Source organism: Streptomyces sp. NPDC088910 (genome assembly GCF_044749865.1).
In the GTDB taxonomy this organism is placed as follows: domain Bacteria; phylum Actinomycetota; class Actinomycetes; order Streptomycetales; family Streptomycetaceae; genus Actinacidiphila.
In genome coordinates, this window is record NZ_JBIVIV010000001.1 from 251603 (window position 1) to 309273 (window position 57671).

Annotated in this window: 46 protein-coding genes (1 of these 46 cut by a window edge); 29 read left to right on the forward strand and 17 right to left on the reverse strand. The window is 72.6% G+C overall.

The window, feature by feature from the left end; translation table 11 throughout:
* Positions 1-465: 465 nt before the first annotated feature.
* The 6 genes from ACIP4Z_RS01090 to ACIP4Z_RS01115 all read left to right on the forward strand — a co-directional run bounded on the left by ACIP4Z_RS01090 (position 466) and on the right by ACIP4Z_RS01115 (position 9438).
* Positions 466-1878 (forward strand): extracellular solute-binding protein, encoded by a 1413-nt coding sequence (locus ACIP4Z_RS01090; protein ID WP_355334468.1) that lies wholly within the window; start codon positions 466-468, stop codon positions 1876-1878.
* Positions 1879-1961: 83 nt separating this feature from the next.
* Positions 1962-2918 carry a sugar ABC transporter permease gene (locus ACIP4Z_RS01095; RefSeq protein ID WP_355334470.1) on the forward strand — a complete coding sequence of 319 codons (957 nt, stop codon included), beginning with the start codon at positions 1962-1964 and terminating at the stop codon, positions 2916-2918.
* A gap of 14 nt (positions 2919-2932) precedes the next feature.
* Positions 2933-3823 carry a carbohydrate ABC transporter permease gene (locus ACIP4Z_RS01100; protein ID WP_355334473.1) on the forward strand — a complete coding sequence of 297 codons (891 nt, stop codon included), beginning with the start codon at positions 2933-2935 and terminating at the stop codon, positions 3821-3823.
* Positions 3824-3945: 122 nt separating this feature from the next.
* Positions 3946-5583 carry an alpha-amylase family glycosyl hydrolase gene (locus ACIP4Z_RS01105; protein WP_355334474.1) on the forward strand — a complete coding sequence of 546 codons (1638 nt, stop codon included), beginning with the start codon at positions 3946-3948 and terminating at the stop codon, positions 5581-5583.
* A gap of 347 nt (positions 5584-5930) precedes the next feature.
* Positions 5931-7691 carry an NAD+ synthase gene (locus ACIP4Z_RS01110; protein WP_391043735.1) on the forward strand — a complete coding sequence of 587 codons (1761 nt, stop codon included), beginning with the start codon at positions 5931-5933 and terminating at the stop codon, positions 7689-7691.
* 127 nt (positions 7692-7818) lie between these two features.
* The gene (locus ACIP4Z_RS01115; protein ID WP_401304035.1) at positions 7819-9438 is read left to right on the forward strand and encodes a N,N-dimethylformamidase beta subunit family domain-containing protein; all 1620 of its coding nucleotides are present in this window, start codon (positions 7819-7821) and stop codon (positions 9436-9438) included.
* Here the strand turns inward: ACIP4Z_RS01115 and ACIP4Z_RS01120 are convergent.
* The 4 genes from ACIP4Z_RS01120 to ACIP4Z_RS01135 all read right to left on the reverse strand — a co-directional run bounded on the left by ACIP4Z_RS01120 (position 9344) and on the right by ACIP4Z_RS01135 (position 14308).
* Positions 9344-10708: a glycosyltransferase 87 family protein gene (locus ACIP4Z_RS01120; RefSeq protein ID WP_391160591.1), complete on the reverse strand. Its 1365-nt coding sequence runs from the start codon at positions 10706-10708 to the stop codon at positions 9344-9346. The two genes, ACIP4Z_RS01115 and ACIP4Z_RS01120, sit on opposite strands and share 95 nt — an antisense overlap.
* Before the next feature lie 152 nt (positions 10709-10860).
* On the reverse strand, positions 10861-11844 hold the full coding sequence (locus ACIP4Z_RS01125; RefSeq protein ID WP_391044251.1) for an endonuclease/exonuclease/phosphatase family protein: 984 nt from the start codon (positions 11842-11844) through the stop codon (positions 10861-10863).
* A gap of 248 nt (positions 11845-12092) precedes the next feature.
* Positions 12093-12710 carry a TetR/AcrR family transcriptional regulator C-terminal ligand-binding domain-containing protein gene (locus tag ACIP4Z_RS01130; protein WP_391043730.1) on the reverse strand — a complete coding sequence of 206 codons (618 nt, stop codon included), beginning with the start codon at positions 12708-12710 and terminating at the stop codon, positions 12093-12095.
* On the reverse strand, positions 12707-14308 hold the full coding sequence (locus ACIP4Z_RS01135; RefSeq protein ID WP_391043728.1) for a DHA2 family efflux MFS transporter permease subunit: 1602 nt from the start codon (positions 14306-14308) through the stop codon (positions 12707-12709). The genes ACIP4Z_RS01130 and ACIP4Z_RS01135 overlap by 4 nt, the downstream gene beginning before the upstream one ends.
* A gap of 160 nt (positions 14309-14468) precedes the next feature.
* Between ACIP4Z_RS01135 and panB the strand changes: the two genes are divergently transcribed.
* From panB to ACIP4Z_RS01160, 5 genes are all read left to right on the forward strand, one after another.
* A complete protein-coding gene (panB, locus tag ACIP4Z_RS01140; protein WP_391160029.1) occupies positions 14469-15392 on the forward strand; it encodes a 3-methyl-2-oxobutanoate hydroxymethyltransferase in 924 nt (307 codons plus the stop codon).
* A gap of 219 nt (positions 15393-15611) precedes the next feature.
* Positions 15612-16238 (forward strand): sigma-70 family RNA polymerase sigma factor, encoded by a 627-nt coding sequence (locus ACIP4Z_RS01145; protein WP_401304040.1) that lies wholly within the window; start codon positions 15612-15614, stop codon positions 16236-16238.
* A complete protein-coding gene (locus ACIP4Z_RS01150) occupies positions 16235-16912 on the forward strand; it encodes a zf-HC2 domain-containing protein (protein WP_355334496.1) in 678 nt (225 codons plus the stop codon). Before ACIP4Z_RS01145 ends, ACIP4Z_RS01150 begins: the two co-directional genes overlap by 4 nt.
* A 143-nt stretch (positions 16913-17055) precedes the next feature.
* On the forward strand, positions 17056-18108 hold the full coding sequence (locus tag ACIP4Z_RS01155; protein ID WP_355334499.1) for an ATP-binding cassette domain-containing protein: 1053 nt from the start codon (positions 17056-17058) through the stop codon (positions 18106-18108).
* Positions 18105-18938 carry an ABC transporter permease gene (locus ACIP4Z_RS01160; RefSeq protein ID WP_188280623.1) on the forward strand — a complete coding sequence of 278 codons (834 nt, stop codon included), beginning with the start codon at positions 18105-18107 and terminating at the stop codon, positions 18936-18938. The genes ACIP4Z_RS01155 and ACIP4Z_RS01160 overlap by 4 nt, the downstream gene beginning before the upstream one ends.
* A 33-nt stretch (positions 18939-18971) precedes the next feature.
* Here the strand turns inward: ACIP4Z_RS01160 and ACIP4Z_RS01165 are convergent, their stop codons facing one another.
* Positions 18972-22694 (reverse strand): AfsR/SARP family transcriptional regulator, encoded by a 3723-nt coding sequence (locus ACIP4Z_RS01165; RefSeq protein WP_401304045.1) that lies wholly within the window; start codon positions 22692-22694, stop codon positions 18972-18974.
* A gap of 344 nt (positions 22695-23038) precedes the next feature.
* Between ACIP4Z_RS01165 and ACIP4Z_RS01170 the strand changes: the two genes are divergently transcribed.
* A complete protein-coding gene (locus tag ACIP4Z_RS01170) occupies positions 23039-23830 on the forward strand; it encodes a site-2 protease family protein (RefSeq protein WP_401304047.1) in 792 nt (263 codons plus the stop codon).
* A 2-nt stretch (positions 23831-23832) separates the two neighbouring features.
* Here ACIP4Z_RS01170 and ACIP4Z_RS01175 read toward each other — a convergent pair whose 3' ends face one another.
* Together ACIP4Z_RS01175 and npdG are read right to left on the reverse strand one after the other, a co-directional pair.
* Entirely contained in the window at positions 23833-24036 is a 204-nt protein-coding gene (locus tag ACIP4Z_RS01175) for a hypothetical protein (protein WP_355334509.1), read from the reverse strand.
* A 157-nt stretch (positions 24037-24193) separates the two neighbouring features.
* On the reverse strand, positions 24194-24907 hold the full coding sequence (npdG, locus tag ACIP4Z_RS01180) for an NADPH-dependent F420 reductase (protein WP_355334512.1): 714 nt from the start codon (positions 24905-24907) through the stop codon (positions 24194-24196).
* Between the two features lie 82 nt (positions 24908-24989).
* On the opposite strand from npdG, the gene ACIP4Z_RS01185 reads away from it, so the two are divergent.
* Together ACIP4Z_RS01185 and ACIP4Z_RS01190 are read left to right on the forward strand one after the other, a co-directional pair.
* Positions 24990-25592, forward strand: coding sequence for a hypothetical protein (locus tag ACIP4Z_RS01185; RefSeq protein WP_401304051.1), 603 nt, complete (start codon positions 24990-24992; stop codon positions 25590-25592).
* A gap of 302 nt (positions 25593-25894) precedes the next feature.
* Entirely contained in the window at positions 25895-27184 is a 1290-nt protein-coding gene (locus ACIP4Z_RS01190; protein ID WP_401304053.1) for an MFS transporter, read from the forward strand.
* Between the two features lie 25 nt (positions 27185-27209).
* Here ACIP4Z_RS01190 and ACIP4Z_RS01195 read toward each other — a convergent pair whose 3' ends face one another.
* Complete coding sequence (locus ACIP4Z_RS01195; RefSeq protein WP_355334518.1) at positions 27210-27467, reverse strand: hypothetical protein; 258 nt, start codon at positions 27465-27467, stop codon at positions 27210-27212.
* A gap of 81 nt (positions 27468-27548) precedes the next feature.
* Here ACIP4Z_RS01195 and map point away from each other — a divergent pair, with 81 nt between their 5' ends.
* On the forward strand, positions 27549-28406 hold the full coding sequence (gene map / locus ACIP4Z_RS01200) for a type I methionyl aminopeptidase (RefSeq protein WP_355334521.1): 858 nt from the start codon (positions 27549-27551) through the stop codon (positions 28404-28406).
* Entirely contained in the window at positions 28403-29377 is a 975-nt protein-coding gene (locus ACIP4Z_RS01205) for a hypothetical protein (RefSeq protein WP_391043704.1), read from the forward strand. The genes map and ACIP4Z_RS01205 overlap by 4 nt, the downstream gene beginning before the upstream one ends.
* A gap of 49 nt (positions 29378-29426) precedes the next feature.
* Here ACIP4Z_RS01205 and ACIP4Z_RS01210 read toward each other — a convergent pair whose 3' ends face one another.
* Positions 29427-30167: a bifunctional DNA primase/polymerase gene (locus ACIP4Z_RS01210; RefSeq protein ID WP_355334526.1), complete on the reverse strand. Its 741-nt coding sequence runs from the start codon at positions 30165-30167 to the stop codon at positions 29427-29429.
* A 221-nt stretch (positions 30168-30388) separates the two neighbouring features.
* On the opposite strand from ACIP4Z_RS01210, the gene ACIP4Z_RS01215 reads away from it, so the two are divergent.
* The gene (locus ACIP4Z_RS01215) at positions 30389-31087 is read left to right on the forward strand and encodes a heme oxygenase (biliverdin-producing) (RefSeq protein WP_401305010.1); all 699 of its coding nucleotides are present in this window, start codon (positions 30389-30391) and stop codon (positions 31085-31087) included.
* A 124-nt stretch (positions 31088-31211) separates the two neighbouring features.
* On the opposite strand, the gene ACIP4Z_RS01220 is transcribed toward ACIP4Z_RS01215, so the two are convergent.
* Positions 31212-32777 (reverse strand): HtaA domain-containing protein, encoded by a 1566-nt coding sequence (locus tag ACIP4Z_RS01220; RefSeq protein WP_401304058.1) that lies wholly within the window; start codon positions 32775-32777, stop codon positions 31212-31214.
* A gap of 208 nt (positions 32778-32985) precedes the next feature.
* Positions 32986-34476, reverse strand: coding sequence for an HtaA domain-containing protein (locus ACIP4Z_RS01225; protein WP_401304061.1), 1491 nt, complete (start codon positions 34474-34476; stop codon positions 32986-32988).
* A 706-nt stretch (positions 34477-35182) separates the two neighbouring features.
* Between ACIP4Z_RS01225 and ACIP4Z_RS01230 the strand changes: the two genes are divergently transcribed.
* The 6 genes from ACIP4Z_RS01230 (at position 35183) to corA (ending at position 42572) form a co-directional block, all read left to right on the forward strand.
* Entirely contained in the window at positions 35183-36217 is a 1035-nt protein-coding gene (locus ACIP4Z_RS01230; protein ID WP_401304064.1) for a hemin ABC transporter substrate-binding protein, read from the forward strand.
* Between the two features lie 8 nt (positions 36218-36225).
* Positions 36226-37482, forward strand: coding sequence for a FecCD family ABC transporter permease (locus tag ACIP4Z_RS01235; protein WP_401304066.1), 1257 nt, complete (start codon positions 36226-36228; stop codon positions 37480-37482).
* The gene (locus ACIP4Z_RS01240) at positions 37479-38309 is read left to right on the forward strand and encodes a heme ABC transporter ATP-binding protein (protein WP_355334538.1); all 831 of its coding nucleotides are present in this window, start codon (positions 37479-37481) and stop codon (positions 38307-38309) included. Before ACIP4Z_RS01235 ends, ACIP4Z_RS01240 begins: the two co-directional genes overlap by 4 nt.
* Before the next feature lie 556 nt (positions 38310-38865).
* A complete protein-coding gene (ddaH, locus tag ACIP4Z_RS01245) occupies positions 38866-39687 on the forward strand; it encodes a dimethylargininase (protein WP_391043693.1) in 822 nt (273 codons plus the stop codon).
* A gap of 147 nt (positions 39688-39834) precedes the next feature.
* On the forward strand, positions 39835-41412 hold the full coding sequence (locus tag ACIP4Z_RS01250) for an NAD(P)/FAD-dependent oxidoreductase (RefSeq protein WP_355334541.1): 1578 nt from the start codon (positions 39835-39837) through the stop codon (positions 41410-41412).
* On the forward strand, positions 41409-42572 hold the full coding sequence (gene corA / locus ACIP4Z_RS01255; RefSeq protein WP_401304071.1) for a magnesium/cobalt transporter CorA: 1164 nt from the start codon (positions 41409-41411) through the stop codon (positions 42570-42572). Before ACIP4Z_RS01250 ends, corA begins: the two co-directional genes overlap by 4 nt.
* Positions 42573-42576: 4 nt before the next feature.
* Here corA and ACIP4Z_RS01260 read toward each other — a convergent pair whose 3' ends face one another.
* Entirely contained in the window at positions 42577-43572 is a 996-nt protein-coding gene (locus tag ACIP4Z_RS01260; RefSeq protein WP_401304074.1) for a small ribosomal subunit Rsm22 family protein, read from the reverse strand.
* A gap of 286 nt (positions 43573-43858) precedes the next feature.
* Between ACIP4Z_RS01260 and ACIP4Z_RS01265 the strand changes: the two genes are divergently transcribed.
* Entirely contained in the window at positions 43859-45355 is a 1497-nt protein-coding gene (locus ACIP4Z_RS01265) for an exopolysaccharide biosynthesis polyprenyl glycosylphosphotransferase (protein ID WP_391043682.1), read from the forward strand.
* Here ACIP4Z_RS01265 and ACIP4Z_RS01270 read toward each other — a convergent pair.
* Positions 45352-46314 carry a GDP-L-fucose synthase gene (locus ACIP4Z_RS01270; protein WP_355334550.1) on the reverse strand — a complete coding sequence of 321 codons (963 nt, stop codon included), beginning with the start codon at positions 46312-46314 and terminating at the stop codon, positions 45352-45354. The two genes, ACIP4Z_RS01265 and ACIP4Z_RS01270, sit on opposite strands and share 4 nt — an antisense overlap.
* Positions 46315-46409: 95 nt before the next feature.
* Between ACIP4Z_RS01270 and gmd the strand changes: the two genes are divergently transcribed.
* The 4 genes from gmd (at position 46410) to ACIP4Z_RS01290 (ending at position 51389) form a co-directional block, all read left to right on the forward strand.
* Positions 46410-47423 (forward strand): GDP-mannose 4,6-dehydratase, encoded by a 1014-nt coding sequence (gmd, locus tag ACIP4Z_RS01275; RefSeq protein WP_188285703.1) that lies wholly within the window; start codon positions 46410-46412, stop codon positions 47421-47423.
* A 119-nt stretch (positions 47424-47542) separates the two neighbouring features.
* Complete coding sequence (locus ACIP4Z_RS01280; protein WP_391043679.1) at positions 47543-49765, forward strand: LamG-like jellyroll fold domain-containing protein; 2223 nt, start codon at positions 47543-47545, stop codon at positions 49763-49765.
* Positions 49762-50514, forward strand: coding sequence for a hypothetical protein (locus tag ACIP4Z_RS01285; protein ID WP_401304078.1), 753 nt, complete (start codon positions 49762-49764; stop codon positions 50512-50514). Before ACIP4Z_RS01280 ends, ACIP4Z_RS01285 begins: the two co-directional genes overlap by 4 nt.
* Positions 50515-50564: 50 nt before the next feature.
* Positions 50565-51389 carry a glycosyltransferase family 2 protein gene (locus ACIP4Z_RS01290; protein WP_355334560.1) on the forward strand — a complete coding sequence of 275 codons (825 nt, stop codon included), beginning with the start codon at positions 50565-50567 and terminating at the stop codon, positions 51387-51389.
* Positions 51390-51527: 138 nt separating this feature from the next.
* On the opposite strand, the gene ACIP4Z_RS01295 is transcribed toward ACIP4Z_RS01290, so the two are convergent.
* On the reverse strand, positions 51528-52673 hold the full coding sequence (locus ACIP4Z_RS01295) for a glycosyltransferase (RefSeq protein WP_391043673.1): 1146 nt from the start codon (positions 52671-52673) through the stop codon (positions 51528-51530).
* Positions 52674-52825: 152 nt separating this feature from the next.
* Between ACIP4Z_RS01295 and ACIP4Z_RS01300 the strand changes: the two genes are divergently transcribed.
* Complete coding sequence (locus tag ACIP4Z_RS01300; RefSeq protein ID WP_401304082.1) at positions 52826-54340, forward strand: O-antigen polymerase; 1515 nt, start codon at positions 52826-52828, stop codon at positions 54338-54340.
* On the opposite strand, the gene ACIP4Z_RS01305 is transcribed toward ACIP4Z_RS01300, so the two are convergent.
* The 3 genes from ACIP4Z_RS01305 to ACIP4Z_RS01315 all read right to left on the reverse strand — a co-directional run.
* On the reverse strand, positions 54309-55559 hold the full coding sequence (locus ACIP4Z_RS01305) for a hypothetical protein (RefSeq protein WP_401305012.1): 1251 nt from the start codon (positions 55557-55559) through the stop codon (positions 54309-54311). The genes ACIP4Z_RS01300 and ACIP4Z_RS01305 overlap by 32 nt on opposite strands.
* 209 nt (positions 55560-55768) lie before the next feature.
* Positions 55769-57484 (reverse strand): lipopolysaccharide biosynthesis protein, encoded by a 1716-nt coding sequence (locus ACIP4Z_RS01310; protein WP_401304085.1) that lies wholly within the window; start codon positions 57482-57484, stop codon positions 55769-55771.
* Positions 57481-57671, reverse strand: the 3' portion of a protein-coding gene (locus ACIP4Z_RS01315) for a glycosyltransferase (protein ID WP_391043668.1). The gene runs 1126 nt beyond the window's last position; the window shows 191 of its 1317 coding nt (coding positions 1127-1317); its start codon lies beyond the right edge, outside the window — the gene reads right to left on this strand; its stop codon occupies positions 57481-57483. Before ACIP4Z_RS01315 ends, ACIP4Z_RS01310 begins: the two co-directional genes overlap by 4 nt.

Genomic DNA, 57671 nt, shown 5'->3' on the forward strand with positions numbered 1-57671 from the left:
GCCCCAGCCCCCGCCCCCCCCCCAGCGCCCGCCCCCGCGCCCGCCCCCCCCCCACCCCCCCGGGGCGGGGGGGGGTTCGCCGGCCCCCCCCCCCGGGCGCCGCCGTCCGCTCCCCCGGCGACCCGCCGGCCGCGGCCCCCTGGGGCCCGCCGGGCGACCCTCCCGGGCCCGTGGGCACCCCCTCCGGCCCGGCCCGCGCCGGGCCCGCGGAGGGGCCGTCACGGGCCGTCCGCGAGCACACGGCCGGTGACCCCGCTTCCACTTGCGAGCCGTCCGACGTCGTAACCAAGTCGTGTCTTTGCGAAATTCGCGCGACATCTTGCGGACATCTATCGGGTTAAGTACGTTGAGCCAACCCGAAACGGCGGCGTGCAACTGCGCCGAGCATCACGTGCACCATGTGCCGCGGGGGTCCCAGATCGCAGTCCAACGACGCGCAGTGGTTCAGGGGAAAGGGTTTTGAACATGAGCAGAATCGGCTACCGCAGACTGGTGGCGGTCGCGCTGGTCGCGGGCATCGGATTGTCCGCTGCCGCGTGTTCCAGCAGCGACGACAAGAAGGATGACCCGGGAACGAAGGCCAGCAGCAGCTCCAGCAGCGCCGGCACCCCCTTGGACCCGAAGACCAAGGTGTCGATCACGGTCGACTGTGAGCCGCCGACCACGAAGAAGGCCGAGCGCCAGCAGTGGATCGACGACGTCGCCGAGTTCAACAAGACGTACCCGAACGTCACGGTCAACAGCAAGGACGCGTTCCCTTGCGAGGACCCGGCCAAGTTCACCGCCCAGCTCCAGGGCGGTAGCCAGACCGACGCGTTCTACACGTACATGACCGACCTCCAGCAGGTGCTGGACGCCGGCCAGGCGGCCGACATCACGGAATACGTCAACGACAAGACGGTCCCGAACCTCAAGGACATCGACCCCGGTGTCCTCGACGTCCTCAAGGACGGCGGCAAGCTGTACGGTCTGCCCACCTCGAACTACCAGATGGGCCTGATCTACAACCGGAAGATCTTCAAGGACGCCGGTCTGGACCCGAACAACCCGCCCACCACGTGGGAAGGCGTCCGCGCCGCCTCCAAGCAGATCGAGGACAAGCTCGGCAGCAAGGGCATCCACGGCTTCATCGAGAACGCCGGCGGCAACCAGGGCGGCTGGCACTTCACGTCCGAGCTGTACGGCCTCGGCGGCACCATGGTGTCCGAGGACGGCAAGAAGGCGACGTTCAACGACGACAGCGCCAAGACCCTGCTGACCACGCTGCACGACATGCGCTGGACGGACAACAGCATGCCCGCCACCCCGGGCAAGGAGTGGGGCGACGTCCAGAAGGCGATGGGCACCGGCGTCGTCGGCATGTACGTCGGCGCTCCCGACGACATCCCGCTGGTCGTCCAGCAGTACAAGGCCAAGTTCGAGGACCTCGGCATGGCCCCGATCCCCGGCGGCAAGACCTCGCTGTTCGGCGGCGCCGACTACATGTTCAAGAAGTCGGCCTCCCCGGACCAGATCAAGGCCGGCATCGCCTGGATCAACTTCAAGTACCTGACCCTCGAGAAGGGCCAGTTCAACTACCCGCGGAACAAGACGGACGGCCTGCCCGTCGGTCTCCCGCAGCCCTTCTTCTTCACCGGCGCGTCGAAGGAGAAGGACAACTCCACCAAGGCCGCGAACGCGACCGTCCCGGTCGAGAACTTCAAGACGTACGTCGACGCCCAGGTGCCCGTGAAGCCCGAGCCGCCGAACGCCCAGAAGATCTACACCGTGCTCGACACGGTGATGTCCGGTGTTCTGACCAACAAGAACGCTGACATCTCCAAGCTGCTCTCCACTGCCGAGTCCCAGGTCAACAGCCTCCTGGCCGCCTCTCAGTAACGACAGCCCGCGGGGGCCGGTCCGGCGACCGGCCCCCGCTCAGCGGTACCGGCCCGACGCATCACTTCAGTCGAGGAGCACCCATGGCGGCGACAACCGTCCCCGAGAAATCGAGTAGGCGCCACGCCGGGCGTCCCGTTGGTCAGCCCGATGGAACGCAGCGCCGTTCCGGCCTGAGCCGTAAAGTCCGGCAGAACGTCCAGGCGTACGGCTTCCTGATCGGCGCGGTCCTCTGCTTCGGGTTCTTCTCGTGGTACCCGATGGTCCGCGAGTTCATCATGAGCTTCCAGAAGACCAAGCGCGGTGTCACCACCTGGGTGGGCTTCGACAATCTCAAGCAGGTCTACCACGACCCGTATTTCTGGACGGCCTGGCGCAACACCCTGCAATTCACGGTGTACGCGCTGGTGATCGGCTTCATCGTGCCGTTCTTCGTGGCGATCCTGCTCAATGAACTGCGGCACGCACAGGCGTACCTGCGCATTCTGGTGTACCTGCCGGTGATGCTTCCGCCGGTCGCCGGTGTGCTGCTGTTCAAGTACTTCTACAACCCGGAGTACGGGCTCTTCAACCACATTCTGAAGACCCTGCACCTGCCGACCTCCGCATGGCTGGACTCGTCGCACACGGCGATGATCTCGGTGGTGATCGCGGCCACCTGGATGAGCATGGGAAGCGCCACGCTGATCTATCTGGCCGCGCTCCAGAACATCCCCGGCGAGCTGTACGAGGCCGCCGACCTGGACGGAGCCGGGCTGTTCAGCAAGATCTGGCACGTCACGATCCCGCAGACCCGCATGGTGCTCTCACTCATGCTGCTGCTCCAGATCGTGGCGACCATGCAGGAGTTCACCAACGTCTATCTGCTGACCGGCGGCAACGGCCCGGAGAACTCCACCACGACGGTCGTGTACATGGTCTACCAGTACGCGTTCCGCTACAACAATTTCGGAAGCGCCGCGGCGCTGGGCCTTTTCCTGCTGCTGGTGCTGGCCGGATTCTCCGGTGTGTACGCGCGGCTGAGCCGGAACAGCGACTAGGACGGAAGACGGACATGGCAGCGTTCACCCAGCAAAACCGGACCCTGATCTCGTCGGCCGCTTTGAGCCGACCGCGGGCGAAATTCGTCTACTGGACCGTGCTGAGCCTGGTCATCCTGGTCTTCACCCTGGTGTTCCTCGGCCCGCTCTACTGGATGGTGACCGGCGGCTTCAAGTCGGCCCAGGAAGTCCTGGCGAATCCGCCGACGCTCTTCCCGAAACACCCGAAGGCGAGCAACTACTCGGACGCCTGGAGCGAGCTGAAGATCGCCCGGCTGCTCTTCAACACCTTCTATTACGCGTTCGGCGCGCTGCTGCTGCAACTCGTCTTCGACGTGGCGGCGGCGTACGCGATCTCCAAGCTCCGGCCGGTGCTCGGCAATCTGATCCTCGGCATGATGCTCGCCACGCTGATGATCCCGGCGGCGGTGCTGATCGTGCCGCAGTACATGACGGTCCTCGACCTGCCGCTGCTGCACGTGAACCTGATCGGCACCCCGTGGGCGATCTGGCTGCCCACGGTGGCCAACGGTTTCAACATCTTCCTGCTGAAGCGATTCTTCGACTCGATTCCCGAGGATCTGATGTCCGCGGCGAAGATCGACGGCGCCGGGCCGCTGCGCACGCTGTGGTCGATCGTGCTGCCGATGTCGCGTCCGATCCTCGGCGTCGTGTCGATCTTCGCGGTGGTCAACGTCTGGAAGGACTTCCTCTGGCCGATGCTGGTGGAGCCCGACCCGAAGAACCAGCCGATCAACATCGGCATCAACTCGCTCTCGCAGGGCGTACCGCAGAACGTGCTGATCGCCGCGCTGGCCATCTCCGCGGTGCCGACCCTGCTGATCTTCCTGCTCTTCCAGCGCAACATCATGTCCGGCCTGACCGCGGGCAGCCTCAAGGGCTGACGGGTCACCGGACCGCAAGCCTTCCGTAACGCACCCCCAAGCACTCCGCCGCCGGCCTCTATGCCCACATCCCCGCCTCCGGGGCCGGCGGCGGGGTCCCACCTGCCCGAAAGGACGTTGACGTGGCAGACACCCCTCAGCCCGAGGCCGACGAGAACTGGTGGCGCGGCGCGGTCATCTACCAGGTCTATCCGCGGAGCTTCGCCGACAGCAACGGCGACGGCACCGGAGACCTCGCCGGGGTGCGTTCCCGGCTGCCCTACCTGGCCGAGCTGGGCGTCAACGCCCTCTGGTTCAACCCCTGGTACCCGTCGCCGATGGCCGACGGCGGATACGACGTGGCCGACTACCGGGACATCGACCCGGTCTTCGGCACGCTCGCCGAGGCCGAGAAGCTGATCTCCGAGGGCCTGGCGCTGGGCATCAGGACGATCATCGACATCGTGCCGAACCACATATCGGCGGCCCACCCGTGGTTCCGCGAGGCGCTGGCGGCCGGTCCCGGATCGCCCGCGCGCGACCGCTTCTGGTTCCGCCCCGGCCGCGGTGACGACGGCGAGCTGCCGCCGAACAACTGGCCTTCGCAGTTCGGCGGCCCGGCCTGGACGAGGACGACCGACCCGGACGGCACGCCCGGCGACTGGTTCCTGAACCTCTTCGACTCCGAGCAGCCCGACCTCAACTGGAACCACCCGGACGTCCGGGCCGAGCACGAGGACATCCTGCGGTTCTGGTTCGACCGCGGCGCGGGCGGCGTACGGATCGACTCCGCCGCGATGGTCGCCAAGGACCCGGAGCTGCCCGATCTGAGCAGCGACCCGGCCGCCCCGCACCCGTACATCGACCGGGACGACCTGCACGAGATCTACCGCGGCTGGCGGCGGATCGCCGACGGATACGACAACACGCGGATTCTGGTCGGCGAGGTGTGGCTGCCGGACGCGGTGCGTTTCGCGCACTATCTGCGGCCGGACGAGATGCACACCGCGTTCAACTTCGACTTCCTCGCCTGCCCCTGGGCGCCGGAGCAGCTCCGCAAGTCCATCGAGACGACGCTGGCCGCGCACGAGCCGGTGGGCGCGCCCGCCACGTGGGTGCTGTGCAACCACGACGTGACGCGTACGGTCACCCGCTACGGGCGGGTCGACACCGGCTTCGACTTCGCGACCAAGGCGTTCGGTATCCCGACCGACCTGGAGCTGGGCACCCGCAGGGCGCGGGCCGCCGCGCTGCTGACCCTGGCGCTGCCCGGATCCGTCTACCTCTACCAGGGCGAGGAGCTGGGGCTGCCCGAGGTCGAGGACATTCCGGCGGCCAAGCTCCAGGACCCGATGTACCTGCGGTCCGGCGGCACCGACCCCGGCCGGGACGGCTGCCGTGTGCCGCTGCCCTGGTCCGGTGACTCCTCGCCGTTCGGCTTCAGCCCCGAGGGTTCGGCGGAGCCGTGGCTTCCGCAGCCGGCCGACTGGGCGGGGCGCACCGCCGAGATCCAGTCCGCCGACCCGGCGTCGATGCTCTCGCTGTACCGGGCGGCGCTGCGGATTCGCAGCGCGGAGGCCGGTCTGGGCGACGGTCCCATGCACTGGCTCGACTCCGACCCGGGCGTCCTCGCCTTCAGCCGCACCGACGCGTTCGTCTGCGTCGTCAACCTGGCCGACACCCCCGCGGAGCTGCCCGCGCACAGTGAGCTCCTGCTCACCAGCGGACCTCTCCTCGACGGCCGTATCCCCGCCGACACCGCCGTCTGGCTGCGCCGCTGAAACGATTTTCTTGCGAGGGACGGTAAGCCGATCTTCTCCGGGGCGCGGCCCCGGCCGGTTCCCTGACCGGGGCGGTACGCCGAATATTTGAGGGGCGCGGGGAACCGCGCGGCCAGCCACCAACGGGCCGGTGGCCCGGAGACAACCGATCCGCCCCGCGGGGGCCGGTGGTGACCTGCGGGAGCACGGTGGCTGAGCGCGCGGTTCCCCGCGCCCCTTGGGGCCTGCCCTGCACCGCGAGGTGGCCGGGCGGTGGCCGCGCGGTTCCCCGCGCCCCTTCGGGGCCGACCCCCTGGGCATGGGCACCCCGGGCGACATCTCGTCGCATTGACGATTAAGATGAGGCCATGCCTCAACTACGCCTCGCCCTGAATCAGATCGACTCCCGCGTCGGCGACATCGCCGGGAACACCGAGACCGTCGTGCGCTGGGCCCATCACGCGTCCGCGCGCGGAGCGCACCTGGCGGCGTTTCCCGAGATGATGCTCACCGGGTACCCGGTGGAGGATCTGGCGCTGCGCGCCTCGTTCGTGGACGCGAGCCGCGCGGCCCTGGTGGCGCTGGCGAAGCGGCTGGCGGACGAGGGCCTGGGCGAGCTGCCGGTGGTCGTGGGGTATCTGGGCCGCAGCGAGAACGCGCGGCCGAGGTTCGGGCAGCCCGCGGGGGCGCCGCAGAACTGCGCGGCGGTGCTGCACGGCGGCGAGGTGGCGCTGCGCTTCGCCAAGCACCACCTGCCCAACTACGGGGTCTTCGACGAATTCCGGTACTTCGTGCCGGGCGACACCATGCCGGTGATCCGGGTGCGGGGCGTGGACGTGGCGCTGGCGATCTGCGAGGACCTGTGGCAGGACGGCGGCCGGGTCCCGGCGGCCCGCGCGGCCGGCGCCGGTCTGCTGCTGTCGGTCAACGCGTCGCCGTACGAGCGGGACAAGGACGACACGCGTCTGGACCTGGTGCGCAGGCGCGCGCGGGAGGCGGGCTGCACGCTGGCGTATCTGGCGATGGTCGGCGGCCAGGACGAGCTGGTCTTCGACGGTGACACGATCGTCGTCGGCGAGGACGGCGAGGTGATCGCGCGGGCCCCGCAGTTCGCCGAGGAGTGCGTGCTGCTCGACCTCGACCTGCCCGCCGCGCCCGGGCGGGCGCCGTCCGGGCGGGTGGCCGACGGCCTGGAGATCCGCCATGTGACGCTCTCCGAGGCGCCGGTCGAACCGTATCCGGCGGAGTTCACCGGCGGCGAGGCCGAGCGGCTGACCGACGACGCCGAGATCTACGGCGCGCTGGTCACCGGCCTGCGCGCGTACGTCGAGAAGAACGGCTTCCGCTCGGTGCTGATCGGTCTGTCCGGCGGCATCGACTCGGCCCTGGTGGCCGCCATCGCGGTCGACGCGATCGGCGCGGCGAACGTGTACGGCGTGTCGATGCCGTCGGCGTACTCCTCGGACCACTCCAAGGGCGACGCGGCGGAGCTGGCCCGCAGGACCGGCCTCAATCTCCGTACGGTGTCGATCGCCCCGATGTTCGACGCCTACATGGCGTCGCTGTCGCTGACCGGCCTCGCCGAGGAGAACCTCCAGTCGCGGCTGCGCGGCGTCACGCTGATGGGGATCTCCAACCAGGAGGGCCAGATCGTGCTCGCGCCGGGCAACAAGAGCGAGCTGGCGGTGGGGTACTCGACGCTGTACGGCGACTCGGTCGGCGCGTACGGCCCGATCAAGGACGTCTACAAGACGACCGTCTTCCGGCTGGCGCGCTGGCGCAACGCCGACGCCGAGGCGCGCGGCGAGACCCCGCCGATCCCGGAGAACTCGATCGCGAAGCCGCCGAGCGCGGAGCTGCGCCCCGGCCAGGTCGACACCGACTCGCTGCCGGACTACGACGTCCTCGACCGGGTCCTGGAGATGTACGTCGACCGGGACCAGGGCCGCGAGGCGATCATCGCGGCGGGCTTCGACGCCGAGCTGGTGACGCGTATCCTCAAGCTGACCGACACCGCCGAGTACAAGCGGCGGCAGTACCCGCCGGGCACGAAGATCTCCGCGAAGGGCTTCGGCAAGGACCGCAGGCTGCCGATCACCAACCGCTGGCGCGAGGGCGAGCAGAGCTGACCAACACCGCCCGGTGACCGCCGCGTTCGGCGCGCCGGAGCCGCGGGCGGCCGGATCACGCGCAGGATCGTCCTGACGGAGCCGAGCCGCGCCCCAGCGCCCGGCGCACCGGGAAGGGGACGCGGAAGTGGACGACGAACGCGAGCACCCGGCCGCGAAGGGCCCGGCGCCCCAGCCGGGCGCCCAGGGCCCGCCGCCCGGCCCGTACGCCCGTCCCGCCGACGACGGCGCGCCGCCCGGTCCGGCCCGGCGGCGTGTGCTCCACGCGGCCGTCGCCGGGGTGGTCGGCGCGGCGGCGGCCGGGTGCGACAGCGGCTCCGCCGCGGTGCGCCGCACCCCCACCAGCGGCCCCACCCCCGTCCGGCGGGCGGGCACCGACGACTGGCGGATCCGCTCGCTGGGACCGCCGGACGCGATCGAGGGGTACGCCGACAGGGTCAGCGTCCGGCCCGGTGAGCGCGTGGGGCTGTACGTGTCGACGACCGCGCCCGGCTTCCGCGTCGCCGCCTACCGGGTCGGCTGGTACGGCGGGTCGCAGGCCACGCGGGTGTGGACGTCGCCGCGGACGGCGGGGCACCGGCAGCCGGGGCCCAGGACGTCCGGGTCCACCAGGACCGTGACGGCGGGCTGGGAGCGCGGCCTCGACGTCCCCACCGACGGCTGGCCCGAGGGCGCCTACCTGCTGCTGCTCACCTCCGACGACGGCCATCAGCGGTACGTCCCGCTCGTGGTCCGCTCGGCCGTGGCCACCGGCCGGACCCTGATCATGCACGCGCCCGCGACCTGGCAGGCGTACAACGACTGGGGCGGCTACAGCCTCTACAACGGCCGGGACGGCGGCTACGGAGACCGGTCGCTGGCCGTGTCGTTCGACCGGCCGTACGCGAAGAACGGCGCCGAGAAGTTCCTGGTGTACGAGCGCGCCCTGGTGGTCCTCGCCGAGCGGCTCGGGCTGCCGCTGGCGTACACGACGGGGATCGACGTCCACCGCGACCCCGGCGTGCTGCGCGGCGCGACCACGGCCGTGGCCCTCGGCCACGACGAGTACTGGACGCCGGAGCAGCGCGCGCACGTCACGGCGGCGCGGGACGCGGGCACCAATCTGGTCTTCCTCGGCGCGAACACCTGCTTCCGGCGGATCCGCCTCGAAGCCGTCCGGGGCGGCGAACCGCGCACCGTGGTCTGCTACAAGACCGACTATCAGAGCGACCCCGGCCTCGCGCGCGACCCGGCGAAGCCGACCAACGACTTCCGCGCCCGGCCCGCCCCCGACCCCGAGTCCTCGCTGACCGGCGTCATCTACGAGGGGTATCCGACCGACGCCCCGTACGTGGTGGAGAGCGCCGACCACTGGCTCTTCGCGGGCACCGGCGCCGCGCGGGGCGACCGCTTCGCGCACCTGGTCGGCGTCGAGTACGACCGGGTGGACCCCGGCTGTCCGACTCCGGCGCCGATCGAGGTCGTCGCCCACTCGCCGCTGGTGTGCGACGGCCGCGCCAGCCACTCGGACTCGGCGTACTACACGGTGCCCGGCGGCGCGGGCGTCTTCGCCACCGGGACGATGCGCTGGGTCGAGGGGCTGATGGCGGGCACCGGTCTGATGGGCCGCGACCACGGCATGGACGAGCGCACCCGGACGTTCGTCACCAAGGTCACGGAGAATCTGCTGACCGGCTTCGCCGCGGGGCGGGCCGCCGCTTCCCGGCCCGCCCCGCGGGCGAACGTGAGCCGGCTGTACGGGACCTGAGGCGGGCTCCGCGGGAGCGCGCCGCGCGGGCCGGGGGCGGGGACTCGGTACGCAGCGCCGTGGTCACCACGCGGCCCGCGACGGCGAGGAAGGCGAGCCCGGCCAGCGGGTAGCAGGCCGCGAGGAGCATCTGGGCGGGGTTCTCGCGCAGTTCGGGGCGTCCCCGGCCGTGCGGGAGGGCCCAGAGCGCGTACGAGCAGAACACCAGGACGGCCGCCGCCGCGCCCCAGACCCACCTCCGGTCGTGGCGGCGTACCCCCTCGGCGACGAGCAGCACGGCCATGGGCACCGCCCAGACCCAGTGGTGGGTCCACGACACCGGGCTGACCAGGAGAGCCGTCACACCGCAGGAGACCGCGGCCCAGGCGGCGGCGAACGGCAGCCGGTCCCCGGCCGTGAGCGCGCCCACCGCGACGGCCAGTCCCGCGAGGGCGACGGCGAGCGCGACGCAGAGCCAGAGCGTGCCGGGGTCGCCGCTGTGCGTCAGCCGGGCCAGGACGCCGCGCAGCGACTGGTTGGCGACCTCTTCGGCATAACCGGCGCGGTCGGGCGAGAAGACGTCCTGGGTCCAGTAGCGGACCGAGTCGTGCGGGAGGGCCAGCGCGGCGACTCCGACGGTGGCCGCGAAGGTCCCGGCCGCGACCGACGCGCGGCGCAGATACGGGGTGCCGCGCCCGCGGGTGGTGAAGGCGGCCAGGGCGAGCAGCGCGACGAACAGCACCGGGGTGAGCTTGATGCCCGCGGCGATGCCGATGCCGACCCCCGCCCACCTGCGGTCGGCCCGGCAGGTGAGGTCGGCCAGCACCAGCACGGCGAGCAGCAGATTGACCTGCCCGTAGCGCAGGGTCGCCCAGACCGGCTCGCACCACACCACCAGCGCGGTCAGGAGCAGCGCGGACGCCACGGTCGGCCGCCGGTCGACCAGCCGCAGCGACAGGGCGGCGAAGGCCACCGCGAGCAGCAGATTCGCCACGGTCGCGGCGGTGCGCATGGCGCCCACGTCCAGCCAGGTCAGCGGGACGAACAGCAGTCCCGCGAACGGCGGATACGTCATCGGCAGGCCGTCGGCGCGCAGCGAGTACAGGTCGCCGCCGGTGCGTACCGTCCAGCCCGCCGCCCGGTAGACCATCACGTCGATCATCGAGACCCGCACCAGGCGCTGCACCAGCCACACGCCCGCGACGGACAGCAGGCACCACCCGGCGGCGACGGCGGCCCGGGCGGGGGAAAGCCACTCACGCCACCCGCGTCTGCGCGCGGCGGCGGACATCGGTTCTTGCATGGCGACACCCTCACGGCAGCGGACCGGGCGCCGGCGACGAGCACCTGCGGGTCACGCTCGCGCAACCGCCGCCGCGCCGCCACCTCGGTGCGCCATCCGGCGGAGCGCGCCGAGCCGCGGGAAAGCCGTGTGCGGAGGGGCTACGGCACCTGGAGGCGGGCGGCGACCGGGAGGTGGTCGCTGCCGGTCTTCGGCAGGGTCCAGGACGCCTTGGGCTCGATGCCCTTGACCATGATCTGGTCGATCCTGGCCATCGGGAAGGACGCGGGCCAGCTGAAGCCGAAGCCGTTGCCCGCCGCGCCCTGCGTGGAGCGCATCTGCGAGGTGACCGAGGCCAGCGCCCGGTCGTTCATGGTGCCGTTGAGGTCGCCGAGCAGCACCACGCTGTGCAGGTTCTCGCCCGCGATGGCCCGGCCGAGAGCGTCGGCCGCGTTATCGCGCTGTCCCGCGGTGAATCCGGCGTTGAACTTCACCCGCACGGACGGCAGATGCGCCACGTACACCGCGACCTGGCCGTCCGGGGTCTTCACCGCGGCCCGCATGGCGCGGGTCCACCCCATCTTGATGTCCACCGTGCGCACCCCGGACAGCGGGTACTTGCTCCACAGCCCGACCGTGCCCTGCACCGAGTGGTACGGGTAGGCGGCGGCGAGGTCGCGGGCGTAGCGGGGCGCCTGGCTCTCGGCCAGTTCCTCCAGGGCGACGATGTCGGCGCCGGCCGCGATGACGTCCTTGGCGGTGCCGTCGGGGTCCGGGTTCTCGGCGTTCACATTGTGGGTGAGCACCGTCAGATCGCCGCCGGAGGACGTCTTGTCGGTGACCAGGCCGCCGAAGAGGTTGAGCCAGATCACCGACGGCAGCAGCAGGGCGATCAGCGCGGTCGTGGAGCGCCGCAGCACGGCGGCCAGCAGCAGCACCGGCACGGCCAGGCCGATCCAGGGCAGGAAGGTCTCCAGCAGACTGCCGAGGTTGCCGATCCGGTTGGGCAGGTCGGCGTGCACGAGCAGCAGGACGGCCACGAGGACGGCGACGACGGCGAGAATGACGCCGCGCCGCCACATGCCTTCGGGCTGCCACCAGTGACGGAACCGGGCGCGGGCTCCGGAGGCGTTCCTGGGCGGCATGGCGCTGCCGTCCGTGGTCGCGTCCGTGCCGCTCTGCGCCTGGGTCATGAGGGTCCTCACTGCCTTGCCGGGTGCTCTGCCGACCTTAGGGGATCGTTATGAGAACCGACGGACAGCGGGGTGCGGCGGGTTCCTTCACCCACCGCATCGGCCCCACCTGTGACACGACGGGGACACGCAGGACATATGTGGGGGGCGCGGTGGAGATCCCCCGCGCCCCCGTGTACTCCCGTACGCCCCGCCGCTGGTCAGCCGCGTGGGCGCATCCCGTCGAGCAGCAGATCGACCAGCCGTTCGGTGAGGTCGGGCGACAGTTCGGCGTCCGGCCGGAGCGTGGAGCGCGCCAGCATCGGTCCGGTCACGAAGTCGACCAGCAGCTCGACGTCCCTGCCCAGTTCCGGCCGGATGTCGCCCTCGGCCATGCCGCGCCGCAGCAGTTGGGCCAGCGCCTCACGGCGGGTGGCGATGACCGTGTCGTGGTAGCAGCGCCACAGATCGGGGCTGCTCTGCGCCTCGGTCAGCATCGTCCGCATCAGCGCGGACTCCCGCTTGGCCACACCGCGCCGCCGTATCGACTCGACCGCGACGATCAGATCGTCACGGAAGGACGTGCCGGGCAGTTCGGGCAGCGGGTGGGAGTCGACCGTGGCGAGCACGTCGATCAGCAGCGCCTCCTTGCCCGGCCAGCGGCGGTAGACCGTGGCCTTGCCGACCCCGGCCTCCCGCGCGATGCCCTCCATGGACAGCTCGGACAGCGAGGTGCCCTCGGCGATCAGCCGCAGCACGGTCTCGATGACCGCGCCGTCGACGGCCGCGGAGCGCGGGCGACCGCGCCGCGCGGCCGACGTACTGGGAGGGTCGATCACTGCTCGGCACCCACCTTCTCCGGCTCCGCCGCGGCGTCGGGCGCCTGTCCGACCCGCTCCTTGGCGGGCAGGAAGACCAGGGTGACGACGGCGCCGACCAGGGCGACGGCGGCCGAGCACGCGGCGGTGATGTGCATGGCGTGGATGAAGGCGTCGTTCGCGGGCTGGATCAGCGACTGGCCCTTGGGGCCGAGCTTCTCCGCGATCCCGATGGTGGCCTGGATGGACTCCCCCGCCGAGTGCCGCGCGCCGGCGGGCAGGACGTCGAGGTGGTCGTCGATGCCGTTGCGGTAGACGGTGGACAGCACCGAGCCGAGGACCGCGACGCCGATCGCGCCGCCGACCTGCCGGAAGGTGTTGTTGACCGCGGACCCGGAGCCCGCCTTCTCGCGCGGCAGCGACGACATGATCATGACGGTGGCGGGCGGCATGACGTGCGCCATCGCCGTACCCATCAGGAAGAACAGCACTTCCAGCACCCAGATCGGCGTGGACTGGCCGAGCAGCAGGAAGCCGAGGAAGGAGATCGCGGTGAGGGTCAGGCCCGCGGTGCACACCGCGCGCGCCCCGAAGCGGTCGACCACCAGCCGGGCGCGCGGCGCGAAGACCATCTGCGCGGCGGCCAGCGGGAGCAGCAGCAGACCGGTCTTGAGCGGGCTGTAGCCGCGCACGGTCTGGGTGTAGAAGACGATGAAGAAGGTGACGCCCATCAGGGCGAAGAAGACCAGGCCGATGGCCGCGACGGAGGCGGAGAAGCGGCGGTCCTTGAAGTAGGTGACGTCGAAGGCCGGGTGGTCGCTGCGCTTCTCGAACAGCACGAAGGCGCCGAGGACGACGAGGCCGCCGACGATCGTGGCCCACACCTCGGGCTTGGTGAAGTCGCCGAACTGGCCGCCCTTGATGATGCCGTAGATCAGCAGGACCAGGCCGACGATGGAGAGCACCACACCGACCGGGTCGAGGCGGCCGGGGCGCGGGTCGCGCGAGTCGGGCACCAGGATGAACATGGCGATGAGCGCGGCGATCACGATCGGCACGTTGATCAGGAAGACCGAGCCCCACCAGAAGTGTTCGAGCAGCGCGCCGCCGGTGATCGGGCCGATGGCGATGGCGAGGCCGACCACGCCGGTCCAGATGCCGATCGCCTTGGGCTGCTCCTTGCGCTCGAAGACGTTCATGATGATCGCCAGGGTGGCGGGCATGATGAAGGCGCCGCCGAGGCCCATCACAGCGCGGTAGCCGATCAGTTCGCCCGCGGAGCCGGAGAACGCGGACAGCGCGGAGCCGGCGCCGAACACGACCATGCCGAAGAGCAGGACCTTCTTGCGGCCGAGGCGGTCGCCGAGCAGGCCGGCGGTGAACAGCAGGCCCGCGAAGACCAGGGTGTAGGAGTTGATCGCCCATTCGAGCTGGCTCTGCGAGGCGCCGAGGCCGGTGGGTGAGGGCTGGGCGATGGTCTTCATCGCCACGTTGAGGATCGAGTTGTCCAGCACCACCACGAGGAGGCTGAACAGCAGCACGGTGAGAATCGCCCAGCGGCGGCGGTGGATCGCCTCCGGCACGTGGGACGGCGGGGCGGTTATCGAGTTGTCGGCCATGAGGGTCAGCCTAAGGTCTTATTCGATACGATCCCGTCTCGTATCGTAAAGGGGCGGCAAAAACGTGCCCCCTCTTTCCGGACCGGGCGAGCCGTGCCAGCATGGAAGGGATCCGGGGACGCCGTCAGGGCGCCTCGAGATGACTGAAGGAGCCGTCACCATGACGCAGCTTTCGGCTGCCCGCGCGCAGGGCCGTGACTCCCAGGCCGGCCAGGGCACGACCGCGACCGGCACGTCCGGCGCCCAGCCCGCCGACCACCCCAAGGCGCTCTACGGGGGCACCGGCACCCGTCGTATCACCGTCCGCGACCTGGCCCTGGCCAAGGAGCGCGGCGAGAAGTGGCCCATGCTCACCGCCTACGACGCGATGACCGCGTCGGTCTTCGACGAGGCCGGTATCCCGGTCATGCTGGTCGGCGACTCGATGGGCAACTGTCACCTCGGCTACGAGACCACCGTCCCGGTCACCATGGACGAGATGACGATCCTGGCCTCCGCCGTCGTACGCGGCACCAGCCGCGCGCTGATCGTCGGCGACCTGACCTTCGGCGCGTACCAGGAAGGTCCCGTGCAGGCCCTGCGCAGCGCCACCCGGCTGATCAAGGAGGCCGGGGTCGGCGCGGTCAAGCTGGAGGGCGGCGAGCGCTCCCTGGCCCAGACCGAGGCGATCGTCCGGGCCGGTATCCCGGTCATGGCGCACCTGGGCCTGACCCCGCAGTCCGTGAACACCATGGGCTACCGCGTGCAGGGCCGCGGTGACGAGGCCGCCCACCGGCTCGTCCAGGACGCCAAGGCCGCGCAGGAGGCCGGCGCCTTCGCCGTCGTCCTCGAACTCGTCCCCGCCGAGGTGGCGGCCGAGGTCACCCGCTCGCTCCAGATCCCCACCATCGGCATCGGGGCGGGCCCCGACACCGACGCCCAGGTGCTGGTCTGGACCGACATGGCCGGGCTCACCGGCGGCAAGGTGCCGCGCTTCACCAAGCAGTACGCCGATCTGCGCCGCGTGCTCGGCGACGCCGCCAAGTCCTTCGCCGAGGACGTCGTGGGCGGCGCCTTCCCCGCCGAGGAGCACACCTTCCACTGATCCCCTTCCCCTGATCCCGCGCCCGTCAGCGCAGGGCGGCGCCCCGGTTCTCCCGGGTGCGCCGCCCTTCTCGTTTCCGTCCGAAAACCTGTCCGCGTTCCTGCCCGCGTTCTTGCCCGCGTTTCCGTCCGGAACGGTTTTGTCCGGAACGGCCTGAGTCATCCGGGCCCGGCGTCCGTATACGGGGAGGGGAGCGGCGCGGAACGGGAGGAGGTCGGCATGGGTCCCGGCACGGGCGAACTCGACCCACGGCAGCGGGTACGGCAGGATGCCGCCGTGGACGGACCACCTCCCGGCGCCGCCGGGCCGCCGGAACCGCCGGAACCGCCGGTGTCGGCTCCGGAGGAGGAGCTGATGCGGGCGCTGTACCGCGAGCACGCGGGCGCGCTCTACGCCTATGTGCTGCGGCTCGTCGCGGGCGACCGGTTCCTAGCCGAGGACGTCGTGCAGGAGACGCTGCTGCGGGCCTGGAAGAGCGCGGCCAAGCTCGACCCGGCGGCCCGTTCACTGCGGCCCTGGCTGGTGACGGTGGCCCGGCGGATCGTGATCGACGGCCACCGCAGCCGCGGCTCCCGGCCGCCGGAGACCTCGCCCGCCGCGCTCGACCTGCTCCCCGCCAGGGACGAGCTGGAACGGTCGCTGCGGCTGATGACCATCTCCGACGCCCTGCGGGACCTGTCGGACGCGCACCGCGAGGTGCTGGTCGAGACATACTTCCGCGGCCGTACGGTCAACGAGGCGGCGGACGAACTGGGACTGCCGCAGGGCACCGTACGGTCGCGGGTGTTCTACGCGCTGCGGGCCCTGCGGAACGCGCTGGAGGAGAGAGGGGTGACCACTTCATGACACCGCACGTCGATGTGGGCGCCTATCTGCTCGGGGCGCTGGACGAAGCGGAGATGACCCGCTTCGAGGAGCACCTGGCCGAGTGCGAGAGCTGCGGCCGGGAGCTGGACGAGCTGAGCGGGCTGCTGCCGGTGCTCCACGAGATGCGCGAGGACGGCGTCGCCTTCGCGCACCCGCCCGGCGGTGACGCGATGCTCGGGCGGCTGCTCGACCAGGTGGCGCGCGAGCGCGGGGCGCGCAAGCGGCGGCGGCTGGCCGCGGTGGCCGCCGTGGCGGTGCTGGTGGTCGGCGGACCGCTGGTCGCGGTGCTGGCCACCGACGACGGCGGCGGGCGCCCGGCCGCCGGGGCCTTCGCGTCCGACCAGCGCTCCGCGACCAACCCGGAGACCGGCGTCAGGGCGACCGTCGGCATCGCGGACAAGGGCTGGGGCAGCGTGGTGGACCTGCGGCTGACGGGCGTGCGCGGCCCGCAGACGTGCCGCCTGGTCGCGGTCGCGCTGGACGGCAACGGCCAGACGGTGGCCACCTGGGCGGTGCCGGAGACCGGTTACGGCACGGACGCCCAGCCGCGACCGCTGACCGTGCACGGCGCCGCAGGACTGCACAAGGACTCGATCAGCCGCTTCGAGATCCGGGCGGCGGACGGAACACTGCTGGTCAGCGTGCCGCTCTAGCGTTACCGACCGATCGGTGACCGATCGGTGACCGATCGGTGACCGGTCGGTGACCGGTCGCTGACACGCCACCGATACGGTCGGTCCCCGGCTGTCGGCGCGATGTCGGCGCGGTGTCAGCGGCGCCCGCCATTGTTGTCGGCATGACGAAGCGACTGACTGACGGCGGCGGGCACTCCGCCGTAGAGGTACGGGGTCTGGTCAAGCACTACGGTGAGACCAAGGCCCTCGACGGGGTGGATCTCGATGTCCGCCAGGGCACCGTACTCGGCGTGCTCGGCCCGAACGGAGCGGGCAAGACCACCCTGGTGCGCGTGCTGTCTACGCTGGTCCAGCCCGACGCGGGCTCGGCGTGGGTCGCCGGATACGACGTGCTCAAGCAGCCCCGGCAGCTCCGCCGGGTGATCGGCCTGACCGGCCAGTACGCCTCGGTGGACGAGAAGCTGTCCGGCCGGGAGAACCTGTACATGATCGGGCGGCTGCTCGACCTGTCCGGCAAGGACGCCAAGGCCCGCGCCAACGAGCTGCTGGAGCGCTTCTCGCTCACCGAGGCCGCCAAGCGCCCGGCCCAGGAGTACTCGGGCGGCATGCGCCGCCGCCTCGACCTGGCGGCCAGCATGATCGGCAACCCGGCGGTGCTCTACCTGGACGAGCCGACCACCGGCCTGGACCCCCGCACCCGTAACGAGGTGTGGGCCGAGGTCCAGCGGATGGTCTCCGAGGGCGCGACCGTCCTGCTCACCACCCAGTACATGGAGGAGGCCGAGCAGCTCGCCAACGAGCTGACGGTCATCGACCGCGGCCGGGTGATCGCCAACGGCCGGGTGGAGGAGCTGAAGGCGAAGGTCGGCGGGCGCACCCTGGTGATCCGGCCGAGCGAGCCCTCGATGGTGGCGGCGATGGCCGAGGCGATCTCCGGCGCCGGACTCGACGGGGTGGCGGGCGCCACCGCCGACCGCGAGGACGGCGTGGTGAGCGTGCCGATCCTCAGCGACGAGCAACTGACCGCCGTGGTCGGCCTGCTGGGCACCCGCGGTTTCTCCATCGCGCACATCGGCACCCACCTGCCCAGCCTGGACGAGGTCTTCCTCGCCATCACCGGCAAGAAGTCCGACGACGGCGCGGGCCAGCCCGACGCCCGGCCGGACGAGGACACCCGGATCGACGACAAGAACGAAGTGGAGGTCGCGGCATGAGCGCGGCTACGGCGACGGTCACCGCGCCCGCGAAGGCAGCGGCCACCGGCGAGGGACGGATCGGCCTGCGGGCCAACCTCCGGCACATCGGCGCGCTCGCGCGCCGCAACATGCTCCAGATCAAGCAGGACCCGGAGTCGATGTTCGACGCGGTCCTGATGCCCGTCATCTTCACCCTGCTGTTCGTGTACGTCTTCGGCGGCGCGGTGGCGGGCAAGGGCAACCAGCAGGAGTACGTGAACTACGTGATCCCCGGCCTGATGGCCATGATGGGCATGAACATCTCCATGGCCGTCGGCAGCGGGGTCAACGACGACTTCCGCAAGGGGGTCATGGACCGCTTCCGCACGATGCCGATCGCGCGGTCCTCGGTGCTCATCGCGAAGATCGTCGTCGAGATGGGCCGGATGATGATCGCCATCGCGATCCTGCTGGGCATGGGCTTCGCGCTCGGCCTGTCCATCCACACCGATGTCCTGCACCTGTTCGGGGCCATCGCCCTGTCGGCGGTGTTCGGCGCCTCCCTGATGTGGATCTTCATCCTGCTGGGCCTGGCCATGAAGACGCCCCAGGCGGTCCAGGGCGTCGCCATGCTGGTGCTGATGCCCCTTCAGTTCGGCAGCTCGATCTTCGCGCCGCCGACCACCATGCCCGGCTGGCTGGAGGGCTTCACCAAGGTCAACCCGCTGTCCAACCTGGCCGACGCGGCCCGCGGGCTGATCAACGGCGGCTCGGTCACCCACCCGGTGCTGATCACGCTGGCCTGGTCGGTCGGCATCACCGCGGTGACGATGCCGCTGGCGGTGGCGCGCTTCCGCAAGAAGACCTGACCCGGCCGCCGGGCCACCCGGCACCGGTTCGCGTCAGTCCACGTCACGCATGAGAGCGACGGCCTCCTCCAGGGTGAGGCCGTCGCTCTCCGCGTGCGCGGCCTCGTACCCGGCGTCGGTGAGCAACTCCCGCAGCCGGCCCTCCGCCTGCTCCATGTCCTGCCGCTCGGCCGGGGCCATCACGGACGGCCGCAGGCGGCCGTTGGCGTTGAGCAGCGCCACCGCGCGGCGCGCCCTGCGCACCGCGCGCTCCTGGTCGGCACCGTCCGCGGTGGCGAGCATCGTCAGCAGATCCACCACCCCGGGCGAGAGCATGATCGCCAGCCGCGGGGTGATGACCGTGGCCAGCGGGTGGCGGCTGAGCTCCGCGACACCGTCGTCGATCAGCCGCAGCCCGGTCTCCGGGTCGCCGGCCCGGCCGATCAGGGAGCCGCGCATGGCGTGCAGCAGCCCCTTGATGAAGCCGGGCACACCGTTGGCGTGGCGGACCGTCGCGTCGAGGGCGTCGTCGATCAGCTCCAGCGCCTCGTCGAACCTGCCGCGGCGGCTGAGCACCTGGGCGAGCAGCACCCGGCCGAAGAAGCCCGCGCCCTCGCTGGCCGCCGCGTACTTGTCGGCGTCCGCGACCCCCTCGCGCAGCAGCCGCTCGCCCTCGTCCTCCTCGCCCGAGTGGAACAGCGCCTCGCCCATCCGGACGGTGAGCACCGGTACGTGCTGGTGGGAGCCGATCTTGCGGGCCAGCGCGATGCCCTCGCGGCAGCATTGCGCGGCGCGCGCCCACTCACCGCCGTTGGAGGCCGCCTCCGCCTCGGCGGACAGCGTCTCCGCGGTGCCCCACTCGTCACCGAGCCGCTGGAAGAGCCCGCGGCTCTCCGCGATGTCGGCCAGCGCGTCGGCGAGCCGTTCACTGATGTCGTTGTTGATCTTCGCGCGCAGTTGCAGCGCGAAGGCCAGCTCCCACTGCCGCCCGTGGACGCGGCAGCTCTCCACGGTCTCGTCCATCAGCGGGCCGAGCCGGGAGAAGTCGCCGGAGAAGAAGGCGCCGTAGGGCCGCAGGATGCCGGGGAAGCGGGCGGACTGCGGCAGATGCGGCGGGTAGGTCTCTATCAGCGCGCGGCCGATACGGGCCAGCTTCGGGTGCTCCCACCAGTCGGTCTCGCCCTGCATGGACGCCATGTCCTCGATCCGCACCCAGCGCCTGGCCTCCAGCAGCCGCTCGCCCTCCAGCGGCGGCGGATCGTCCAGCGGACCGCGGTCCAGCGGTTCGAGGGCGGGCGGCGTCTCGAACGGGTCGGGACCCATCGCGGCCACCGCCGCAGGCCAATGGCGGCGCTCCGACTGGTAGTTGCGGACCTCCCAGAACCAGCAGCAGCTCAGCACCAGCAGCAGCGCGTCCTGCTCGTCGCCGGTCTCCACCGCCCGGCGCAGCGCGGCCCGCAGATTCTCGTGCTCGCGCTCCAGCCGTTCCAGCCATACGAGTTGGCCCACGCCCTCCTCGCCCGCGCCCCGGTGCTGACCGCGCCCCGCGCCGCGCAGCATCGGGTCGGCGGTGCGCACGTACTCCCTGAAGTACGTGAGGTGCCGCCGCTCGACGGCCGCGCGCTCGCCGGACTCCTCCAGGCGCTCGGTCGCGTACTCCGAGATCGTCTCCAGCATCCGGTGGCGTACGCCGTCGTCGGTGAGGTCGGCCAGCACGAGGGACTTGTCGACCAGGGAGGCGAGCAGCGCAGCGGCGTCGAGGGCGTCGATGCGGACGCCCTCGCGGGCGCCGTCCGCCGCTTTCGCCGGGCCGGCTTCGTCGGGGCCGGTCCCTTCGGGGTCCGGGCAGATCGCCTCGACGGCCTCCAGGGTCCAGCCGCCGCGGAAGACCGCCAGGCGGCGGAGCAGGACGCGTTCGGCCGGGTCCAGCAGGTCCCAGCTCCAGTCCACGACGGCGCGCAGCGTCTGCTGGCGGGGCAGCAGCGTACGGCTGCCGCCGGTCAGGAGGCGGAAGCGGTCGTCGAGGCGGTCGGCGAGCTGGCGCGGCGAGAGGCTGCGCAGCCGGGCCGCGGCCAGCTCGATGGCCAGCGGCAGCCCGTCCAGGCGGCGGCACAGCTCGGCGCAGGCCACCGGGTCCTCGTCCACCGAGAAGCCGGGCCTGGCCGCCGCGCCCCGGTCGGCGAGCAGCCGCAGCGCCGTCGGGTCCGGCAGCGGGTCCAGCGGCCGTACCAACTCGCCCGGTACGCCCAGGGGTTCGCGGCTGGTGGCGAGCACCGAGACGCCCGGGCAGTGCGCGAGGAGCTGTTCGGTCAGGGTCGCGGCAGCGCCGATCACGTGCTCGCAGTTGTCCAGCACCAGCAGCAGCTCGCGGCTCGCGCAGTAGTCGGTGAGCTGCCGGGCCGGGTCCTTGGTCTTGGTCTCGACGGACAGCGCGGCCTCGGTGGCGCTGCCGGAGTGCAGCAGCGTCTCGCGCAGCCCCAGCGAGCTGATCACCGCCTCGGGCACCGTCCGCGGATCGCTGACCGGCGCCAGTTCGACGTACCAGACGCCGTCCTTCCAGCGCGGCGCCACCAGGTCACCGGCCTCCTGCGACAGCCGCGTCTTGCCCGTGCCGCCGGGTCCGGTGAGCGTGACGAGCCGGGCGCGCGACAGGTCGCCGCGCACCGCGGCCAGGTCGGCCTCGCGGCCGACGAAGCTGGTCAGCCGCGCGCGGGCGTTCCCCGGTACGGGCCGGGCCTCGCCCGCAACGGCCGCGCCCCGACGCCCGGACGCACCGCCGTCAGCCGCCTCGCCCGCGGCGGCGCCCATGACGGGCCCGCCGGGACCGTACTCGGCCGGGCCGCCCTGCCCGTCTCCGCCGGAAGCGGGTCCGGTCCGGTGGTCCCGGCCGTCCTGTCCGTGATCGGCCGGGCGTGGGCCGGGGGCCGCGGTGGGGCCGCGGGTTTCGGATCCGGGGGTGGGCGTTCGGGTGCCGCGGGCCCGGCTCTGCGCCCTTCCGGCCGCGGAACCGCCCGGGCCGGGCGGATTCCCCCCGACCGGACGGTCACCCGGCAGCGGCGGGGGGTTCAGCAGTTCCGCGTGCAGGGCGCGCAGTTCGGGGCTGGGGTCGGCGCCGAGCTGGTCGGCGAGGTCACGGCGGACCGCCTCGTACGCGGCCAGGGCGTCGGCGGTACGGCCCGCGGCGCGCAGGGCGCGGATGTGGAGGGCGCGCAGCGGCTCGTCCAGGGGGTGCGCGGCGGCCAGCTCCGCCAGCTCGGGGAGGATCGGGCCTGCCCTGCCGAGGGCCAGTTCCGCGGTGAGCCGCTGCCGCTGGGCGTCCCGGCGCAGCGCCTCGCTGCGGACGGCGGCCGTGCCCCGGTCGGGCAGGTCCGCGAGCGCGGCCCCGCGCCATAGCGCGAGCGCGTCGCCGAGCAGCCCGGCGGCCTTGACCGGGTCGCCGTCGGCCAGCGCCCGCGCCCCCTCGTCGGCCAGCCGCTCGAACCGGTACAGATCCACGTCCTCGGGCGCCGCCTCCAGCCGGTAGCCGCCGTCGACCGAGCCGACCGCGTCATGGCCGATGGCCCGGCGCAGCCGACCGATCAGCGCTTGCAGCGCGCCGGTCGCCCCGGCGGGCGGGTCGCCGTCCCACACCTCGTCGATGAGCGCGTCCGCGCCGATCACCCGGCCGGGCCGCAGTGCGAGCGCCGTCAGCAGCGCGCGCAGCCGACCGCCCGCCAGTGCGGCGGGCGTGCCGTCGTCGCGCAGAGCCTGGGTGGTGCCGAGAATCGCGTATCGCACGGCCCCATTGTTACGGAGCCCGCACGGTCACCGCGCCCCGGTCGGCCCCGGTCCGCCCGCGGCGGCGAGGGCGTACGGTCCACGCGGGGGGCGGAGGCGTGGCGTCCGCTCGCGCGCCTCCGTACAGCGGTGGCCCGGGGTGACGCGGCGTTGGAACCTGGTCACGCCGCCGGACGTTTCCCGGGCACGGCCTGTGTCGTTTCCGTCCCGGATGGCATGATCGGGCGGCTGCCTCAGGCCGCGTCCGTCCCCACCACCGTCGGTCCCCCCGCCGTCGGGCCGCCGGGCCCGCGCACGACCTCCCGTAGCCTCAGCGCCCCACCGCCCACGCCAGGAGCCCGTCCATGAGCGTCACATCGATCCGCAGGGCCGACCGTCGCGGCGACAGCGACCGGAGGATCAGCCCGGTCTTCCTCGCCATCGTCGCGGTGATGGCCGTGTCCGGCTGGGCGGTGTGGAGCCAGTTGGCCTCCGACCACGGCTTCGCGGTCTTCCTGTTCGTGGTGTCCGGCTGGGTCGTCTCCCTGTGCCTGCACGAATACGCGCACGCCCGCAGCGCCCTGCACAGCGGTGACATCTCCATCGGCGCGAAGGGCTATCTGACCCTCAACCCGCTGAAGTACACGCACGCGCTGCTGTCCATCGTGCTGCCGGTGGTCTTCGTGATCCTGGGCGGCATCGGCCTGCCCGGCGGGGCCGTCTTCATCGAGCGCGGCCGCATCCAGGGGCGCTGGCGGCACAGCCTCATCTCGGCGGCGGGCCCGCTGGTCAACGTCGCCTTCGCGGTGCTGCTGATGCTGCCGTTCGCGCTCGGCGCGCTGGACTCCTGGCCGACCGAGTTCCTGTGCGCGCTCGCCTTCCTGGCGATGCTCCAGGTGACCGCCGCGATCCTGAACCTGCTGCCGGTCCCGGGCCTGGACGGCTACGGCATCATCGAGCCGTGGCTCTCGCCCGCCGCCCGCCGCCAGTTCGAGCCCTTCTCACAGTTCGGCCTGCTGGCGGTCTTCGGTGTGCTGTGGATCCCGGCGGTGAACGTGAAGTTCTTCCACGCCATCGACACCGTGATGGGCTGGCTGCACGTGCCGCGCGACTACGTGGACTACGGCTACACGCTGTTCCAGTTCTGGCGGAAGTGACGTCAGCTCTGCGGCTGGCCCGTAGCGTCGGCGGCAGCGGCGGCGTCCATCTTCGCCTTGCGGAAGTAGTACCAGCACATGTTGCTGGTCAGCCCGGCGAGCAGCACCCACACGATGCCCAGGAAGCTGCCGTGCGCGAAGGACACCACCGCGGCGGCGACGGCGAGCAGGCACGCGATGAGGGCGTAGAGGGCGAGGCGGGGCATGGGGTGCGGCTCCTGTCCGGGCGGACGCGTACGGTCGTCCGCCATTGTCCCCCATGCCCCGGACCGCTCGGGACGGGCTCGTACGTCTCGGACGTACGGCTCGCGTGGCCGGCCCGGCTACGGCTCGGATGCGGCGCGGCTACGGCTCGGATGCGGCTCAGACGTCGGTGAGGCGCAGTCCCGCGTGGGCCTTGTAACGGCGGTTGACCGAGATGAGGTTGGCGACCAGCGACTCGACCTGGTGGGCGTTGCGCAGCCGGCCCGCGAAGACACCGCGCATGCCGGGGATACGGGCGGCGAGCGCCTGGACGATGTCGGTGTCGGCGCGGGCCTCGCCGAGGACCATCACATCGGTGTCGATCTCCGCGATCTCCGGGTCCTGGAGCAGCACCGCCGACAGGTGGTGGAAGGCGGCGGTGACCCGCGAGTCCGGGAGCAGGGCGGCGGCCTGCTGGGCGGCGCTGCCCTCGTCGGGCTTGAGGGCGTACGCGCCCTGCTTGTCGAAACCGAGCGGGTTGACGCAGTCCACGACGAGCTTGCCCGCCAGCTCCTCGCGCAGTGACTCCAGGGTCTTGGCGTGGCCGTCCCACGGCACCGCGACGATCACGATGTCGCTGCGGCGGGCGCACTCCGCGTTGTCCGCGCCCTCGACGCCGAGGCCGAGTTCGGCGGCGGCGGTCTGCGCGCGCTCGGCGTTGCGGGAGCCGATGACGACCTTCTGGCCCGACCTGGCCAGCCGGTAGGCGAGCCCGCGGCCCTGGTCACCGGTGCCGCCGAGCACTCCCACCACCAGGCCCGACACGTCGGGCAGCTCCCAGGGGTCCTTGGCCGGTGCCTTGGCCGGGGTCTTCACGTCCTCAGGGGTAGTCATACCGGCGATCCTGCCAGGTGCGGGCGGTGTTCGACGGCGTTCGGTGGCGCGGATCACTCCGGGGGCGGAAGGATGCCGTGCCATGGACGCCGTACGGGTCGCGCTGCTGCGCGAAGTGCTCGCCGGAACGGAGTGGCCGCGCGCCGCCCGGGCCTTCGGCGGGACGCTCAGAACCGCGGTCCAGCGCGGGCCGGGACCGCTGTTGCTCGTCGGCACCGACGCGTACGAGCCGTGGCATCTCGCCGCGCACCTCGACGACGAGGCCGCCTGGAGCGGGGTGCCCGAACTCTCCCCCACGCTCCTGCGGTTCCGCGTGCCGCCGGGCGCGCCGCCGCATCTCGCCGTCGGTCTGCGGCGGCTGGCCGCCGCCGGGCGCGGCGAGACCGTGCTGCTCGTCGCCCCCGACCGGCCGGGGGCCGGCATCCTCGAACGCGTCCACGACGCCAGGCGCTCCGGCGCCACCGTCCTCGCCCTGTCCGCTTCCGCGGAGGGTCACTCTTTCGACGGCGTCGCCCACGACGTCCTGAGCCTGCCCTCGCCCGACGCGCCCGCGCTCTCCCTCGACGTCCTCCAGCACCTTGTCAGCTCCGCTGCGGGTGAGGCCACGGCCCCTCGCCGCCCCCCTTTCCGCGACCCCCTCTCCCGCCTGGCCGACCACCTCTCCACCCCTCCTCCCCGCTGGTAACCCCACCCCCCGATCACCTCTCCCAGGTGGGTGCCCCCAGGGGCGCGGCCCCGGTGCGGTTCTCGGCTGCCGCCGCGTGGGCGCCCCCAGCCACCGCGCTCCCGCAGGTCACCACCCGCCCCGGCGGGGCAATTCGGTTGTCGCCGGGCCGCCGGCCCGGTGGGGGGGCGGGTCGGGCGGGGGGGGGGGGGAAAAGGCTTTGCGGGGGGAGGCCGGGCCGGGGAGCATCGCCCTACGTGACAGTGACCGTGACCGATGACCCCCCACCCCCGCGGAAGCGGAAGAGGGCGTTGCTCCCCGACATGACGCCGTGGCGCACCTCGGCGGACTTCCGGAGAATGTGGCTGGCGGGAGCCGTCACGACGTTCGGAAGCTTCCTGACGTTCGTGGCCCTGCCGGTGCAGATCAAGGAGCTGACGGGCTCGGCCGTCGCGGTGGGAGCGATCGGCGCGGTGGAGCTGGTGCCGCTGATCGTGTTCGGGCTGTACGGCGGGGCGCTCGCGGACGCGATGGACCGGAAGCTGCTGATCAACGCGACCGAGGCGGCGCAGGGCCTGCTGGCGTTGGGGCTGCTGGTCAACACGGTGGTGCCGCACCCGGTGGTGTGGCCGCTGTACGTGGTGGCGGCGCTGTCGAGCGCGCTGACGGGACTCCAGCGGCCCGCCCTGGACGCGATCGTGCCCAGGATCGTCCAGCGCGACCAACTCGCCGCCGCTGCGGCGCTCAACGCGCTGCGCTGGCAGGTCGGGGCCATCGCGGGCCCGTCCGTCGCGGGCCTGGTGATCGCGTACGCGGGCCTTTCGTGGGCGTACGCGGCCGACGCGGCGACCTTCGCGCTCTCCGTCGCGCTCGGCCTGGGGCTGAGCCGTTCACCGGCCGCGCACGACGCGAAGCCGCCCTCGCTGCGCTCGATCGCGGAGGGCGCGCGCTACGCGTGGAGCCGCAAGGAACTCCTCGGCACGTACGCGATCGACCTGGCGGCGATGTTCTTCGCGTACCCGGCGGCGATCTTCCCGTTCCTCGCGGACGACCTGCACGCGCCGTGGTCGCTCGGCCTGATGTACGCGGCCGGGTCGGTCGGCTCCCTGGCGGTCAGCCTGACCAGCGGCTGGACCACCCGGATCCACCGGCACGGCCGGATGGTGGTGTACGCGGCCGTGGGCTGGGGCCTGGCCATGGCCGCGGCGGGCTGGACGGGCCGGATCTGGCTCGTACTGCTGTGCCTGGCGGCGGCGGGCGGCTGCGACATGATCAGCGGCGTCGGCCGCTCCACGATGTGGAATCAGACGATCCCCGACGAGCTGCGCGGACGCCTGGCGGGGATCGAGCTGCTGTCGTACTCGGTCGGCCCGCAGCTCGGTCAGCTCCGCAGCGGCGGCGTGGCCGCCCTCACCACCGCCCGTACCTCCGTCTGGACCGGCGGTGTCGCGTGCGCGGCGGCGGTCGTCGCCCTGGCCGCCGCTCTCCCGAAGCTGATGTCGTACGACGCGCGGCAGCACCCGGCGGCGGCGGAGACGAAGAGCGGGGCGAAAAGCGGAGCGGAAGGCGGCACGGAAAGCGGTACGGAAACGGCACCCGCGACCGCGTCCTGACGACCGGCCCCGCCCGACTGCTCCGTCAGGAGCCCCCCGGCCTGTCGTTCCCGGCGTCCTGGCCGTCACCGTCGGCGGTGTCGTGCCACTTCGGGTCGGTGTCCCACTGGAGATTGCGCTCGGCGGCGGTGTCCATCGCCCGCTGCGCCTCCTCGCGGGTGGAGTAAGGGCCGAAGCGGTCCTTGGCGGGGCATTCGGGCCCCTCCTCGACCTTGTGGTGTTCGATGCAGTAGAACCATTCGCCGGGCTTTCCGGCCGGCTTCTTCGCCCTGAACAGCGCCATGATCGTCTCCTGTGGTCGGGGGTGCCGCGGGTGGCCGCCTGCGGCCATGTTCCCCGATCGGGCGCGGATACACTCGTCGGCATGTCTGGTCAGTCGCTGCTCGTTCCCGGCAAGCTCTCCCCCACCCGGCACGTGCCGGCCTCGATCCCGCGCCCCGAGTACGTGGGCAGGCCGGGGCCGGCGCCGTACACCGGGCCCGAGGTGCAGGACGCGGAGACGGTCGAGAAGATGCGGACCGCCTCGCGGATCGCGGCGCGCGCGATGGAGGAGGCCGCGAAGGCCATCGCCCCCGGGGTGACGACCGACGAGCTGGACCGGATCGCGCACGCGTACATGGTGGACCATCAGGCGTACCCCTCTGACCTGGGCTACCGCGGCTTCCCCAAGTCGCTGTGCACGTCGGTGAACGAGGTGATCTGCCACGGCATCCCGGACTCGACGGTGCTGCGCGACGGCGACATCGTGAACCTGGACGTGACCGCGTTCATCCACGGGGTGCACGGGGACTGCAACGCCACGTACTTCGTGGGCGACGTCGCCGAGGAGTCGCGGCTGCTGGTGGAGCGCACACGGGAGTCGCTCGACCGGGCGATCAAGGCGGTACGTCCCGGGCGGCAGATCAATGTGATCGGCCGGGTCATCGAGTCGTACGCGAAGCGCTTCGGGTACGGCGTGGTGCGGGACTTCACCGGGCACGGCATCCACACCGCGTTCCACTCTGGGCTGATCATCCCGCACTACGACGACCCGCGGGCGACGACGGTGATGCGGCCCGGCATGACGTTCACCATCGAGCCGATGCTGACGCTGGGCACGCACGAGTACGACATGTGGGACGACGGCTGGACCGTGGTCACCAAGGACCGCAAGCGCACCGCCCAGTTCGAGCACACGCTGGTGGTCACGGCGGACGGCGCGGAGGTGCTGACCCTGCCATGAACCGTCGGAGCCTGTGTCTGGCGGCGGCGGCGACCGCGCTGGCGGTGCCGTTGGCCGGTTGTGTCACCGTGCACGGTGAGCGCGCGGACATCGCGTCGGTGCGGCCCGCGGAGGCGGCCGAGGTGCTGGCGAATTTCGCGAAGGTCAACAACGCGGCGACGAAGGCGTACGACGAGTCGCTGGTCGCCGAGATCGAGTCGGGCGCGCTGGGCGCCATCGACGAGGCGGGGGTGCGGGCCAAGCACGCCAACCACCCCGAGGGCAACGCGTCGTTCACGCCGCTGGCCTTCTCCGACTCGCGCTTCCTGGTGCCGAGGCAGCGCGGCTGGCCGAAGTTCTTCGTGGCGGACACCGCGACCAACCGCGGCGGCGACTCGCGGTGGCTGCTGGTCTTCCGCCGGTTCACCGCGGGCGACCCGTGGAAGGCGTCCTTCCTTGCCGTCATGGCACCGGACGCGCTGCCCGCCCTCGCCACCGACAAGGACGGTCTGGTCGAGGCGTTGCCTGCCGCGGGCACCGATCTGCTCGTGCAGCCGGGCCGGTTGAGCACGGCGTACACCTCGTATCTCCAACAGGCTCCCGCCGCACCGGCGTTCGCCGACGGTCCGGCGACCTCCGAGCTGCTGGCCGGGCGCGACAAGAACCGGCGTACGGCCAACTCCGTGACGCAGTACGCCGATCAGCCCGCCGACGGCGGCGACTTCACCCCGGTCGCGCTGCGTACCAGGTCCGGCGGCGCGCTCGTGCTGTTCGCCAGTCGCCATCAGACCCGCGCCACGTACCGCGAGGGCTACCAGCTCAGCATCGACCAGGACACCAAGGCCCTGATGACCGGCACCCCCCGCACCTCCGTCACCCTCTCCCGCATGTCGCAGCAGGCCGCCACGGTCCCCGCCCGCAGCGCGGGACCGGACGCGAAAACGGCGGTCCTCAGCCGCCTGGCGGGCCTGGTCTCGGCGACGGGCGCGTAGGGACTCAGCGGGGACGGGCCTCAGCGGGAACGGCTCTGCGGGGACGGGCTCAGCGCGTGCGGGCGACCGGTTCCGGCTCAGGTTCGTAGGCGAACTGGGCGCAGGCGTCGGTGAGGATGTCGAGGACGGGGAGCGGGTCGGGCAGCGGGAGGTCGGGGCCGAGGTCGGGGAGCCAGACGACCGTGCCGCCGGACGGCAGCCGGGCCGGGGGCAGCAGCACATAGCTGCCGCGGCAGTGCCAGCGGATGCCGGGGTGCTCGTCGGCGGTCTCCGGGTTGCAGTCGAGGGCGCAGGGCCACCACTCGTCCTCGTCGGCGGGGGTGCCGCGGGTGGCGGTGAAGAACAGCATCCGGTCCTCGCCCTGGAGGGCGACCGGGCCGATGGTGGCGCCGTCGGCGGTCAGCCGTTCCAGCGCGACGCGGCCCGCTTCCGCGGGGACGTCGAGGACGTCGTGGTTGAGCCCGGTGGCGGTGATGAAGTTGGCGAGCGGCTGGCCGCTGAGCCACTGGGCGACCCGCTGCGGGTCGGTGCTCGCCTGGGTCTGCCACGCCTGCGAGACGGGGTGCACACCGGGGATGTGACAGCCGATCCGGTCGCACGAACAGCCGAAGCCCTCGGGGTGCACGGCCGGTGCGACGGGATACGAGGCGGCGACGGCCGCCTGGATCAGCTCGTCACGGCGCAGGTCGTCGGCGGCAGCGGCGGCTGCCGCCCTGGCCGCCCGGCTGTTGCCCGAAGCGCTCTCCGTACGGCGGCGCAACCAGTCGGACACCCTGCTCTTGCCTGCCATCGGGCTCCTTTCCTCGCCACTCCCGTCCCGCGGACCACGGTACGCGGACGGTGGAGCACATCCTCCCTCTTGCCAGGAATGAACACCCACCCGGGGTGGAAGTGTTCCCCTGGCGGCCGTTTCCGACATCATGTCGGCAACCTATTGACTTAGGTAAGCCTAAGTTGGGAGGATCGAGGTCGGCGCACAGCCTTGACCAGGAGGTTCCTTTGACCACGTCGATTCCGTCGGCCACTTCGGACACGTCGGCCACTCCGGACGCACCGTCCGCCGCATCCCCCTTCTCCGCCGCCATCCGCGCCGCGACCCGGGCCCAGCACCAGGAGGCGCACGACTCGACCTTCATGGACGACCTGCTCGGCGGGCGGCTCGGCGTGGACGCGTACGCGCGCTACACCGAGCAGCTCTGGTTCGTGTACCGGGCGCTGGAGGAGGGCGCGCACCTGCTGGCCGACGACTCGGTGGCCGCGCCCTTCACCCGCACCGAGCTGCTGCGCGTCGCCTCCCTCGAACAGGACCTCGACCACCTGCTCGGCGAGGGCTGGAAGGACCGCGCGACCGCGCTGCCCGCCACCGCCCGGTACGCGGCCCGGGTGGCCGAGGTCGCCCGCGAGTGGCCCGCCGGGTATGTCGCGCACCACTACACCCGCTACCTCGGCGACCTCTCCGGCGGCCAGGTCGTCCGCGGTGTCGCGGAGAAGACCTGGGGCTTCGCCCGCAAGGGCGACGGTGTCCGCTTCTACGTCTTCGAGGGCATCGACAACCCGGCCGCCTTCAAGCGCGAGTACCGCGAACTGCTGGACGGCCTCGCGGTCGACGACCTGGAGAAGCAGCGGGTGGTCGAGGAGTGCAGGACCGCCTTCGCGCTGAACATCGCGGTCTTCCGAGAGCTGGGGGACGCCTTCCCGCTCTCCGCGTGAGGGCGCGCTGTCCGTACGACCCCCGCGAAGCCGGGCGGCCCACCTGAACTCACGGTGGGCCGCCCGGCTTTCGGCTGTGCCTGAGGTCTTCGTGGCAGACGGTGCCGCGTCGGACGGTGTTGCGTCAGACGGTGTTGCGGCGGCGGGCCACGGTGACGGTCGCGGCGGCGCCGGTCACCAGCAGGGCGCCCGCGGCGGCGAGCAGCGCGGCGGACGGGGTGCCGGAGCCGGTGGAGGCCAGCTCGCCGTCGGTGGTGAAGTCGTTGCCGGTGCCGCCGACCGTGCTGCCGGAACCGCCGGTCGTACCGCCGCTGGTGGAGCCGCCGGTCGTACCGCCGTCGGAGGAACCGCCCGACGAACCGGCCGACGGGCTCGGCGAACCGGTCGGCAGGGTGGCGCTGTCGTCCAGCGAGACGGCGACCGTCACCGGGTCGAGCGCGTCGCCCGCCTTGTAGAAGCCGCTGAACGCCTTCGCGCCGTCCTCGGTGAGCACGGCGGAGGCGCCGGAGACCGTGACGACGTCGCCGTCGGCGGTCGGCGCGACACCGCTCAGGGTGGCCACGGCGATGCCCTTGTAGTCGGTGACCTTGCCCGAGGCCATGTCCTTGGCCGACACGTCGGCGGTGAGGGTGCCGGTGGCGCCCTTGGTGGCCACCGTGAAGTTGCCGAACTTCAGGTCGAGCGCGTACGTGCCCTGCTGGAGGTGGCCGAGGAAGCGGACGCCGCCGGAGAAGGAGGCGTTGAGGGTCTTGGTGGCGGCGTCGTAGGTGCCGGCGCCCTTGGGGAAGCGGTAGCCGGAGGCGGTGCCGGTGGCGCCGTCGGTGAGCTCCACCTTGCCGTCGGCGATCGGTCCTGTGACGTAGGAGCGGAAGGACTGCTTGACGCCCCAGTCGAGGTTGCCGTCCACGACGGCGGCGGGGCCGCCGGGCGCGGTCGTGGTGGGCGTGGCGGTCGGCTCGCCCGTGGGCTCACCGGTGGGCTCGCCGGTCGGCGGGTTGGTGGTCGGCGGGTTGGTGGTCGGCGGCGTGGTGGGGGCCGTGGTCGGCGGGGTGGTGGGCGGCGTCGTCGTCGGGGCGGCGCCCGGAGTGACGGACAGGTCGGCTGCGTCCAGCGCCGTACCGGGCTGGTACATGCCGTTGAAGGCGCTCGACCCGTCGGCGGTCAGCGTGGCCGGGATGCCGTTGAAGGTCATCGCGCCGCCCGCGCCGCCGCCGGGCCTGACGTTCGACAGGTCGAGCGTGGCGAATTCCACGTCGTTCGACGTGCTGCCCGCGGCGGTCACGTCGGCGGTGATCCTGCCCGTGGTGCCGACGGTGACGACCTTGAGGTCGGCCAGCTTGATGTCGAAGCCGTGCAGCGTGGACGCGAACTCGACGCTGCCGTCGAAGCCGACGGTCACGCCGTGCGTCGACGTGTCGTACGAGCCTTGGCCGTTGGTGAAGTGGAAGGTGCCGTTGGAGTTGGCGGTCGCGCCGTCCGCGGTGGTGATGGTGCCCCCCGCGGGGCCGGTCACGTACGAGCGGAACGACTGCTTGACGCCCCAGTCGAAGGTGCCGCCGGTGAGCGGTACGGCCGGGGACGACGGCGAGTCGGCGGCGGCGAACGCCGGGACCAGCAGGGCGGTGGCCGCCCCCGCGGTGGCGGTGGCTATGGCCAGGGCGAGCGCGCGGGAGCTGAGGCGGGCGGTCATGGGGTGGTGTGCTCCTTGTGTTCCTCGGAAGGTGGTGCTCGGTGCGGTGGTGCCCGGTGCGGGCATGCGGCCGTACGGAGGGCGTACGGACCCTGCGGCCGCACGCTGCGTGCGGCCGTACGCGTCCTGCGGTGCTGCGGTTCGAGCGGGTGGTGCGAGGTGCGGGGGGAGGTGACGCGCCGTCAGCCGACGTCTGGGTGACGCGCCGTCAGCCACCGTCTTCGGTACGGCGTTTGCGCCGTACGACGGTGAAGACGACCGCCGCCGCGGCGAGGACCGCGGCCGAGCCGCCGGCCAGCAGGCCGACCGGCGCGCCGTCGTGCGAGCTGTCGGCGGCGGTCTCGGTGCGCGGCGCGGCTGGTGCGGTGCTCGGCGCCGGGGACGCCGCCGGGGTGGCGGACGCCGTGGGGTCGGAGCCGATGTCGGGCAGCGCGGGCAGGGCCGCCGCCTTGTCGAGGGCGACGGAGAGCGTGAGCGGGTCCATCGAAGTACCCGCGGTGTAGAGGCCGTTGAACGCCTTGGCGCCCTGCGCCGTCAGCGTGGTCGGGACCTCGGTCAGGGAGATCAGGCCGTTCTTCGGCGCGAGCGCGGCGGGCGCGGCGAAGGTGATGAACGGCTCGCCGTCCGCGTACAGCGTGCCCTTGCCGTCGGTGACCGTGACGCGGACCGCGCTGATCGACAGGTCGAGCCCGTACGTGCCGTCCGCCGCCTTCATCCCGACGAAGCGCACCGTCCCGCCGAACCGGGCGTCCAGCGAGTGGTGCGAGGCGTCGTACGTGCCGCGGCCCGCGCCGAAGCGGAACAGGGCGCCGCCGTCCCGCGCGCCGTCGGCCACCGTCCAGCGGCCCTTGGCGATGTCGCCGGTCACGTACTCGCGGAAGGTGCGGCGTACGCCCCAGTCGGCGGCGGCGTCGACGACCGTGCCGGGCACGGCCGTCGAGGTGGCGGTCGGCTTCCCCGACGCCTTGTCGCTCGCGCCGCCGGTCGGGGTCCGCGGCGGGGCGGTGGTCGGCGAGGCGGGCGCGCGCAGGTCGACCGAGAGGCTGACCGGGTCCAGCGGGGTGCCGGTGGTGTAGTAGCCCGCGAAGGCGCGGGCGCCCTGCGAGGTGAGGGTGGCCGGGATGCCGCTGAGGGTGATCTGCGGCCCGGTGACCCCGCGGGTGTTGACGCCGCCGACGGCGAGCGAGGCGAGCGGCACCTGGGCTGTGGTGGTGACCCGACCGGTGTTCTTGTCCTTGCTGCGCATGTCGGCGTAGAGCGTGCCGTGGCCGCCGGAGATCTTGACGGTGGGACGGCTGATGGTGAGGTCGAGTTGATAGGCGCCGCTGGCCTGCCGGTGCCCCAGGAAGTGGACGCCGCCCGCGAAGGCGGCGGTCAGCGCGCCGCTGCCCGGATCGTACGAGCCCCGCGCCGAAGGGAAGCGGAACTGGTTGCTGCCGAAGGTGCCCGCGCCACCGGTCATCGCCCAACTGCCTTTCGCGATGGGCCCGGTGACATAGCTCTGGAACGACGCCTTGATTCCCCAGTCCAGCCGTCCCCCGGCGACCGTACGGCTCGTCGCGGCGTCCGCCCTTGACGCGGGCAGCACCGCGGTCAGCGCGGTCAGCGCGACCGCGCCGAGCAGCGCGGTGCTCACGGCCGTGAGCGAGACGGCCCGGCCGCCGGTACGGCGCACGCGGGCATGACGGAACAACGGCATGGACCCCTCCAGGACTGGCAAACTCAGGTAAGGCTAACCTAAGCTAATCACCGACCGGCGGGGAACCCTCCCGCGACGTCGCCGAACGCGCTGGCGCGCGGGCACAGCGGCATCACGACATGACGGCACCACGGCAAGGGACGGGTTGGCAGTGCGAACAGGTTCCGAACGACGTCCCGACCGAGCGGATGCCGAGCCGCATGCCGCGGGCTTCCCGACGACGGGCTCGCAGGCCGGGCGCTCCCTGGGCGCCACGGACGCCGACACTCCGCAACGCGGCCGTACCCGGGCCGACTTGGGCGACCGCACCGCGCCGGAACCCACCCGTCCACCGGCCGCCGGTCCACCACCGACCGCCGTCCGGGCCGCCCCGGACCTCGCCGCGTCACCAACCCCGCCTTCGTCCCCCGCCGGTTCACCACCGACCGCCGTCCGGGCCGCCCCGGACCTCGCCGCGTCACCAACCCCGCCTTCGTCCCCCGCCCGTTCACAACCGACCGGCGTCCGGGCCGCCCCGGACCTCGCCGCGTCACCAACCCCGCCTTCGTCCCCCGCCCGTTCACAGCCGACCGCCGTCCGAGCCGCCCCGGACCTCGCCGCGTCACCAACCCCGCCTTCGTCCCCCGCCCGTTCACAACCGATCAGCCTCCAGGCCGCCCCGGAAGCCGGCGGCTCGGGGCGCGGTCGCTCGCGGCGCCGCGCTCCCGTGCGGCGGAACGCGTGCGCCGCGCGGGGCGTGGCCTTCTCGCTGCTCGGCGGGCTGCTGGCGCTCGCGCTCACCGCGTGCGGCGGCTCGGCGGGGAAGGCGGGGCCGTCCGCGAGCGGTTCGGGGGCGACGTCGAGCGCGGGAGCGGACGCCGACCGGATCGAACCGCTGGCCGGTGCGGCGCCCGTGCCCGTACTGCCCGCCACCGTCACCTCGGCGGACGGCCGGAAGGTCACCGTCACCGCCGCCGACCGGATCGTGCCGCTCACCGGCGGGCTGTCCGAGATCGTCTTCACGCTGGGCCTCGGCAAGAACGTCGTCGCGCGCGACATCACGGCGACCTTCGCGCAGGCGGCGAAGCTGCCGGTGGTGACCCGCGCCCACGACGTCTCCGCCGAGGGCGTCCTGTCCCTGCACCCCACCCTCGTCCTCGCCGAGGACACCACGGGCCCGGCCGAGGCGATCCGCCAGATCCGCGACGCGGGCGTCCCGCTCGTCGTCGTCAAGACGGCGACGTCGCTCGACGACGTGGGCCCGCGGATCGACGCCGTGGCCGCCGCGCTCGGCGTGAAGGCCGCGGGTGACACGCTGCGCGCGCGTACGGCGCAACGGATCGACGCCGTCCGCGCGACGATTCCGAGCACGTCCGACAAACCGCGCGTCGCCTTCCTCTACCTGCGCGGCACCGCGTCGGTCTATCTGATCGGCGGGCGCGGCTCCGGCGCCGACTCCCTCATCGCGGCGGCGGGCGGCGTCGACGCCGGGACCGCCTCCGGCCTCGACAAGGACTTCACCCCCATCACCAGCGAGGCCCTGGTGAAGGCCGCGCCCGACGTCATCCTCGTCATGACCAAGGGGCTCGACTCCGTCGGCGGGGTCAGCGGCCTCGAAAAGGTCCCGGGCGTCGCCCAGACCCCCGCCGGTCTCGACCACCGTGTCGTCGCCATCGACGACGGCACCCTCCTCAACTTCGGCCCCCGCACCGACTCCGTCCTGCGCCGGCTCACCACCGGCATCCACCAAAAGGCCCGGTGACCCGGCCCATGACGACCACGGCCTCCCCGAACGAGGAACACACCGCGCCCGCCGGGACGGACGACGACACCCGGCCGACCACGACTGCGGCTCCCGCTCGGGACGCCGGCCCAGGAGCCCAGGACTCCGTACCGGCGCACGATGACGCGGCGCATACGCGCACGGGGCCCAAGGAAGCGAGCGGCCCCGGGGGGATCGCGGACGACGGGCCGCGGCCGACCGGCCGTCAGGCCAACCGGCGTGGCCGGGCGACCGTGTTGATCGGGGTGCTGGCCGCGGGGCTGGTCGTGCTGAGCGTCGTGTCGGCCGGGATCGGGGCGTACGGGATTCCGGCGGGAGACGTGCTGGCGTCGGTGGCGCACCGCTGCGGCCTCGGGGGCCACCGGCTGGACCGGGTGGCGGAGTCGGTGCTGTGGGACGTACGGCTGCCGCGCATCGTGCTGGCGCTGCTGGTCGGCGGCTCGCTGGGGTGCGCGGGGGCGCTGATGCAGGGCGTGTTCGGGAATCCGCTGGCCGAGCCGGGGGTGATCGGGATCTCGTCCGGCGCCGCGGTGGGCGCCGTCGGGTCGATCGCGCTCGGCCTGACCTTCGCGGGCACCTGGTCGGTGACGGTGTGCGCCTTCGTCGCCGGGCTGCTGACCGTCCTCCTCGTGTACGGCCTGTCCCGGTCCGGCGGCCGGACGGAGGTCGTCACCCTCGTCCTCACCGGCATCGCGGTGAACGCCTTCGCGGGCGCCCTCATCGGCCTGTTCGTCTTCTTCGCGGACAACTCGCAGCTCACCCAGATCACCTTCTGGCAGCTCGGTTCGCTGGCCCAGGCGAGCTGGCCGAAGGTGCTCGCGGTGCTGCCCTGCGCGCTGGCGGGTCTCGCCGTGGCGCCGTTCTTCTCCCGCCGCCTGGACCTGCTGGCGCTCGGCGAACGCCAGGCCAAGCACCTCGGCGTGGACGTCGAACGGATGCGGATCGCGGTGATCCTGATCGTGGCGCTGCTGACGGCGGCGGCCGTCGCGGTCGCGGGGATCGTCGCCTTCGTCGGGCTCGTCGTGCCGCATCTGCTGCGGATGGCCGCGGGGCCGGGACACCGTTTCCTGGTGCCGGGCAGCGCCCTCGGCGGCGCGCTCGTCCTGGTCGCGGCCGACCTCGCCGCCCGTACGCTCGCCTCGCCCGCGGAGCTGCCGCTGGGCGTGCTGACCGCCCTCGTCGGCAGCCCCTTCTTCTTCTGGCTGCTGCGCAGGACCCGCGGCCGGCAGGGGGGTTGGGCATGAGGCCGCTCGCGGTACGACGCCGCGCCCGTACGTCCCTCCCGCCGCCGCCCGCCCCCGGCGACGTCCTGGCCGAGGCCCACGACCTGGTCGTACGGCTCGGCGGGCGCCCCGTGCTCGACGGGGTCGGCGTCGCCGTCCACGCGGGCGAAGTGCTCGCCCTGGTCGGGCCCAACGGCGCGGGCAAGTCCACGCTGCTGGGGGCGCTGGCCGGTGACGTGCCCGCCGACTCCGGTGAGGTGCGGGTCGGCGGCGCGCCCCTCGGCCGCTGGACCGCCCGGCAGCTCGCCCTGCGCCGGGCCGTGCTCCCGCAGTCCTCGCCGCTCGCCTTCCCCTTCACCGCCGACGAGGTCGTACGGATGGGGCGCGCGCCGTGGGCCGGGACCGTCCTCGCCCACGAGGACGAGGCCGCGGTGGCGGCGGCCATGCGCGCCACCGAGGTCACGGGCTTCGCCGAGCGGGCCTATCCCGCGCTCTCGGGCGGCGAGCGGGCGCGCGTCGCGCTCGCGCGGGTGCTCGCCCAACGCGCGCCGCTGCTGCTGCTCGACGAGCCGACCGCCGCCCTTGACCTTCACCACCAGGAGCTCGTCCTGCGCGTCTGCCGCGAGCAGGCCGCTCTCGGGCGCGGGGTCGTCGTCGTCCTCCACGACCTCGGTCTCGCCGCCGCCCATGCCGACCGTGTCGCCGTCCTGTCCTCCGGCCGCGTCACCGCCAACGGTTCGCCTGCGGCGGTGCTCACCGCCGAACGGCTCTCCGCCGTCTACCGCCACCCCGTCGAAGTCCTCCCCCACCCCCGCAGCGGCACCCCCCTGATCCTCCCCCTCCGCTGACCCCCCACCCACCGGGCCCGGTGGCGCCCCGCGGCAGCGCCCCGCCAGGGGCGCGAGGAACTGCGCGGCCCGCCCCGCCAGGGGCGCGGGGAACTGCGCGGCCCGCCCCCACCGGGCCGGTGGTCCGGAGACAACCGAACTGCCCCGCCGGGACCGGTGGTGACCCGCAGCAGCATCGTGGCTGAGCGCGCAGTTCCCCGCGCCCCTAAAGGATCGGCTCACCGCCCGGACGAGAGACGGTGCCCCGTCAGGGGCGCGGGGAACTGCGCGGCCAGCCCCCACCGGGCCGGTGGTCCGGAGACAACCGAACCGCCCCGCCGGGGCCGGTGGTGACCCGCAGGAGCGTCATGGCTGAGCGCGCAGTTCCCCGCGCCCCTAAAAGACCGGCGCGCCGCCCGACGCGAAGGAACCGTACGGGGGGAAAGGGGGGAACCCTTTGGGGTACTTGGTGGTGCGGGACCCCAGCGGGAGGCGCAGAATCGGGGCGTACGTACGAACTCCGGGGGGCCGACCGTCCGCCGGAGGCGGCCCTTCACCACCCCCCGAGGAGCCCTCTTTGCGCACTGCGACACCCCGCCGGTACCTGATGTGTCCACCGGCGCACTTCCGAGTGACGTACTCGATCAACCCGTGGATGGACCCGACGAAGCCGGTGGACCCGGCACTGGCCCTGTTCCAGTGGGAGGACCTGCGCGACAGGTACCGGGCGCTGGGCCACACCGTGGAGCTGCTGGACGCGGTGGAGGACCTGCCGGACATGGTGTTCGCGGCGAACGGCGCGACCGTCGTGGACGGGAAGGTGCTGGGCGCGAGGTTCGCGAACCCCGAGCGCGAGGCCGAGGCCCCGGCGCACCTGGCGTGGTTCAGGAGCAACGGCTTTCCCGATCCGCGCGAGCCGGTGCACATCAACGAGGCGGAGGGCGACTTCGCGGTCACGGCGACGTGGATCCTGGCGGGCCAGGGCTTCCGGAGCAGCCCGCTGTCGCACTCGGAGGCGCAGGAGTTCTTCGGCCGTCCGGTGATCGGCCTGGAGCTGACCGACCCGCGCTACTACCACCTGGACACGGCGCTGGCCGTGCTCGACGACGCGCGGGACGAGATCATGTACTACCCCGGCGCCTTCTCCCCCGGCAGCCGCGCCGTGCTGGCCCGGCTCTTCCCCGACGCGCTGCTGGCGACGGCGCAGGACGCCGCCGCGCTCGGCCTCAACGCGGTCAGCGACGGCCGCAACGTCCTGCTGCCGCGTACCGCCACCGGCCTGCTCGGGCCGTTGCGCGACCGGGGCTTCGAGCCGGTCCCGGTGGACATGTCGGAGCTGCACAAGGCCGGCGGCAGCGTGAAGTGCTGCACGATGGAGCTGCGCCCGGCCGTCGGCTGACCGGCGCGCGGCCCGAGCCCGCGCGAGCCACGCCGCGGGTCCTCCCGGCCGGGGGCCTCGGCGTGGTGGCGGCTCGGCCGCCGCCCAGCTGAACCGCCCGGTCCCGACCGCCCCATGCCGTGCGCCGCCGCGTCATAGGGTGCGGGGATGGACGTTTCGAGCGGGGCACGGCATGACGTGGTGATCGTCGGCGGCGGCCACAACGGGCTGGTCGCCGCCGCCTATCTGGCCCGCGCGGGCCGCCGGGTGCTGCTGCTCGAACGGCTGCCCGCGACCGGCGGCGCGGCCGTGTCGACCCGGGCCTTCGCCGGGGTGGACGCGCGGCTGTCGCGCTACTCCTACCTGGTGAGCCTGCTGCCCGCGCGGATCACCGACGAGCTGGGGCTGCGGTTCGCGGTGCGCCGCCGCCGGATCTCCTCGTACACCCCGCGCGGCACCGGCGGCCTGCTGGTGGACGCGGGCGACGCGGCCCGTACGCGGGAGCAGTTCGCGGCGCTGACCGGCGACGATCGGGACTTCGAGGCGTGGCAGCGGTTCTACGCGATGACCGGGCGGGTCGCGCAGGCGGTGTTCCCGACGCTGACCGAGCCGCTGCCCTCGCGGGCCGCGCTGGAGAGCGCGATCGGCGACTCCGCGGCCTGGGAGGCGCTGTTCGAGCGGCCGCTGGGCGAGACGGTGGAGGCGGCCTTCGCTGACGACCTGGTGCGGGGCGTGGTCCTCACCGACGCGCTGATCGGCACCTTCACGCACGCCCACGACCCGTCGCTGCGGCAGAACCGCTGTTTCCTCTACCACGTGATCGGCGGCGGGACCGGCGACTGGGACGTGCCGGTGGGCGGGATGGGCGCGTTCACCGACGCGCTGGCGGACGCGGCCCGCGCGGCGGGCGCCGAGATCGTCACCGGCGCCGAGGTCACGGGCATCGCGGCGGACGGCGTACGCGCGGAGGTGACGTACGAGCGCGACGGGCGCCAGGTGACGGTCGGGGCGCGTGACGTGCTGGTCAACGCGGCGCCGCACACGCTGGCCGGGCTGCTGGGCGAGGCGGCGCCGGGTCCGGCCCCCGAGGGCGCGCAGCTCAAGGTCAACATGCTGCTGCGCAGGCTGCCGCGGCTGCGCGACACCTCGGTGGACCCGCGCGAGGCGTTCGCCGGGACCTTCCACATCGCCGAGGGCTACGAGCAGTTGGCGACCGCGTACGAGCAGGCCGCCGCGGGGCGGCTGCCGGACGCGCCGCCGTCGGAGATCTACTGCCACAGCCTGACCGACCCGTCGATCCTCTCGCCGGAACTGGCCGGGCGGGGCGTCCACACGCTGACCCTGTTCGGACTGCACACGCCCGCGCGGCTGTTCGCGGCGGACCCGGCGGGGGCGAAGGACGCGCTGCTGGAGGCGACGCTGGCGCAACTCGACGCGGTGCTCGCCGAGCCGCTGGCGGACTGCCTGCTGCTGGACGGCGACGGCAGGCCGTGTCTGGAGGCGAAGTCGCCGCTGGACCTGGAGCGCGAGGTGGGCCTGCCCGGCGGCCACATCTTCCACCGCGACCTGTCGTGGCCGTACGCCGCGCCGGACGCGGATCAGGTGACGTACGCCACAGGCCGCTGGGGCGTCGGCACCCCGCATGAGAACGTCTTCCTCTGCGGCGCGGGCGCGGCCCGCGGCGGCGGGGTGAGCGGTGTTCCCGGGCACAACGCGGCCATGGCGGTACTGGAGAAGGCACGATGACCACCGACGAACGCGGCATCACCCCTGGCCGGCGTCTGGACCCGCGGCTGATCGACCCCAGGCGGCTCGCCCGCCGCACGGTCGGCCGCAGGCAGTGGCGGCGCGGCGGCACCTGGCACACCCTCGGCGAGGACGGCACGGTGCCCGAGCAGCGCCGCCGCACCGCGGACGTGGTGGTCGACTGCGCGGTGTACGCGGACGGCTCGCGGGTGGCGTCGCTGCCGCCGCGCGAGGCGCTGGCGGAGGCCAGGAAGCACACCGGCGGCTTCGCCTGGATCGGGCTGCACGAGCCGGAGGCGGAGCATCTGACCGAGATCGCCGAGGTGTTCGGGCTGCATCCGCTGGCGGTCGAGGACGCGGTGACCGCGCACCAGCGGCCCAAGCTGGAGCGGTACGGCGACTCGCTGTTCATGGTGGTCAAGACGATCGTCTTCGTCGAGCACGAGAAGCTGACCGCGACCAGCGAGGTGGTCGACACCGGTGAGCTGATGATCTTCCTCGGCGCGGACTTCGTCGTGGTGGTGCGGCACGGCAGCGCGCCGGGGCTGACCCGCGTACGGCACGCCCTCGAAAGCAGCCCTGAGATGCTGGCGCACGGCCCCTCGGCGGTCCTGCACGCCATCGTCGACCAGGTCGTGGACGACTACCTGGACGTCGCCGACGAGGTCGAGCTGGACGTGGACGACCTGGAGGCCGACGTCTTCGCCGACTCGCACCGCGACGACGCCGAGCGGATCTACCAGCTCAAGCGGGAGCTCATCGAGTTCAAGCGGGCCGTGCACCCGATGGCCAGGCCCTTGCAGCGGCTGAGCGAGGAGCCGGACCGGCTCATCGGCGCCGAGGTCGCCCGCTATCTGCGCGACGTCGCCGACCACCTGACCCACGTCCGCGAGCGGCTGGTGGGCTACGGCGAGCTGGTCGACGGTCTGCTGGCGGCCAATCTCAGCCAACTCGCCGTGCAACAGAACGTCGACATGCGGCGGATCAGCGCGGGCGCCGCGATCCTCGCCGTCCCGACGATGATCGCGGGCTTCTACGGCATGAACTTCGACCACATGCCCGAGCTGCGCTGGTCCTTCGGCTACCCGCTGATGGTGGGCGTGATGGCCACGCTGTCCTTCCTGTGCTACCGCGCCTTCCACCGCTACGGCTGGCTGTAGGGCGCTAGCTCCAGGGGTCGCCCCAGGAGGCGTCGCGGGCCGCGCGGTAGGTGTCGCCGTGCCGTTTGCTGACGGTGTCGCGGACCAGGCCGCGGTCGGCGGTGCACAGGTCGAGCAGGACCAGGCCCTTGCGGATCTGCGGGTGGCGCACGACGCGGCCGGGGGCGGGGGCCGCGGGGAACCGCGCGGCGGCCACGTAGCTGAACTTCTCGTCCTCGTAGGGCAGTGAGCCGCCCTTGACCTGCCGGTGCAGCGAGCTGCGCTGGACGCGGGCGGCGAAGTGGCACCAGTCGTCGCCGGTGACCGGGCAGGCCGCGTCGTGCGGGCAGGGCGCGAGGACGGTGAGCCCGGCGGCGAGCAGCCGGTCGCGGGCGGCGATCGTGCGCGCGTACCCCTCGGGGGTGCCGGGCTCGACGACGAGCACCGCCCCGGTGGCCGCCGCCGCGGCCGCGTCGATCAGCGCGGTGCGGTCGGCGGCGGTCAACTCCCCGATCACGTACGAGACGGTGACCAGGTCGGCGGCGGGCAGCGCGGGTCCGCCGCCGAGCGGCGACCGGGTCCAGCGCGCGGCGCGCAGGGCGGGCGACTCGGCGGTGCGCGCCAGTTCACTTCCCAGGTCGAGGGCGGACTGCGACCAGTCGAGGACGGTGGAGGTGTGCGCGCTCGCCGAGGGATCGCCCGGGAACGCGTCGGCCACCGCCCACGTCGCCGCGCCGGTCCCGCCGCCGAGGTCGAGATGGGTCGCGGGCGACCACTGCCCGGCCTGCAAACGGAATGCCTCGAGCGCGGCCCTGACGGCCGCGTACGTGGCGGGCATACGGTAGGCCGCGTAAGCCGCCACCGACGCCGCGTCCCGCAGAATGGGCGCTGACGTCGGCGACTTGCCACGATATGTTTCGATGAGGCGTTCCACCTCGGCGGAAGCCCTGGTGGGGGCCGTGGCGCTCAGTCGCGCCGACAGGGCTGTACGCAGGTCGTCGGGTAGGTGCACAGTGGACACAAGTCCCAAGGGTAAGGGTCGTGCACACCCGTAACGGCCTCCTTACACTCTGTGGCCATTCGATATCCATACTTGTGTTAACTCGGTCATAACAACGGCTCGAATCTGCGTAAACCGCAGCGGAAAGCCCTCGTGTTGGCCTAGCGTTCGCTCTTATCCAGGCGCACTACCCCTTGGGGAAGTGGTAGAGCGCCTCGTCGGTCGCGATGTGCCAGGGGGGTCCATGCGGCGTGTCGAAGCAAACCGGGTTCTACCGGTCATACCCATGAGTGCCGATACGAGACCCGTGCGCGCGAAAGCCGCGCACGCGTTCGGCAGGAGGGCATCGGGTTCCACCGGTGCCCTCGCTGCGCCCGGCCCTTACGGCGGGCACGGCAGGTTCAGTGACAAGGCGCGGTGGTATCTGCCGCTCGCGCTCACCGTCGACGTGCTCGGGATCGCGTTCCCGGTCGCGGCGATCTTCCATGCCACCGGCCAGCCGCACCCGCTGGTCTGCGCCGCCGTGGCGGCGCTCGCCTGGGTCGGTGTCCAGGCGGTCAGGCGGCGTTACGCGGCGGACGTCCTCGGCGAGCACCGCGGCGCCGGGGCGGTGCTCCGGGACTGGCTGATGCTGCTCGGGGTGCTCGCCGTGCTCAGGACCGCCTTCGATCAGGTGGCGGAACCGTCGTACGCGCTGGCCGGGCTGACCGCCGGTCCCGTGCTGACGGCGGCCTGCCGGATGCTCACCCACCACCACCTGATCGCCGCCCGGCGCGAGGCCCACGCCGTGCGCAGGGTGCTGGTCATCGGCGAGCCGAGCTCCGCCGACCATGTGGTGGGCCACCTCGCGGCCCGTACCGAACACGCGTATGTGGTGGTCGGGGTGGTCCCGGTGGGCAACGCCAAGCTGGAGTGCGGGGCCCCGGTCACCGCACGGCTCGGCGCGGTCGCGCCGTCCGGTCTCGCCGAGGACGCGGGCATCGTGCTCGGCGCCGCCCGTGACCACGGGGCGGAGCTGGTCCTGGTGGCGCCGGGACCGCGGCTGTCCGCGGAACGGCTGCGCAGGCTGTCCTGGTCCCTGCACGACGCGGGCCTGCCGCTCGCGGTGCTGCCGGGGCTGATCGATGTGGCCGTGCGCCGGGTGCAGTTGGACGCGCCCGCGGGCCTGGCCATGCTGCACATCGCCCCGCCGTCCAGGCGCGGCGTCCAGCCGGTGCTCAAGTCGGCCCTCGACCGGGTCGGCGCGGGGCTCGGACTCCTGCTGCTCTCCCCGGTCTTCGGCCTGGTGGCGGCGGCGGTCCGGCTGACCTCGCAGGGCCCGGCCTTCCACCGGCAGATCCGGTACGGGCAGGGCTGTGTGCCGTTCACCATGTGGAAATTCCGCACGATGGTGGTCGACGCGGAGCAGCGCAAGCCCGATCTGCACGGGTCGAACGAGAACGACGGCCTGATGTTCAAGATGCGTCGTGACCCCCGGGTCACCCGCGTCGGGCGGCTGCTGCGGCGGCTGTCACTGGACGAGCTGCCGCAGCTCGTGAACGTGCTGCGCGGCGAGATGTCGATGGTCGGCCCGCGTCCGCCGCTGCCCGACGAGGTGGCGCGGTACAACGAGGTGGAGGTCAGGCGCCTCGCGGTCAAGCCGGGCATCACGGGTCTGTGGCAGGTCAGCGGCAGGTCGGAGCTGTCCTGGGACGAGACCCTCGCGATCGATCTGCGGTACGTCGACAACTGGTCGCTCTCGGGCGACGCGGATGTGATGGCCCGCACCCTGCGGGCCGTGGTCGACGGACGCGGGGCGTACTAGTGAGTCACTGTTCCGGCCACAGACCCGGCGGTCGCCCGCCAGTCCGCGTACACCGCGGCGATCCCGTCCCGCAGCGCGATCTCCGGCCGCCAGCCGAGCGCCTGAAGACGGGACACGTCGAGCAGCTTGCGCGGCGTGCCGTCGGGTTTTGTGGTGTCCCAGCCGATCGTGCCGCGGTAGCCGACGACGTCCCTGACAGTCTCGGCCAGTTCGCGGATGGTCAGGTCCTCGCCGCAGCCGACGTTGACCGGCTCGGCGCCGTCGTAGACCCGCAGCAGCAGCGCGCAGGCCGCGGCGAGGTCGTCCACGTGCAGGAATTCGCGCCGCGGTGTGCCGCTGCCCCACAGGGTCAGTTCGGCCGCGCCGTCCCGCTCGGCCTCGTGGAAGCGACGGATGAGGGCGGGCAGCACGTGCGAGGTGGCGAGGTCGAAGTTGTCGCCGGGGCCGTAGAGGTTGGTGGGCATCGCGGAGATGTACGAGGCGCCGTACTGCTTGCGGTAGGACTGCACCTGGACGATGCCGGCGATCTTGGCGAGCGCGTACGCCTCGTTGGTCGGCTCCAGGGGGCCGGTGAGCAGCGCGTCCTCGTGGATCGGCTGCGGGGCCAGCTTGGGGTAGATGCACGAGGAGCCGAGGAAGAGCAGGCGGGCGACGCCCGCCTCGTGGGCCCCGGCGACGACGCTGAGCTGGATCCGGAGGTTGTCCTCAAGGAACTGCACGGGGTAGGTCGAGTTGGCCATGATCCCCCCGACCTTGGCCGCCGCGAGCACCACCGCGTCGGGCCGGATGTCGCGCAGATACGCGGCGGTCGCCGCCGCGTCCCGCAGGTCCAGTTCCGCGCGGCCCCGGGTGAGCACCTGGTGGCCGTCGGCGGTGAGGCGGCGGGCCACGGCGGAGCCGACGAGGCCGCGGTGGCCCGCGACGAAGATCCGGGCCGCGTCCGGCAGTAGGTCTGTCATGGAACGGCATTCTGCCAGCACACTTCACCCGATCGGGTGCCAACCCATCTTTACGTACGAAATACAGCACAACCCGACCAGTTGGGGGGACTCACATGGGCAAGACCGCGCTCATCACCGGCGTCACCGGCCAGGACGGCTCGTATCTCGCGGAGCTGCTGCTGTCCAAGGGCTACACCGTGCACGGCCTCGTGCGCCGCTCGTCGACGTTCAACACCGAACGGATCGACCACATCTACCAGGACCCCCAGGAGAAGAACCGCTCCTTCGTGCTGCATCACGCGGATCTCACCGACGGCATCGCGCTGGTGAGCCTGCTGCGCGACCTGCGGCCGGACGAGATCTACAACCTGGGCGCGCAGTCCCATGTGCGGGTCTCCTTCGACGCGCCGCTGTACACCGGGGACGTCACCGGCCTGTCCGCGCTGCGGCTGCTGGAGGCACTGCGGGCGAGCGGCATCGAGGCGCGGATCTACCAGGCGTCGTCCTCGGAGATGTTCGGCGCCGCCCCGCCGCCGCAGAACGAGCGCACCCCGTTCCACCCGCGCAGCCCGTACGGCTGCGCGAAGGTCTTCGCCTACTGGGCGACGGTGAACTATCGCGAGGCGTACGGGATGTACGCCGTCAACGGCATCCTGTTCAACCACGAGTCCCCGCGCCGCGGTGAGACCTTCGTCACCCGCAAGATCACCCGCGCCATCGCGCGTATCCAGGCCGGCCTCCAGGACCGGCTCTACCTGGGCAATCTGGACGCGGTGCGCGACTGGGGCTACGCGCCGGAGTACGTGGACGCGATGTGGCGGATGCTCCAGCGCGACGAGCCGGAGGACTACGTGGTGGCGACCGGCGAGGCCGCGACCGTACGGCAGTTCCTCGAGGTGGCCTTCGAGCACGCGGGTCTGGACTGGGCCGAGCATGTCCGGTACGACCCGAAATACGAGCGGCCCAGCGAGGTCGACGCGCTCATCGGCGACGCGAGCAAGGCACGGGACCTGCTGGACTGGAAGGCGCAGGTCAGGGTGGCGGAGCTGGCCCGGATCATGGTCGACGCGGACATCCGACAGGTGGCGGACCAGTTGTCGGGGGCCACGATTCGCATCGACAGATGATGTGATGTCACTTTATTCGTCAAAAAGGCAGACCGGGCTAAGCGGAACCCCCTACTCTGCCGTGCATCACGACGGCCGTATCGGCCGTTGCAACACATCAGGGGCCTGGGGGGCAACTCATGCGTAAATTGCCGGTGTTCTCGGCTGCCATATTGCTGGCAGCCGCGACGCTGGGAGTGATGTCGTCGCCATCGGCGACCGCGCTCCAACCACCGGTCGGCATCACCGCCGACAATCTCAGCACGTACCAGACCAACGGGATCGTGTGGGCCATGGCCCAGGCGAACGGCGTGGTCTACACAGGGGGCACCTTCTCCGCGATCCGGCCCGCCGGGTCCGCGGCCGGGACCAACGAGACGTCCGTCGCGAACTTCGCGGCCTTCGACGCCGCGACCGGCGCGCCCACCGGCTGCCAGCTCAACTTCACGGTGGGCTCCAACAACGCCACCGTGCGCGCGCTGGCCGTCTCGCCCGACGGCCAGACGCTCTACGCGGGCGGCTTCTTCGGCGCGGTCAACGGCGTCGGGGTGAGCAGCCTGGCCGCGATCAACCTGGCCACCTGCGCGGTCAGCACGACCTTCCACCCGGCGGCCTCGGGCACGGTGCGCACCATCGCCGCGACCTCGGACGCCGTGTACTTCGGCGGCGACTTCACGTCGGTCGGCGGCCAGTCCCGTGGCAAGTTCGCCGCGGTGAACACCGCGGGCGCCCTGCTGCCGTGGTCGCCCAACGCCGACCTGCCGGGCCGGGCGCTGGCGATCACCCCGGACGGCCAGAACGCCATCATCGGCGGTGACTTCAACTACGTCGGCGGCACCTACTCGCACTCGCTCGCCGTGGTCGACACGACGACCGGCGCGCTGACCAAGGCGTACCCGCCCGGGTTCCTCGACGCGACCTCGGTGACGAAGTCGATCATCGTGGACCCGGCGAGCAACGCCTTCTACACCGCCAACGAGGGCACCGGCGGCGGCGTGTTCGACGGCCGGGTGGCGCTCAGCCTCACCGACTTCAACCAGATCTGGCGGGACACCTGCCTGGGCGCCACGCAGAGCCTGGTGGTCCACGGCACCGTGCTCTACAGCGGCTCGCACGCCCACGACTGCTCCAGCATGGGCGAATTCCCCAACTCGACGCGCAAGCACCTGGTCGCCGAGTCGGTCACCGACCCGCACCTGCTGTCGTGGTACCCCGACACCAACGACGGGATCGGCGAGAAGATCGGCCCGCGCGTGATGGCGATCTCGTCGTCCGGCGGCCACGACTACATGTGGGTCGGCGGCGAGTTCACCACCGTCAACGGCGGCGCGCAGCAGGGCCTGACCCGCTTCGCCGACGGCCCCGACACCGGCGCCCCGACGCTGCCGCAGACCGCGGTGAGCAGCATCGACCCCAGTGCGGTGAAGGTGACCTGGCAGTCGAGCACCGACAACGACGACGGCACGCTGATCTACAACGTGTACCGCAACGGCGCGGCCACCCCCGTCTACACGGTCAGCGGCGACTCCAAGCCCTGGATCCGCCCGCAGATCACGTTCACCGACACCAATGTCACGCCCGGCGTGAAGTACACCTACCGGGTGTCGGCCAGTGACGGCGTCAACACCAGCGCCCAGTCTCCGAACGCGGCGGCCACCGTCCCGGCCACGGCCGAGCCGTACGCCACGCAGGTCCTCGCCGACGGCGCGAATCTGTACTGGCGCTACGACGCCGCCGCCGGTTCGTACAACGCGGACGCCTCCGCGGCCGACGACAGCGGGATCAGCGTCGGCGGCCCGGTGCACGCCGTCTCGCCGGGCGCGGTGCCCGGCTCGAAGGCGTACACCTTCAACGGCTCCACCCAGTGGACGTACAGCGACCGCTCGCACCCCACACCGTCCGCGTACAGCGTCGAGACGTGGTTCAAGACCACCACGACCTCCGGCGGCAAGCTGATCGGCTTCGGGAACCTGGCGACCGAGACCAGCGGCAACTACGACAAGCACGTCTACATGACCGACAGCGGTCAGCTCATCTTCGGCGCCTACACCGGCAGCACCCGCATCGTCTCCACGCCCACCGGCGGCTACAACGACGGCAACTGGCACCAGGTCGTCGCCACGCAGGGGGCGAACGGGATGCGGCTGTACGTGGACGGCGTCCTCAAGGGCAGTGACGCCACCGTCACCACCAGCCAGAACTACGACGGTTTCTGGCGGGTCGGCGGCGACAACCTGAACGGCTGGCCTTCCCAGCCGAAGAGCCAGTTCTTCGCGGGCTCGATCGACGAGGCGGCCGTCTTCCCGACGGTCCTCAGCCCGGCCCAGATCGCGAACCAGTACGCGCTCGGGACCGCCGGGTGACCCGGAAACACCGCTCCGCCACTGCCGCCGCCGTCCTCGTGACGGCGGCGGCGGTGCTGCTCGGCGCCTGCGGCGGCGGGGGTGGCGGAGGCGGTCACGACACGGCGAGGAACGACGCGAAGGCGTCGCCCGGCGTCTCCGCGACGGCCACGGGCGGCACTTCGGGACCGTCCGCGACCACGAGCCCCGACGCCGGTGCCGGTTCGGACGACAGCACCGAGGCGCCGGGTTCCGCGGCCGACGCCCCGAAGGTGCCGGACGCGCAGCTCACCCCGCCCGGCGGCGGGACCTTCAGCAAGCCCCAGAAGTCGTATCTGTCGGGGCGGGTGCCCAAGGGCACCGACCCGGTGGCCGTCCTCGAGGGCGGCCAGGAGATCTGCGACCGGCTGACCCGTACCGCGAAGATCGACAAGGACGCGGCGGCCGGGGCGATCGTCACCGGCGACATCAGCGGGTCCGGCGCGGCGGCGGCCGTCCGCAGCCTCTGCCCCGACCAGCAGCCGGTGATCGACGCCGCCGCGCGGGGCTTCGCCGACGGGACGTTCACGGTGGCGGCGAAGGCCGTCCCCGGCACGTCGGTCGCGCCCGGCACCTACCGCGCGCCGCACCCGTCGACGCACTGCACCTGGCGGGTGACCAGCTCGAACGGCACCCTGTCGGCCGGCAGCGGCGCCCGGATGACCGTCCCCGCCGCCGCGCGCGGCGTCACCTCCAGCGGCTGCTACGCGTGGCTCGCGGGCACGGGGTGAGCGATGCGCCGTGAGCCGCAGGACGAGACCGAGATGAACGGAGGGACCGCATGAGCAAGCTCCCGATCGTGGTGGCGATACCGACCAAGAACGAGGCGGAGAACATCGCCCGTACGGTGTCGTCGGTCATCGACCACGTCGAGGCCGTGGTGGTGGTCGACTCGGCCAGCACCGACGACACCTGCAAGATCGCCGAGGGCCTCGGCGCGGAGATCGTCGAGTACGCGTGGGACGGCAAGTACCCCAAGAAGAAGCAGTGGTGTCTGGACCATGTGCGCACCGAGATCCCCTGGCTGCTCTTCCTCGACGGCGACGAGACGCCGAGCCCCGAGCTGCTGGCCGAGCTGAAGGCCGCCTTCGCGGCCGGGCCGCCGTCGGTGGCCGCCTTCGACATCCCGCTGGGCTACTGGTTCGCGGGACGGCGGCTGCGGCACGGCTACACCATCGTCAAGCGCGCGCTGCTGGACCGCACCCGCTGCCACTTCCCCGAGGTCGGCGACCTCGAAGCGCCCGGCATGGGCGAGCAGGAGGGCCACTACCAGCCGGTCGCGCCGTCGGCCGCCCGGCTGCGCTCACCGATCGAGCACGAGGATCTCGACCCGGTGCGCACCTGGTTCGAGCGGCACAACCGCTACTCCGACTGGGAGGCGTGGCTGGAGCTGAACCCCCGGGTGAAGGAGGAGATCCGGCAGGTCAAGACCCGCCAGGGCCAGCTCTTCCACAAGGCGCCGTTCAAGCCGCTGGTGTCCTTCACCTACGCCTACGTCTACAAGCGCGGCTTCCTCGACGGCCGGGCGGGCTTCGACTACGCGCTCGCCATGAGCTTCTACCGCTGGCAGATCGGCCTCAAGACGCGGGAGGGGCGCAAGCCGTGACCCGCGGTCGGCCGTGACCCGCAGTCGGCCGTGACCCGCGGTCGCTGATCGCGCCGCCCGAGGCCGGCCCCGGTTTTCCCGGGGCCGGCCCGCGGACCGCGCTCCGGGACCCGGGGTCCGGAAGCGCACGCGGGGGCGTCACCCGGCGCGGGTGACGCCCCCGTACACCTCCATGAGCGTGTCGACGACGGCGCCGATGGAGAAGCGGTCGCGGATGAGCCGCCAGGCGGCGTCCGACGCCTCCTCGTTGGCGGCCGGGTCGAGCAGTTCCAGGATCGCCTGGCCGACCAGCGGGCCGTTGTCCGCGTCGGGGTCGCTGTCGGTGATCCGCCCCGCGCCCGCCGCCTCGACGTCGGGCGACAGGCCGCCGGTCCGGGTCACCACCACGGGCAGGCCGACCGACATCGCCTCCAGGATCGAGACGGCGAACGGCTCGACCACCGACGGCAGCACGTACACATCGGACTTCCTGAGCTGCTCCAGCACCTGCTCGTGGCCCAGCGCGCCGACGCACTCCAGCGAGTCCGCCACGCCCAGCTTCGCCGCCAGCTCCCGCATGGGGCCGGTCAGATCGCCGGTGTCGGGTCCCGCCAGCACGAAGCGCGCGTCCGGGTACTTGGCCAGCACCACGGGCATCGCCGACACGAAGTCCTCGGGGCGCTTGCGCTTCTGCACCCGCGCCAGATAGAGCACGGTCGGCGGGCGGTCGGCCCGCGCGGGCCTGCGGTCCTGCAACGTCACGCCGTTGACCAGCCGGTGGAAGGTGGTCAGCGGAGTGTCGGGCACCACCGCCTGCACACCGTCGCGTTCCATCCGCGTCAGGTGCAAGATCGCGTCCGCCTTGCGCAGCACCCGCTTCATGCCCAGGACGTCGACGGCCTTCGCGAACAGCTTCTCCGTCGGGTCGATCATGCCGTGCGTCTGGATCACCAGCGGCACCCCGGCCTCCAGCGCGACCAGCGCGAACGGCAGCGTGATCAGGTCCCGCATCAGGTGCACATGGACCACGTCCGCCGACTTCACCATCCGGCGCGCCTTCGCCAGCAGCCCCGGCGACGTGATGCCGCTCACCTCGAACGGCAGCACGTGGCGCGCCTGGTGCACGAACGACGGCACGCCCTCCAGCTCCGTCGGCAGCGGGCCCGTGAAGCCGTCGCCCAGCGTCGCGATCCGGGCGTCGACACCCTGGGCCCGCAGGCCCTTGGACAGATTCAGCGCCACCCGTGTCGGGCCGCCGAAGTCGTTCGTCGGCGTATGCAGCGTGACGACATGCAGCACCTTCATATGACTCCCCACCCCTGTTTTTCGGCGCCCCCGCGCCTCGGGTTCACATTATCGACACCGAACCCTCATCGGGGCACTTCCGGCCCCGGACGCCCTGATCCTCCCGGCCGGAGGCCATAGACTCGGCGCGGGGAGCATGAAGGGGGTGGGCCATGGCCCTGGACGTGGCACAGGACCAGGCCGGTGCGGGCGGGCCGCTGGAGCGGCCCGGCCCGGACGAGGCGCGGGCCACGACGTCGGTGCCGCGTGCGGCGCTGTCGCGGGCGCTGGCGGTGCCGCTGGTCATCGCGTTGGTGGGGTTCCTGCCCGCGTACGTGGCGGCCCAGCCCGGCACGGGCGTGCGGGACACCGCGTACTGGCTCCAGTTGACGCTGACGGTGTACGGCGGCGGCCGGCTGGCGGCGATGGTGCTGACCCGGCGACGGCGGCTGATCCAGGGCGCGTTCTGGCTGTTCGTGTACGTGGCGATGGGCGTGGCCCCGCTGGCGCAGGCGGTCATCGGGCAGGTCCCGACGCCGGTGGTGGGCCCGCGCTCCGACACGACGACGGCGATCACGCTCGTCCTGATCGGCTGCGTGGCCTTCGACGTCGGCGCGCTGCTGGCCCGGCACCGCCCGGCGGCCCGTATCCGCAAGGCCCGCCCGCAGGCGTCCGTGTCGCGGCGCCGCCTGTGGCTGCTGATCGTGGTCGCGTACCTCGGCAGCGCGCTGTGCATCATGAAGCTCGGCGGCCCGACCGTCTTCTTCTCCAGCCGTCAGGGCATCAGCGAGTCGGTGCAGGCCAGCGGTCTCGCGGGCAGCGGCGGCGACAGCCATGTCGGCTCGGCCTTCATCCGCGGCTTCGGCACCGTACCGGCGCTGCTGGCCATGCTCTTCCTGATCCGCTGGATGATCACGTCCCGGATCGCCCGCCGCAGGCCGCTGGCCATCGCCGCGCTCACCGGCCTGGTGCTGATCAACGTGATCGTGAACAACCCGATCTCCAACCCGCGGTACTGGTTCCTGACCGTCGTGTTCTCGCTGCTGTTCACGGCCTTCCCCAAGAGCCCGGTGATGTACCGCACGGCCCTGGTGACGGGCGTGGTGGCGGCCCTGCTGCTCTTCCCGTTCCTCGACCGCTTCCGGTACGACTCGGGCGGCTACCACCCGGTGGAGACGACGTCGGCGCTGGAGCCGCTGACGCTCAAGGACTACGACCAGATCGGGATGTTCGCGAACACCATCACCTTCGTGCAGTCCGGCGAGGGCCACTCCCACGGGCGGCAGCTCGCGGCGGACGTCTTCTTCTTCGTGCCGCGTTCGATCTGGCACGGCAAGCCGCTGGACTCCGGTGTGCAGGTCGGCCAGTGGATGGGCATGACCAACACCAATCTGTCGTCGCCGCTGTGGGCGGAGCTGTGGCTGGACTTCGGCCCGGTCGGCATGACCGGCGGCTTCCTGCTGCTGGGCTACTTCTGCGCCCGCGGCGACCGCAGATACGCCCAGCGCACGCTGGAGGACGGCCGCCCCGGCACGGTGATGGCCGTGGTGATCCCGCTGGTGTGCGGCTACTCCTTCATCCTGCTGCGCGGCCCGCTGCTCCAGGCGTCGGGCCGGATCGGCATCGCGGCGGTGTGCCTGCTGCTGGTGACGACCTTCAGCGCGGACCGGCGGAAGATCCTGCGGTGACGCCCTCGGCGGAGGCGTCCGGCGCCTGAGGGTCGGTGGTGGCGGCGGGCGCGCGCTTGACGGCGACGATCCGCAGCCACAGCGCCACCGCCTTGAGCGCGGAGCCCAGGGCCAGGCCCCAGGCGGCGCCCATCACGCCGTCCCACTGGTAGCCGGCGAGCATGAAGACCACGGACGCGAGCGAGAAGACCACCTGGATCGGCAGCGTGGCGCGGGGCCGCAGCACGCGCAGCGTCAGCAGGGCGCTGGTGCCCAGCGCGATGCACGCGTACTGGCTGCCGGAGGCGGCCAGCAGCGCGGACGACGACGCCCAGGTGTCACCGAGCAGTTGGCGGCCCACATGGGCGGGCAGCAGCATCAGCACGACCGTCCAGGACACCGCGATCCAGGCGAGGACGGTGGCGAGGACGGCGGTCGCGCGCACCTTGTCGTCGGAGCCGCGGACCCGGTTGAGCAGCGGCGGCCCGAAGGCGGTCGCGGAGTTGAAGAGCACGTTCATCGGGCCGAAGAGCGTGGTGGCGCCGCGCAGGGCGCCGACGGCCAGCGGCGCGGCGAACAGGCCGAGGCCGACGACCGCGAGCTGACTGGTGGCGTTGCCGACGCCGAACTCGATGACGAAGCGCTGCCCGAGGTGCCCGCGGCGGACGAATTTGCGCAGGTCCACCGGCGCGCCCTTGACCTTCGGCCACAGCAGGGCGGCGCCCACGAGCAGCGCGGGCACGGCGGACACGCCCCAGACGGCGACGAGCCGGACCGCGCCCGCGCCGTGCGGCTGCATGGCCAGCGCCGGTACGGCGACGGCCAGTCGTACGGTGTCGGCGGCCAGCGCGTAGTGCGGCAGCCGCAGGGCGGAGAAGCAGTACCGCATGCCGTCCTGGGTGAGCACGATCGGCAGCACCAGGCCGAGGACCGCCAGGCCCCGCGCGGTGCCGCCGGGCACGAAGGCGAGCCCCGCGGCCATCGAGAAGCCGATCACGGTGGACGCCACGGCGGTGAAGGTGGCCGCGCTGCGGCAGGCCGCCCGCACCTGCGCGGCGCCGCGCTCCAGCACCAGCGCCTGTCCCACGTAGGAGACGCCGACGCCCAGCAGCACCGTGAACACCATGTACACCATGGAGAACACGGAGAATCCGGCGGCGCTGGACAGCCGGGCGGCCACGACGAGCACGATGATGTTGGTGAAGGCGGCGACGCCCTGGTCGGCCACCGAGCTGATGATGGCGGCCTTGGTGCCGGGCCCGCCCTTGGACGTGCCCGCCCCGGCCGGGTCGCCGGACTCGTCCTCGCCGTCCGCCGACGCGTCGGTCGGGCCGGACGGCGCTGAGCCGCCCGGGGGATCGGGCGGGCCGCCGTACGCGAACTCGGCCCCGGGGCCCACGGCCGCCGTCGTGACCGGGTGGGTGACGGGGCGCCGCGGGTCGGGGCCCGTCAAGGGACCGGGTGTCGTTCCGGAGCGGCCGGGCTGTGGGACTGGGCGGACGGCTCCCCGTCGTGGTGCCGGGGCTGCTGCGGTATCCCGCCGCCACCGGCGGAACCGCCGCTCCCCGTGCGGCCGGTGGCGGCCCTGCGGCGGCCGAGGCGGAAGCGGCGCCCGCCACCGGTCTCCGCGGCCGAGTGCAGGACCACGCCGAGCACGGCGCCGCCCGCCGCGTTGACCAGCTCGCGGACGCGGACGAGGTCGGCGCGGTGCACCTCGCGCGGGTCGCAGACCACGACCACGCCGTCGACCCGGTCGGCGAGCGCCAGCGCGTCGGCGTAGGCGAGGACCGCGGGGGCCAGTACGACCACGGCGGCGCCGGGGGTGTCGGCCTCGGAGAAGAGCCTGGTGGCCGGGGCCGAGGTGAGCGCACGGGCCACATTGCGCACCCGGCGGCCGGGCACGAGGTCGAAGGAGCCGGACTCGCCCGCGTCGATGGAGACTTGCAGCCCGGCGGGCCAGCCGCCCTCGCCGAGGCCCGGCGAGCGGGCCCAGCCGGGGCGCGCGCCGCCGTCGGCGGTGCGCAGCCGGGCCGACAGCGACGGGGTGCGCAGATCGGCCTCGACCAGCAGCACCTCCATGCCCATCTCGGCGAAGGACGCGGACAGGTTGACCGCGACGCCCGCCGCGGTGTCGCTGCTGCCGCGCGGCGCGACGACCAGCAGCCGCCGCCGGTCGGCGAAGCGCTTGTCGTGGGCGAGCCGGAAGCCGACCGCGCGGTACTCCTCGGCGAGCCGTCCGCCGCTCTGCCCCTCGGCGAGCAGCGACGCGGGGCCGCTGCCGCGTCGGCGGCGGCCGCGCGGCAGCGTGCCGAGCACCGGGGCGCCGAGCGTGCGCGTGACCTCGCCCTCGGAGCGGACGGTCGGGTCGAAGACCAGCCTGACCCAGGCGCCCAGCAGGCCGAGCGCGATACCGACGCCGCCGCCGAGGCCGAGCATCATCGGCAGTCCGGGACCCGCGGGGGCCTTGGGCGCCGCACCGGGCCTGATGATCGAGCCGGGCGTGGTGTCCAGGGCGCGCAGGCCGCTGATGTTGCCGTTGAGTTCGAGGATGCGCGAGAGCAGGTTGGTCTGCTGGGTGGTCAGGGCGCTGATCACCTGGGCGTTGACGGTGTTGTCGATCTGCTTGAGCAGGTCGTCGCGCTGCTTGTTGAGCGGGTCGAGCTGGGCCTTGTAGCCGTTGACCATCGTGTTGATGGTGGACTTGGTCTGCGCCTGCCGGTTCTCCAGATACGCCTTGGTGAAGGCGTTGACCCACAGCGCGGACTTGGCCGCGTTCCCGGTGCTGCACGTGAAGCGCAGGACGAGGGTGTTGGGCGGGTTGGTGACCTGGAGGCAGTGCTCCATGGCGTCGGCCGGTGCCTTGACGATCTTCGCCGCCGCGTCGGAGACGGTGCTGCTGACCGCGGTCTGCCGCTCGGAGCCGATGTCGATGCCCTTGTCGGCGGAGGCGCCGGTGGCGAACGGGTCGACGGTGGCGGCCCTGATCCGTACCTCGCTGGTGGCCGCGTAGGAGTCGGCGCCGGTCAGCGCGAGCCAGGCGCCGCCGAGGAGGCCGACCAGCACACCGGCCACGATCAGCGCCCGGTAGCGGATGAGCTGGCGGAACTGGTCGCGGAGCAGATCCGGTTCGTCCTGCGCCTCGGTGGCGCGCGTCGTGTCGCTCACTTGCCCACTGCCCCCTCGATCTCCCCGGTTCCCCCGGCCGTCCCGGGCTCCCGGGCCTCCCCGTCCTCAGGAGGCGTCTCGCGGGGCGCCCCCAGCGCCTCCGCGAGCAGTGCGTCGATCCGCGCGAGACCCGCCTCGCGGCTGAGATGCGCGTCCACGTACTCGGGCCCGCGCGCCCCCAGCGCGT

What these genes read in the sequence shown, in the direction of transcription:
- ACIP4Z_RS01225 (WP_401304061.1), bottom strand. Translation starts at nt 34,476, where the DNA reads ATGCCGTTGTTCCGTCATGCCCGCGTGCGCCGTACCGGCGGCCGGGCC.
- ACIP4Z_RS01185 (WP_401304051.1), top strand. Translation starts at nt 24,990, where the DNA reads ATGGACGCCGTACGGGTCGCGCTGCTGCGCGAAGTGCTCGCCGGAACG.
- npdG (WP_355334512.1), bottom strand. Translation starts at nt 24,907, where the DNA reads ATGACTACCCCTGAGGACGTGAAGACCCCGGCCAAGGCACCGGCCAAG.
- ACIP4Z_RS01170 (WP_401304047.1), top strand. Translation starts at nt 23,039, where the DNA reads ATGAGCGTCACATCGATCCGCAGGGCCGACCGTCGCGGCGACAGCGAC.
- map (WP_355334521.1), top strand. Translation starts at nt 27,549, where the DNA reads ATGTCTGGTCAGTCGCTGCTCGTTCCCGGCAAGCTCTCCCCCACCCGG.
- ACIP4Z_RS01205 (WP_391043704.1), top strand. Translation starts at nt 28,403, where the DNA reads ATGAACCGTCGGAGCCTGTGTCTGGCGGCGGCGGCGACCGCGCTGGCG.
- ACIP4Z_RS01210 (WP_355334526.1), bottom strand. Translation starts at nt 30,167, where the DNA reads ATGGCAGGCAAGAGCAGGGTGTCCGACTGGTTGCGCCGCCGTACGGAG.
- ACIP4Z_RS01145 (WP_401304040.1), top strand. Translation starts at nt 15,612, where the DNA reads ATGGGTCCCGGCACGGGCGAACTCGACCCACGGCAGCGGGTACGGCAG.
- ACIP4Z_RS01240 (WP_355334538.1), top strand. Translation starts at nt 37,479, where the DNA reads ATGAGGCCGCTCGCGGTACGACGCCGCGCCCGTACGTCCCTCCCGCCG.
- ACIP4Z_RS01120 (WP_391160591.1), bottom strand. Translation starts at nt 10,708, where the DNA reads ATGTCCGCCGCCGCGCGCAGACGCGGGTGGCGTGAGTGGCTTTCCCCC.
- ACIP4Z_RS01095 (WP_355334470.1), top strand. Translation starts at nt 1,962, where the DNA reads ATGGCGGCGACAACCGTCCCCGAGAAATCGAGTAGGCGCCACGCCGGG.
- ACIP4Z_RS01090 (WP_355334468.1), top strand. Translation starts at nt 466, where the DNA reads ATGAGCAGAATCGGCTACCGCAGACTGGTGGCGGTCGCGCTGGTCGCG.
- ACIP4Z_RS01155 (WP_355334499.1), top strand. Translation starts at nt 17,056, where the DNA reads ATGACGAAGCGACTGACTGACGGCGGCGGGCACTCCGCCGTAGAGGTA.
- ACIP4Z_RS01300 (WP_401304082.1), top strand. Translation starts at nt 52,826, where the DNA reads ATGGCCCTGGACGTGGCACAGGACCAGGCCGGTGCGGGCGGGCCGCTG.
- ACIP4Z_RS01295 (WP_391043673.1), bottom strand. Translation starts at nt 52,673, where the DNA reads ATGAAGGTGCTGCATGTCGTCACGCTGCATACGCCGACGAACGACTTC.
- ACIP4Z_RS01270 (WP_355334550.1), bottom strand. Translation starts at nt 46,314, where the DNA reads ATGACAGACCTACTGCCGGACGCGGCCCGGATCTTCGTCGCGGGCCAC.
- ACIP4Z_RS01175 (WP_355334509.1), bottom strand. Translation starts at nt 24,036, where the DNA reads ATGCCCCGCCTCGCCCTCTACGCCCTCATCGCGTGCCTGCTCGCCGTC.
- ACIP4Z_RS01160 (WP_188280623.1), top strand. Translation starts at nt 18,105, where the DNA reads ATGAGCGCGGCTACGGCGACGGTCACCGCGCCCGCGAAGGCAGCGGCC.
- ACIP4Z_RS01220 (WP_401304058.1), bottom strand. Translation starts at nt 32,777, where the DNA reads ATGACCGCCCGCCTCAGCTCCCGCGCGCTCGCCCTGGCCATAGCCACC.
- ACIP4Z_RS01250 (WP_355334541.1), top strand. Translation starts at nt 39,835, where the DNA reads ATGGACGTTTCGAGCGGGGCACGGCATGACGTGGTGATCGTCGGCGGC.
- ACIP4Z_RS01190 (WP_401304053.1), top strand. Translation starts at nt 25,895, where the DNA reads ATGACGCCGTGGCGCACCTCGGCGGACTTCCGGAGAATGTGGCTGGCG.
- ACIP4Z_RS01235 (WP_401304066.1), top strand. Translation starts at nt 36,226, where the DNA reads ATGACGACCACGGCCTCCCCGAACGAGGAACACACCGCGCCCGCCGGG.
- ACIP4Z_RS01290 (WP_355334560.1), top strand. Translation starts at nt 50,565, where the DNA reads ATGAGCAAGCTCCCGATCGTGGTGGCGATACCGACCAAGAACGAGGCG.
- ACIP4Z_RS01125 (WP_391044251.1), bottom strand. Translation starts at nt 11,844, where the DNA reads ATGCCGCCCAGGAACGCCTCCGGAGCCCGCGCCCGGTTCCGTCACTGG.
- ACIP4Z_RS01150 (WP_355334496.1), top strand. Translation starts at nt 16,235, where the DNA reads ATGACACCGCACGTCGATGTGGGCGCCTATCTGCTCGGGGCGCTGGAC.
- gmd (WP_188285703.1), top strand. Translation starts at nt 46,410, where the DNA reads ATGGGCAAGACCGCGCTCATCACCGGCGTCACCGGCCAGGACGGCTCG.
- panB (WP_391160029.1), top strand. Translation starts at nt 14,469, where the DNA reads ATGACGCAGCTTTCGGCTGCCCGCGCGCAGGGCCGTGACTCCCAGGCC.
- ACIP4Z_RS01195 (WP_355334518.1), bottom strand. Translation starts at nt 27,467, where the DNA reads ATGGCGCTGTTCAGGGCGAAGAAGCCGGCCGGAAAGCCCGGCGAATGG.
- ACIP4Z_RS01110 (WP_391043735.1), top strand. Translation starts at nt 5,931, where the DNA reads ATGCCTCAACTACGCCTCGCCCTGAATCAGATCGACTCCCGCGTCGGC.
- corA (WP_401304071.1), top strand. Translation starts at nt 41,409, where the DNA reads ATGACCACCGACGAACGCGGCATCACCCCTGGCCGGCGTCTGGACCCG.
- ACIP4Z_RS01100 (WP_355334473.1), top strand. Translation starts at nt 2,933, where the DNA reads ATGGCAGCGTTCACCCAGCAAAACCGGACCCTGATCTCGTCGGCCGCT.
- ACIP4Z_RS01280 (WP_391043679.1), top strand. Translation starts at nt 47,543, where the DNA reads ATGCGTAAATTGCCGGTGTTCTCGGCTGCCATATTGCTGGCAGCCGCG.
- ACIP4Z_RS01135 (WP_391043728.1), bottom strand. Translation starts at nt 14,308, where the DNA reads ATGGCCGACAACTCGATAACCGCCCCGCCGTCCCACGTGCCGGAGGCG.